Consider the following 40594-nt stretch of genomic DNA (forward strand, 5'->3'; position numbering starts at 1 on the left):
GGCTTGTATTACTCTAGAGATTGGATCTGGGTTAAGAGGGAGGGAGACAAGGTAAGGATCGGCATAACTGACTATGCTCAGAAGCAGCTTAAAGATGTGGTATTCGCCGAACTTCCAAAGTCAGGGGATAAGATAGTGAAGGGGCAAGCTTTCGGGATGCTGGAATCAGTTAAATCCGTTTCAGAGCTGATCGCGCCTGTAAGCGGGAGGGTTGAGCAGGTCAACAATAAGGTTTTGGACAAACCTGAAATTCTGAATGAAGACCCTTATGGCGAGGGATGGCTCCTAATAGTTTCTCCGACAAACCTCGAGGAAGACTTAAAATCGTTAATGAACTTTGAAGAGTCTGTAAAGTGGCACAGGGATCTGGCAAAGGGTAGCTGAGGTATGGCGCGTAGAATAGTTGTGGTTGGAGCGAATGCTGCTGGCGTCGAGGCCGCTATAGCCGCGAGAAAGACTGATAGAGAAGCTGAAATCACGCTTGTGACAAGGGAGAATGTCGGAGCCTATTCAAGGTGCGGCTTACCGTTCGCATTAGCCGGACAAATTAAATCTTTTGAAGACCTAATCGTATACCCAAACACCTTTTACCGCATGATGAAGTTCAACCTCAGGTTGAATACTGAAGCCGTCAGCATAGATGTGAAGGAGAAGGGAGTAAAAGTCAAAAGCAAGGATGGTGTAGAGGAGAGGTTAGGCTTTGACAGCCTAATCTTAGCCACTGGTTCACAGTTCATTAAGCCGCCGATAAAAGGGATAGAAAAAGAGGGCGTCATGCTTCTCCAAACGCTCGATGACGGGAAGAAGATTGACCATATGATCAGAGACGGCGCGGAAGAAGCCGTAGTTCTAGGCGCAGGCTTTCTGGGTTTGGAAGCCGCGGTCGCATTAGTCGAGAGGGGGGTTAAGACGACAGTTGTCGAGATGCTCCCATATGTGCTGTCAAGGCTGCTTGACAAGGACATGGCTGACGAAGTCCAAAAGATGCTTGAAGAAAAGGGGCTCCGCATAATAGTCGGCCACGCCGCCGAGGAGATAATAGGCGATCAGCATGTTGAGGGGGTTAGGGTGGCAGGGGAAAAGTTGCCAGCCGACTTCGTCATAAACGCCTGCGGCGTAAGGCCGAATGTGGAACTAGCACAAAAATGCGGCATAATATTGGGAAAAACAGGAGCGATCAGCACGAATCTCCGTATGGAAACGAATGTTAAGGACATTTACGCTGCAGGGGACTGCGCAGAAACCCTGCATCTATTGACTGGAACACCGATAGTTCCGGCGTTAGGAACAACCGCCGTGAGGCAGGGAAAAGTCGCTGGCATAAATGCTGCTGGAGGCTACGCAATTTACCCAGGTGCACTATGCTCCGCCGTCACTAAGATGTTTGATTTTGAGGTTGGAGTTACGGGTCTAACCGAGTATTCTGCCAGCCGCTGCGGATATGAAACAATCACTGGTAAGATATCTTCGAAGACTAGAGCAGACTATTACCCTGGAGCCTTACCGATTAAGGTTAAGGTCGTAGTGGACAAGGAGACGAAGAGGATCATTGGAGGCCAAATAATAGGGGGAGAAGAGGTAACCCAAAGGATAAACGCTCTTTCAATAGCAATCCAGAATCACATGACCGTTTATGAATTGGCTAAGGCCGATACCTGCTATGCGCCACCACTAAACGAGACGTGGGAACCCTTCGTCCTAGCCGCCGAGATGGCTCTAAAAAGAATATAAAATCTGCTAATCCCTAATCAGAAACCTTTTTAGCTCCTCTTTTAATTCTTCGTCCGTCAAAAACATCTCTTTCACTTCGAAGTCTCTTGCAAGATCGATCTTACCGAAATCTTCACCCCAACCCTCATTAATCTCCTCCCAAACCCATTTCTCTTCATCATAAACGGAGAGCAGAATCATCGATCCGCCATCCTTTTGGATACCTAAAAACTCCGGGCTTTTTCCACTCTTATTCAGATCCTTGAACCTCATAACCTCCTTCCAAACGCTTTCAAAATCTTCCACAACTCTGAATGGGAAAACGCGCATCGTCGAGAATATCTTGATCATTACAGACCACTTAAATGCCTAAGGCAAGAGAATATTTAAAAATTTTTAACAAATTAAATCTGTCAATCTTTATCCGGGGACAGCGTCTATGGAGAGATTCAAGCTCGTCTATGTCGGAGCCTGCTCGCATAGGTTCTCCATCGGACTTTTTAGGAACATTGTCGCCGCCAAGTCGCTTCACCCAATGGACGTCGTTCTAGTAGACATTGACGAGAAACTTCTCAGATTTGTCCAGAAGATCCTGGAGAACATGGCCGACAACGCAAGAGCCGATATAAGGGTCGAATCTACAACAGATCGACGAGAAGCATTCGAGAACGCCGACTTCATATACATTTCGATATCTGTTGGTGCGCAGGAAAGCGAATGGACCGACATCCACATCCCCCTGAAGTTCGGCATACCGCAGAACACAGGCGACACTATTGGTCCAGGAGGAATCTTCCGTGGGCTGCGCTGCATACCAGTCTTCGCCGATATCATCAGAGACGCTTACGACATCTGCCCAAAAGCCGTAGTCCTAAATTACACTAATCCCATGTCAACGCTTGTTTTGACGGCTTACACTGTTGCACCCAATCTTCAGACAATAGGCCTCTGTCATGAACTCTTCGGGGGAATGCGAGTAATCCAGGAGCTTATGCGTCAGAATGGGTATGAGATCAGCAGCTGGGAGGAACTTGAGATAACATATGGGGGAATCAACCATCTTGGGTGGCTGATGACATGCAAATTTGGGGGAGAAGACATTTACCCGCTTATCCGCGACAAGGCTCCTGAATGTTTTAAGACAGGATTTCTTGGGAGAGCTCTAAACTTCTACCTGCTGATGAAGCATGGGCTCTATCCATATCCCGGCAGCAGACATGTAGCCGAATTCATACCGAAGTATTACAACTACTTCAATTACCTTCAGTCCCCATTTGGGATCGTGAAGATACGTGATGTTGAAGCGCTTGACCTAGGTCATAAATGGACAGTCCTCCGTTTCGTCGCGATGGCAAGGCCATGGTACAAGGATCGCCTTCCAACCCCGGACGAAGGCGGAGAGAAGGCGATGGCGATGACGGTTGATTGGAAGTTCGGTCTTGGCCGCCAATACGTTGTAAACATACCAAACAGCGGATTAGTTTCAAATCTCCCATCCAACTGCATCGTGGAAGTGCCGGGATACTTCGATAAGGGCAGAATAAGGGGGGTCAAAGTCGGAAAACTTCCAAGAGATATAGCCAAAATCGTTGATGTCCCTGCATCTAATCAGCGTAATATAGTAGAGGCCGCCTTGAGGGGTGATAAAGACCTTCTTCTCAAAGCATTGTTGAAGGATCCGATGTGCAGCTTCATTGAAGACCCGGGCCTCATCGAGGACATGATGAATGTGATGCTATACTACCAGCGGAAGTGGCTGCCTAGGTTCGAGGACATACCAGGCGTGGAGGAGCTCAAGAAGAGAAGGTGGGTGGAGCCCTGGGAGCTTCAAACAAGGGAGGAGGCTCTTAAGGTGAAGTATCCGCCGAGAATGGACCTACAGTCTAAATCATGGCCGAATATTGATTAACCTTTAGCAGGTTTGCTTATTGCTCCGCGCCCAGCAGGAATGAATCTCTGGATCTCCTCTAATGGTATCTTCCCTATCTCTTCACGATCCTCAGAGGGTGCTGAGCGGATTAGCTCCTCCCTAATCATTCTTGCCAATCTCCCGCTTGCTTCCTTTCCGGGAACAAGTCTAACAAAGATTTCAGCTTGATTGGCGACGGCTTCGGGGGGCCCGCCAATAACCTTGAATGAGCCGTCAACCCTTTTGACCCCAATAGCGACCTCTAAAGGCACATTTTTAATGTAGTTTCTCCTTCCATAGATCATAAATGAGCCCTTTGGCAAGTACTCGCCTGAAGGCGGGGCCTTAGACACCTGCTCAGGCTTCACCCAGTAAACATCGAGTGACGCTAAGCCCGCTTTCCACGCACTTGAATATGATGCTGCAAACTGGGCAGCCTCCCTTATAGTCTTCTCAGAGGGTTCTCCCCCATCAGCCTTGATCACAACAAACGGTGCCCCCGTAATGTCCGCATGCAGAATGATGTCCTTTGGGCCTGTGTATTTCCTAATTAACGTCTCGTTTGTTGACGCATCTTTCCCGCCGAGGACTAAGCATCCATCAGATGAGTGAAACCACCTAAACTTTTCGTACCATTCTCTCCTCGGCTTTCTCTTCGGCATCTCCGCTTTTTCCTCTTCAATCAGACGCTGCTCCACCTCACCGATCTTCTTTAAAGTCTCCTTTATCGCCGCTTTTGCGCCCTCAACCTTTCTAGCCGCCCTCTTAGATTTTTCATAGTATCTAGAAGCATTATTTTGGGCCGAAACTTTCAGGTCGAGGCTTATGCTTTGTCCCTCAATATTTATGCGTAGTTCCGGAACCCTCTCATCTATCTCCTCAAAAGCCATGAATGGAAAGATGATGCGGGCATCCTGACCTCTTAATTCATCAGCTATCTCCTGCCAATTCTTACCCTGCCTCTTCTCCTGCATAACCCATTCCATCAATAGCTGAACCTCGCCCAGATGCCTAAATATTATGTCACCCTTTACTCTGAGGCCTTCAGCCTCTTCCTCAGCCCTTCGGACTGTCTCCTCTTGTTCACGAAGTATCCTTTTTAGATGCTCAATCTCACGGTCAGCATCCTCTTTTAGGCGCAGGATTTCACTTTCAGAAGATGCCTTAGCATAGTACTCGTCGAGGGCTTCGTTGAATGATCTGAACTCGAGACGTTTGAATCCGGAGTATTTCTGCAACTCCATAGGGGTTACGTCAACGTATCTTTGCTCCTCATCAAGGATGATTGAGGGCTTCCAATTCTCAGCATATATGTCAGATAAGATATTTTGTATACTTTTGAATATGGCATCCAGATCCCTATCGCTCAATGAAGAGCAGGGTGCATTTTTTGGTATGTAGGCACGTGCAAGAATCTCCTCTGCATATGTGCCGCTTATGTCCAAAAATCTTGCCAAAGCCCTTACGACTTCAATTTGGCCGAAGCCCCTCAAGCCGCTTATGTCTACCCTCCTCACCGTCCTGAGGTTGATCCCCCTACGTGGGGGATACTGGTAGACTTCTCCGCGGATAATATTTCTGTCTCTCATCCTTCTATACTTCAATGCATGCAGTATCCTGTTATCGGAGTTTAACAGAATCAGGTTGCCATGGCTGAATAGCTCAATAATGAGGCGATATTCTTGCCCATCTTTATCAGCGACTTTAATCTCAAGTATTCGTTCAATCTGATACTGTTCCACTTGTGTTATCCTGCAGTTCCTTAAGTATTTCCTCAGGGCCATGCAGAAACTGGGCGGCTTCAAAGGTTTCTCGTAAACATATGAGGTTAGGTGAGCACGCCTTCCAGCCTCTATCAATAATTGGCTCTCTCCATCCCCCCCGCGAAGCTTTAAAAGGATGGTTCTTGGATTTAATTGGTAAATATTATCTATCCAGTAGCCTTGCACAACTCGGTTGATCTCTAATGCGACGGCTGCAATATCAATATTGCTCAATTCATCCTTCAACATTTGCACCGGAGGATGTTTAATCTATTGGAGACTCTAAACCTGATTTACATGATAAGGATTTTTCTCGGATTCCTAGCGGCCGTCTTATGCATCTTGCTTGGGGTTAACGACATAATTACGGGACTGGCATTAAGTCTAGCTATGTACATTGGTACCGACAGAATTCTGAGGCAGATCTTCATTGAAAAGGTTAAGAAGCAATCCGACATCACGAAGACCGGCATAGGCATATACATAATTTCATGGATCATGTTCTGGATACTAATTTACACAATTCTCAATCCTATAGGTGCTTAACCGGCCTTCTCGACTGTCCCACGGTTTTCAGCGGACTTTATCACGACGCGCATGTAGTCGCAGAGCGCAGCAAAGTAGCCTCTATCATAGTCAGCGAAGAACCTGTTTTTACTGTTCTCCAGGAAATCCCGATAATGCTTCTTTAAAACATTGATATCTTTGAGGTTCAGGTTTGCAAAGAACTCGTAGGAATTTTCGTTGCCAGACTTGCTTGTTAAAATAATCCCGTTAAGTGCGGCGATATATCCACGATTAAATTCTTTCTGTTCACTCTTCTCCATCCTCGCCTTCACCCTCTCAAGCACCCTCTCTGCCTCTGCAAACTTCCTCTCAGAGACCAGCTGGAAAAACCTGGTGATAAGTACAAGCGGATTCGCCACGCTACCCTTCACCTCTCCTGTTCTTCTTCCACATCTTCAATTCCATTCTCAGTTATCTTGAAGATTGTCTCGCCCTCAGGGAGGTAAGGGCTTGAAACAAGACGGGCTATCCTCACAGGCCCCTTAGCAGCCTTCCGAAGATAAACTCTTGTATGACTTGTATGAGCCACAATGTGACCGCCAATAGGGCGGATTGGCTCTTCAAGGAAGACCTCTGGACTCGACATAACCTGGTTGGTTACGAAGGCGACGGCGTTAAATGCTCTGGCCAGCCGGAGGAGCTTGTGCATGTGCTGATTAAGTTTTTGCTGCCTCTCAGCAAGACTTTCTCTGCCAATATACTCGCTTCTGAAATGCGCCGTCAACGAATCCACAACGATTAAGCGAATATTATTCTTCTTAATTATCTCATCAGCATTTTCAAGGAGAAACATCTGATGATCCGAGGTGTAGGCCTCAGCCAAAATAATGTTTTTGAAAACCTTTTCTGCGTCCAGTCCAAGATGCCTAGCCATCTGAGCTATCCTCTCAGTCCTGAATGTATTCTCGGTATCAACGTAAAGCGCTCCTCCGTTAAGTCCCCCCTTCTCGGTTGGAAGCTGCACGTTAACGCATAATTGATGTGCAATCTGGCTTTTACCAGACCCGTACTCACCGTAAAATTCGGTTATCGACTGCGTTTCGATTCCTCCCCCCAAAAGTTCATCAAGCCTCTTGCTCCCAGTTGTAAGCCGTAGAACATTTTGGCGTTTCTCGAGAAGCTCATCAACACGGATGAAGAGAAGAGAACTAGATGACCTAGCCGCGTTAATTATGTCAAACGCCTTCTTCTCACTTATGCCAGCCTGCAGTAGCTCCCTCACCGTCGCCATTGCAAGTGATTCAACCGTTCTGAAACCTAATTCCCTGAGCCTATTAGCTAATGACGGCCCAACTCCAGGCAGATCCTCAATGCTTTCGTAAACCTTCTTGCCCTCAGAATCTCCATTACCCATTAACTTTCAAGCTAATTTACTACGCGAATAATATTTAAATTAGACGAATCAGATGGATTCGAGAAAACTTTGGGGATGAAAAAGTTGGATCTCAGCTCGATTATCGAGGATGTATCCGTGAACCTACTACGACTAGCAGTCACAAGATTGCCCGAAGATGTGAAAGAGTCTCTTGAACAGGCTTATCGTAGGGAGACAAGCAGCATAGGAAGGGAGCAGCTTAAGGCGATACTCGAGAATGTCAGATTGGCGGAGGAGAGATCTCTACCGATCTGTCAGGACACTGGATTAATATCCTTTTACTTAAGAGCGGGTTCAAAATTCAATGGGTTAGAATGCGTTGAAGGGGCAATTGTAAGGGCTGTTAAGAGAGCGACTGAAGAAATCCCTCTCCGTCCAAACGCCGTGGACCCACTCACCGAGGAGAACTCCAGCGATAATGTTGGAAGGCATATTCCCCATATTCATTGGAGGGTCGAGGACGGCGACTTCCTCGAGATCACCGCATTCCCAAAAGGCGCAGGGTCTGAAAACATGAGCATCCTAAAAATGTTGCAGCCAAGCGAGGGGCTCGAAGGCCTGAAAAAGCTGGTTATCGACGCCATTATAGAAGCTGGTGGAAAACCATGCCCGCCGACCATAGTTGGGGTAGGTTTTGGAGGAGGCTCAAACATAGCGATGGAACTTGCGAAGCTGGCGCTACTTGAACCGTTGAATGTACCTAACCCTGATGAAGGTGCTAGAGAGCTTGAACGTGAACTCTGCGAAGCCGCTAACATGACGGGAATAGGGCCGATGGGATTAGGCGGTGACGTAACAGTCTTGGCGGTTAAAGTTAAGTATGCCCATAGGCATCCTGCCTCCTACCCTGTCGCCATTGCCTTTCAGTGCTGGGCTGCTAGGAGGGCTACAGCTCGAATCTATTCGAATGGAGAAGTAAATTATCTAACTCACAAGATTTAAACACGGCTTCACAGAAGATCTAAAGATCTATAGGTGATCCACATGAAAACCTTTCATGTTGAAACCCCAATCTCTGAGCAGGATGTAAGAGGATGGAGAATAGGCGACATAATCTATGTAACCGGCCTAGTAGTTACGGCAAGGGACGCTGCGCACAAGAGGATCGTTAACTACCTGAGAGATAAGAGACCATTACCTATTTCCGCCAATGGACTTCCCATATTCCATTGCGGCCCCTTAGCCATGAAGGTTGATGGAGAATGGAGGATATTAGCCGCTGGGCCGACAACTAGCATGCGGATGGATTCCTTCGAACCGGAAGTTATTAGGCATCTAAGTGTCCGCCTCGTGATTGGTAAGGGTGGGATGGGGGAGAGGACACGTAAAGCCATGAAAGAGTATGGGGCAGCTTACGCGGCATTTACTGGCGGAGCAGGAGCTCTCGCAGCTAGCTTCATAAAAAGAGTTGTAGACGTCGAATGGCTGGACCTCGGGATGCCTGAGGCATTATGGACACTTGAGGTTGAAGATTTCGGTCCGCTCATTATCGGCATAGACTCTCATGGGGGCAGCCTATTCGAAAATGTGCAGTCCAACGCTAGAAGAATGAGGGACGAAATAATAAAGAATTTTCTTAGGGTTTGCTGAATACCCCCCTCCATTTTAAGACTAGAATCGCCATCAGGTAGAGGATGCCGGAAACCATAAGTAACATGAGGATTGGGGATAGCCTCGCCAGCAGAATCGCGCCTGCCAAATATATTTTCATCAAAGAATTTTCCTGGGCAGAGTTTATGACTGCAAGCCTGAAGAGATATTCGGCTAGAAACTTGAAAGGCTGATATAGTGGGTTCACCTGATCGATAATCTTCTTAACAGATTCGAACATGGGGGGAAGCGTGAACTGGATCAGAGGCAAGTCAAACCCCCAGTCATTAAATATTTGAACAAGCGGCCTGCCTGCCGCTAAACTCAGGTAATAGACCAGCATGGAATTTTCATCCACAGAAGCGTTACCGATCATCCTGAAGAAACGTGAATAGAAATCTAGATCTCCATGCTTCTCAGCCAGAGAGTTAACGATGTAGTAGGATGCAGCATAGCAGATCTCTGTGCTTTTCGGCTCATTGGAAGGCGTCCACCTAGTTAGGAAACCTAAGTTTCCCCCCGTCGACGATAAGGCCTGAGAGCAGGCTGCCTCAAGGTCCTCCTTAATCATGCTGACCCCTTCAAACCCTAGACTATCTGCAACATGTATGCTGATGTACTGTGCGATTCCTTCATGGAACCATAGTAGTTTCTGCGGCGATATGCCTGCCCTCCACAGAAAATGATGGATGAGTTCGTGAAGCGCGGTTACCTCCATATACCCCTCTACAAATCTGATGGAGAAGATATTGATGTGAATGTCTCCCATCTGATTTGATGAGAACGGAACATAACCCATTATGGACAGGAGATAGTTGAAATCCGGCAGAAAGAATTTGACATTTGCTGATTCCAATGTCACATTAAATAAATCCACAAGGATTCCATATGTCCTATTAAATAGGTTAAGAATCTGCTCTGCAAAATGCTGATACCGTGAAACTGTATTGAAAGTGAATACTCCATCCTTAAGCGTGATCATATCAGCTTTTTGCGACGCCTTCAGACCAACCTCGAGTCGGATAATATTTTCTGCTGCGGGAATATTCGTGAACGTCACATACCTCTGTCCAGACCTTGAGGGACGATATCTTCCATAGCTTCCAAGCGCCAGAGCCTGACCAGGTTTGACCGAGAAGCCTTCGGGGAAAATGACAGTTGCATTCAGCTTGCCCTCTTTGAACCCTATCTGCGGCGAATAGAAGATTGCGTCAGGTTCTATTATCATCGTTGCCGAGGAAAAATTGTAACTGATTATTAGACTGAACTGAGAACCGTCGGACTCGAAGGAGAAATAAAAGGCTTCATAAAAGTAGATTTGTCGACCAATCAAACTTTCAGCGCTGAGCAGAGACCAGCTGACAACCCTCCCTCCAATCGAACGATTGCTCCATTCTATGAATCTTGGCACCAAAACCCATGTTGAGTCAGACCTGCTCCGAGATGAAAACGTTATCGTCACGACCGCATCACCATTTTTATCCAAGACAAATTCATATGTGAAAGAGTCCTGAGAACTAGATGCATCTACAACCATTATGGAGGGCGCTTCAGAGAAGAGAAGCAATATTACGGTTAACGCTAGAAAAGGGAATCTTTTTGGCGTTACTTCTCACTCCTAAATTCTAATGATCGATCTTTGAAAGACTTACGTACGCCAGAATATTAACATTATGAAATAGTTGCATGGGGTGCGGAAAATGTGCATATCAAAATTTATAACTTGCAGCTTAAAGAAGATTAGAGGAGGAACTGAAAATGAAGACGTATTTGACGATATGGTTCAACAGTGAGGGTGCTTCACCATCCGAAGTTGCAGAGAGACTCCGGGCAATAGGATTCAAGCCTGTAAGAGGCTATTACGATCATGTATACGACTGGAAGAGAAGAGCGGCCCTCGAAGAGATACTTGAACTCAGCAATAAGATACATGAGACATTAAAGGGTCTGAAGGTTCTCTACAAGCTTGAAACCGTCTAGTAGGCCTGGATTGACATCAAAATTACGAAAAACGGAATTCAGTAAGTTTATATCCTACCACAGCAAACTTTATATCTTGAGTGCACACTGAAAAATTTCTGCACAGCATGAGAATGATGCACCCCCTCATCAACAACGAAATGGTGAGGGGGGAAGGGTTAAGTGGGAGCATAAAACTCTCACGATGAAAACCATGCATAGGCCCAACGTCAGACAGATGCTGAACCCGAGTAAGCCCGACATGCCACGCCGTCTGGGGGATAGCTCGGCTTGAACGCCGAAGAAGGGCGTGACAAGCTGCGATAAGCCTCGGGTAGGCGCATGTAGCCTTAGAACCGAGGATCCCCGAATGGGACCTCCTGCCGCGAGGGTCGAAAGACCTTCGTGGCGCTCCCAAAAAGGGAGCGGGAACCCCCCGAACGGAAACATCTTAGTAGGGGGAGGAAGAGAAACCAAACGGGATTCCCTGAGTAGCGGCGAGCGAAAGGGGAAGAGTCTAAACCTAACCCTGCAGGGAAACCTGTGGGGGATGTGGTGTGGTGGACCCGGCCGCCTCCTCCTCGGCGAAGTCGAAGTGGCTTGGAACAGCCCGCCGCAGAGGGTGAGAGCCCCGTAGACGTATGCCGAGAGGAGATGGGCTGGTGTTCCTGAGTAGTGCACCTTGGTTTTGGTGCACAAAGCTGGGAGGCATCAACTCCCAAGACTAAATACGTTTCAAGACCGATAGCGAACAAGTACGGTGACGGAAAGCTGAAAAGTACCCCGGAAGGGGGGTGCAAAGCGCTTGAAACCAGACGGTTACAGACGTGTGCGGCCTGAAAGGGTAGATCCCTTCCAAAGGGGACCGTGGCGACGCGGCTCCTCGAGGAAGGGGGACCAGGGTCGCACGTTCCGTCTAGAAACACGGGCCGGGGAGTTTACAGCCGTGGCAAGCTTAAGGGCCTAAAGCCCGTAGGCGTAGGGAAACCAAAATGCACGCAGCCAGTTTAATCTGGCGAGGTGCTGAGTCTGAAAGGGCTCGGAGTCACGGCTGTAACACTAGAAACCGGGCGATCTAGCCCTGGGCAGGGTGAAGCCAGGCGAAAGCCTGGTGGAGGCCCGAAGGGGTGCTGACGTGCAATTCGCTCCTCTGACCTGGGGCTAGGGGCTAAAAACCAATCTAGCCCGGTGATAGCTAGTTCCCTCCGAAGTGGGTCGCAGCCCAGCCCCGAGGGAGGCCGCCTACGGGGTAGAGCACTGACTAGAAAGTAAGGGGCCGAGAGGCCTCGCTTTCTTATCAAACTCCGAATCCGTAGGCGCCGTAGATCTCGGGAGATGGGTTCTGGGGGGTAAGCTCCCAGACCGAGAGGGGAACAACCCAGACTGAGGTTAAGGCCCCAAAATGCTGGCTAAGTGCCAAACTAAAAGGCGTCATCATCCTCAGACAGCGGGGAGGTAGGCTTAGAAGCAGCCATCCTTTAAAGAGTGCGTAACAGCTCACCCGCCGAGGGTGATGGCCCTGAAAATGGACGGGGCTAAGCCAGCTGCCGATACCTCAGGGCGCAGCTTACCGCTGCGGTCCGGTAGGGGGGCGTCCTGGCTGGGTAGAAGCTGGGCTGTGAAGTCCAGTGGACCGGCCAGGATTGCAGATCCCGGTGGTAGTAACAGCAAAGAGAGGTGAGAACCCTCTCCGCCGAAGGGGCCAGGGTTCCCCGGCAATGCGCCGTCAGCCGGGGGTAAGCCGGTCCTAAGGTCGACCTTAACTGGGTAGACCGAAAAAGGGAAACCGGTTAAAATTCCGGTGCCACAGAGGTACGATTGCGGCGACGCAAGGCCTAACGCCTGACGCTTCGGGATAGGCCGAGCAGGGCCGTCGCCCTGTTTAACCATTCAAGCCTGGGGAGTGCCGTAATGGCGAGAACCAGGCGAAGATGGGAATAGCCGTCCGTTTAGGACGGTTCGGCCGATTCCTGGAGCCATTGAAAAGGGCGTTAGGAAGGATCCTCTGTGACCGTACCTAGAACCGACACAGGTGCCCCTAGGCTAGAAACCTAAGGCGTGTCGGGTTTACGCCAAGCGAGGGAACTCGGCAAATTAGCCCCGTAACTTCGGGATAAGGGGTGCCTGCAGCCCGGCTTCGGCTGGCGCTGCAGGTCGCAGTGGCAAGGGGGACCCGACTGTTTAATAAAAACACAGGAAGCCGCAAGCCCGAAAGGGTGTGAACGGCTTCTGAATCCTGTCCAGTACAGGTACCTGAAACCCGGGTTCAACCGGGCTAAGGGCCTGCAAACGACGGGAGTAACTCTGACTCTCTTAAGGTAGCCAAATGCCTTGTCGGGTAAGTTCCGACGTGCATGAATGGAACAACGAGGTCCCCACTGTCCCCGCTTGGCACCCGGTGAACCCACGTAACGTGGACGAACAGTCCACGAACTCCCAGCGGGAAAAGAAGACCCCGTGGAGCTTTACTGCAGCCTGTCGCTGGGATATGGCTGCGGGTGCAGAGCGTAGGCGGGAGCCGCTGATCTTGACCTCTCCGGGGGTCAAGGTAGGCGACAATGGAACACCGCCCTCTCGCAACCGTATCTCTCACCGCCGCGTACGCGGCGGAACAACGGCAGGTGGGCAGTTCGGCTGGGGCGGCACCCCCTTGAAAAGATATCGAGGGGGCCCAAAGGTCAGCTCAGACGGGACAGAAACCCGTCGTAGAGTGTAAAGGCAAAAGCTGGCCTGACTGGATCCTCCACAGTAAGGGATCCAGAGGCGAAAGCCGGGCTTAGCGAGCCGTCATGTCCCTATTGGTGGGGGCTGGCGGCGACAGAAAAGTTACCCCGGGGATAACAGGCTCGTTGCGGGCGAGAGTTCCCATCGACCCCGCAGCTTGGTACCTCGATGTCGGCTCTTCCCATCCTGGCTCTGCATAAGGAGCCAAGGGTGAGGCTGCTCGCCTATTAAAGGGGAACGTGAGCTGGGTTTAGACCGTCGTGAGACAGGTCGGACTTTATCTGCTGGGAGCGGTGGCCGCCTGAGGGGAAGGTGTCCCCAGTACGAGAGGAACGGGACGCCGTAGCCTCTAGTTTACCGGTTGTCCGACAGGGCACTGCCGGGCAGCCACGCTGCTGCGGATAAGAGCTGAAAGCATCTAAGCTCGAAGCCGCTCCCGAGAAGAGGCGGCCATTCCTTGACACGAGACTCGGCGACGAGCCTCAGTCAAGGACGAGGGCTCCCATAGAAGATGGGTTTGATGGAACCGGGGTGTACGCTGGAAGGCTTCGGCCGACCAGTTCAGCCCGCGGTTCCCAACCGCCCAAGGTGTCGGGCCCAAAAAGGTTCAGCATCTGGACGAAATATGGGCCTATGCATGGATCATGATCTCAATTGCATGCTGATTCATTCCAATTTTTAATCCTCTAGGCGGGTGCCCTGTAGAGGTAGCAGAGTATTGTTTGACCTGACCTCGCGGTGTAAATAAGGGTCCAATTTTTCAGGTCGGATGGAATGCCATAGCGTTGTGTATAGATGCTGGGCAGAACCGCATATTTTGCATTGCCCCGCGCACCTATGTCAACAATCTGGAAGCCGGTTACGCCTTTCCTCTGCAGCTCAGTCTCGAATAGGCTTGTACTGTATGCGACGGCTACCCTCACGCCCTTCTCTGCATAGTTGGCCAAGTATTCCGCAACATCCTCGAAGCCCGTGTCAATAATCAGCACAGCTTTATCCGCCTGTAATATCAACTCATTCGCGTATCCGCATGGGGATGCCCAATGCATCAGGAGACCAGCCGAGCATTCAATTATTATTGCCAAAATCAGGAGGCGGGGAAGGATATGTTTCCAGCTCTTGCCTTCGCCTGAAACTCTTGCCCTATCCCAAATGTCAACGGCAAACAGGGATGCCGAAAGGATGATCGCAGGGCAGAGGAAAAGCACATAGTGGTCGCCTATGATGATGCGGAAGCTGGTCATCGCTAGAACTCCTCCGACTAGCCAGGAAAAAACGGCTATCCATCCTCTATCTAATCTCTTTCTTCTAAATAGCCTAGAAAGGAAGGCTGTGCAGAAGCATATTGATAGGATAAGGATCAGGAGGGGTGATTTGACAAAGATTATGTAGAAGGGAACCCAGGCGGGAACTTGAGTGTAGAAGTTGCCAGCATAGAACATTGCATGTCCACTTTCCATATGGCCCAAGTGAAAGCTGATTACCCAAAGTAGATGGGAGACTGTGTCGGTCCAAAGCCAAGGCCATGTTATAAAGAAGACGGAAAAGGCTATTAGCGGGGTCAAAAGAACCTGCATGATGATCCTCGAGAAGGGCGCCTGTTCTCTCGATTCAGTTCCATACTTCGAGATAATTTTGACGATTAGAAGGTAAAGTGCGATACCTGGGATGGCCGCGGCCGCTGTGCCCTTCGACCCGACCGCTAAACCAAGGAAGATGCCGACTAACACAAAGTGTCTGTTGTCCACTCTAGCGTAGGCTAGCGCTATGAAGGTTAATGTGACGAATAATGCCGCGAATATGTCGAGTATGCTGAGTGTTGAGTAGTAGACAAGCCACGGTGATACCGCTGTCAGAATGGCAGCCAAGAATGAAGATCTTTCCCCTAAGCATCTTCTGCCGTAAAGATAAATTGATAGGGATATGAGTGTTCCTGCGGAGACAGGGGCGATTCTGGCAGCGTAATATAGGTTATGCGTATTATAGCCGCCTAAGAACGGGAGAAATATGAGTGAGAATAACCCGGTCCAGAGCTTGGCAATGGGTGGATGCTCAGCGTTCTGTCTCCAAACCTGTGTGCTGAAGTCAAGTTTTAAGAAGCTCTGGACATAGAGCCTTCCAGTGTTGACGTATAGAGGCTCATCTGTCATTATACTTGTCTCGTCTATGAGTAGGATACGTGGGAGGATGGCTATCAATAATATTAGAATGGCCTTGATTGCAGCTTGCTTAAAGCCCAATTTCCCCTCAACGAATGATAAGTCTCGGTTTTCAGAGCTGCTCAATGACCTCCAGAAGGAGACTGGATACTCGTCGTAGCGTTTGATGATGCGCCCCATTCTCGTGATCGTATGCGAGCCTTTGGGAAGCTCCCTTACCTTTAGCTTCTCAATTTTTGATGAGTTAAAGAAGTCTCTCGATGACCACTGCGCCATGCATGATCTGCACTGAACCACCCCCTTAATCACGCTTAGAACATCGTATCCCATGTCCGAGCCGCAGAAAGGGCAATGCGGCAAAGCTCTGGCCATTAGTTCCTTTATATACTCTTCCGATGTCATTTTGTTTGCACGTATGTGGAACTCGGCTTAAAATGTTCATATAGATATTTAAGGCTTAATACTTTGATTCGATCTCTACAGCTATGCCCTGCTTAACAAGTAGTTTAGCATTCTCCAAGGGGAGGCTTGCCACGTCCTCAGGTTTGAATGGACCGTAGACTTTCATATCCACTCCCACTATCTCCGGCGTATCCTTCAGGAACCTCACAACCAACATCTTTCTCCTCTCCCTCTCCCCGCCGATCACTACGCGTCCTTGGAGGAGATTTTTCAGAAAATTCTGGAAAGACTCAATCTGGGATGCCAATCCTTGATAGAGGATTTCTTCTTCCTCTGTGAGGATGGACGTGGGCACTATCTCACCCCTCTTTGATGCATTCATGATCTTTTCATAGCGGGTGCGGATAAGATCCTCAACCATCCTCTTCACATATTCTTCCTCCTTCTCCATTAATCTTCCTCTCAAGGTTTTGTCGTCCAGCATACGCCTCTCCTCCCGTATCCTTTTTATATACTCCGCAATCCTACTGTAGAAGTTCTTTTCAAGAGGCTGTATCTCCGTCTTCTCTTTCTCATTTCTCCAAGCATTGATCAGCTCATCATACAAGGTTAGGCTACACTCCCCGCATCTTTGCAGAGGATGAGCAGCGCGGCCGCGGTTGGCAATTCGACTTCAACATTGCTGTAGGGGCCGAATTCTTCATCTCCAATCCTGAACTTGGGGGCTTCCCGCACATGGACTCTTACTTCCCCCCTCTCGAATGCTACCGACTCTTTTAGCGGATCAAATTCTTCTATCATATCTGCTGGAAATGAGACCTTCATTAGCCCTGTGCCTCCGTGGAGAGTGTTAGGCATCCTTATCAGCCTATGAATGTCGGTTGTAACCACCGTGTCAATCTTTGCGGCTTCCCCCTCAACCGCATGTTTGATCAGTGTATCCAATGCTTTCCTACTTATCCCCCTCAACAGGCTCCAAGGTTCAACGCCTTCCCTCAATAGCATAGAACCCTTTCTCGCCTGCAGAATATCCGTTATGATCTTCTTGCTCAACCCGAATTCCTTAAGTTCCTCCTCGCTTGCGGACGCGAGTATGTTAAGCAGCCCCTTCGTTATCCTGCCGCGCCAGCCACCATCATTCACGCTTGGTCCAGAAATAATCCTTAACCTCTTCGAGCCTGAAACTATTAAACCGTGGAATGATGCGTCGATTCCCACTCCCATAATATAGTCTACCAACTCTTTGCGGGCTGATGAATCCAATTCCTTCGCGCTCTCATTCTCCACGTGAACGTGGTAACCGCGATGCCCGCTGAATGAGACCTCCAGATCCTTCGAGGAGCAACCGAATTCCTCTCTTAGAATATCTATGAGCTTCATCGCCTCAGACTTTGCTGATTCAAGGCATAACTCGCATAGCCATGTCTTTCCATCAAAGCTTTTTCCATCGCATATTGGGCATTGAGGCGGTGTAACCCCTCTTCCAATAAGCCCGCAGCTTCTACACCTCCACCTATCATGGATCTTTCCACACCGGGTTGGGATATGGTCCGCGTCGATGTCGAAGTATATGTCAGCTCCGAGCCAACCCTTATCCTCCATTTTCTCTTCTGGCGCTTGATAATATGCGGTTGAGTAGTATGCGTGGGCTGGAACAATCTGCATTATGAAGCTTTTAAGTTCCTCTGCAGTTTTGAAGCCCTTATGCCTCAGCATAATATTCTCCTTAAAGAGTAAGAAGCCGAACTCCCTCTGCTCGAGAAGCCTTGGGACCTGGATGATTGATGATTTTTCCCTGTAGAACTCCGCGAATTTTTCCTGAATAAACGTTAGATTATCCATCCTCAAACTCTAAGTTACGGAGGATCCGCTCTTAAGTGTTCTTATTCTCCTCCGGTAATAACTTAATGGGTGGCGAAACCTGCCACAGGAACCCTCAGCCCTTGGACATAGACCATGAGTCTTCAGCGTGTCGCATGTCGGAGGAATATATTTTGTTCTCGAGCCTCTTTCTCCGGATATGTGCTCAACTTGATATCTGGTCAACCTCTCATTAAAGTCAGCTGATGATCTGAAGAGGTTTATCACATCTTCACCACTCATGCCTACGCTTAAAAGGAATGAGGTCAGGGTGAAACGTCCAACATGGGAGATATGCTGGCCTGATAGTGCAGATTGGTAGAGCTGGTTGATGCATGGTGGGAAGGCCTCGTTAACAACTCCGACAGGATGTTTGGGGAGGATTGGTTGCTCCGCTCCCCTGGAGTACATTCGCTTCAGATTGTCTATGCGTGCAAGTATACTTTCTGGAAGCACTGGCTTCGCGTCGGTGTTGACCCTGCTCTCTATCCTCCTCCGAATTTCCTCCTGGAGTAACCGTGCGGCTTCTGACTTTGATAGGTAAACTTCTCCCTTGATTACTGTTCGATTAACTAGTTTCCATTCTTTCTCGTGGAATTGGCTTGTATTCCTCAAGAAATCGGCGAGCGAAATGGCGAAATCGAATTTCCTTCCATAAATCATTTCCTCTGCCGCTTTAATGTTCCAGTTGAATATTTTCGCGATCTCAAGGATCTTTTCTTCCTTCTCCTCTATCTTTAGAATTTCGTAGGCCCGTTTCGCCTCGAAAAGTGCGTAACGGCGCTTTATATAGTCGCTGTTCGAAACTGCCGCCATCATAACTGCCAGCGGGAAGGATGGAATTTCAATGTCAGGTATTCTCATCTCCTTAATGAAGTGGGTTCCATCCGCATTCGACCAGTCCCCTGTTAGAGCATTTCTAAGCCTTTCTTCAGCCCTGTCGACGATCGGCCTATAGTCATCGCTTTCTAGACTGTCAATCCTCAAATCACGTTGCCTAATATAATCCGCCGCGTAAAGTAGAAAAGGGTATTTTGCAAGGTCGTTCTGGGTAAACACCAACTACTTAAACCCTACTCTACAGACTCATTCAACCTCTATCCTTGGCGCCAGATAATATGTTAAAGTGCCATCATACCGCTGCTTAAAGTCGAGGCGTATTGGCATATCATTTGAGAATTCGATCGTGACTATCTCCGATGTCGCCGATGCGGCTTTAACTATTTCGGAGAGGTAGCTCAGCGGAAAAGATGATTTGGACGGCTCCTTCACATCTAATGAGAGGAGGGCGTCGCTTCCTTTTTTAAGCTCTATGTCCGCCCCCATTATGTCCCCCTTAGCTCTCATAACCACCTTCTCTTCATCGGCTTCTATCCTAACGTAATCGCTTACGAGGGCGACGTCCTCAAGCGACCGGTGTAATCCATCAGTTGTGAGGGTTACCTTCGCCTTGAATTCTATCTTGGGCGTCGGAATATCCTCTTCGCTTGCCTCTAGAGTTGGCATCCTAAATGTGCGGACATAGTTTCCCATCATCGTCGTTACGAATTGGCCGGTTTCCTCGTCGAGCCTAAGCTCAACGATCTCATCTTTCCCAGCTCTCTTAAGGAGTTTCAGGAGTTCATTTAGGTTCAAACATATCCTCGTCTCCCCATCAATGGCGAACTCCTCAAATGCTGTTTTCTGCATGGCGAAGTCGACCATAGCCACACGTGTGGGATCCATAGCCCTTAATTTCATTCCCTCCCCATCTATCTTGAATGTTCCTTCGTCAACGATTGTTGAGATAGCGGTTATCGCGTCTCTAAGCATCTTTGCGTCGGGCATCCTAACCTTAAACAAGACTGGCCACCACGAATGAATACAGTTTCCACGCTGTCTTATATGTTTGGATAACGGTAATTTAACAGTTTGCCCCATACGTCTTCGAGATTAGAAGAGAGTGGAGCTGCCAGCCCTATAATTGCCTCTAACTATACTCTCTAAAGTTTAACTGCACTTTTGCATCTAAAGAATTTGGGCTTTGGTTTTCTCTCAACATTTTTGATGGCTTTCAGTCATGATCTCACATTTAATTGTTATATGTGTTAATGGCGGTTTTCGGTTTTAAACAAGAAAGTTTTAGGCTTATTTCAGCGTTTAGACATTGTTTTCAGGCTTCTTTTAGGAAAAATTTTGCCACCACAAAACCGTCCCAAATGTTATGCGCTAAGCACATTCTGGGTGTCATTGCCCGGCCACTTTCCTTTACTGAATAATTTAACCCCGTCTACTTCCACAACAAACCCGAAGAAGGCAGTCGTCCAATTTGAAGCCCCTAGTTTTTATGTAATGTTTAAGCATGGCTTAAGTGTTAGGCTTCAAGGGTAAAACCCTCGGGTTTCCTTGCTTTGCGCTTGTAACTGAAACCAAAACTCTTTCCAAGTCGAAGCCCCTAAGACCAAACCCTGCAACCTCAAAGGGTCTCAACCCACACTCCTTCATTAAAGTGTAGATGATGGCATATTTTTGGCTTGCCTGGGCTATAATCAGGTTTATCTTCTCCTATTTCGGGCATTTGGAATCCTGTGGTCACGTTTATACTTTGGCTTGTCAGAGGGGATCCCATAAAAGCCAGAGGGGTTGGCTTTAAATGTTTCTTAAACAGGCTTCTTCGAAATGTGAAGGGAAACTTCTTCCGGGTTGCTTAAATCAGCTTTTCTGGAAATCTCCTTTATGGCTTTAACCCTTCATGTCAAATGCCCTTCGGAAAACCCTAACCGTCTAAGTTTTAGGGCTACAGAAAGTATTCTCTCATCGAGTTCCAAGTGTTTACGAGTACTCTCTAAAAGTGTAGTTGCATTTTGTGCATCTAAAGAATTGGGTTGAGGATTCGTCGGCTCCTCTTGTCTGAACTTGCCAGACATATGCTTCATTGTTTCCACATTTTGGGCATTCGACCGTGATTGTGGGGAGGGTTTTCAGTTCCTGCTCCTTCTTACCTATTACCACAATCTTTTCTTCCGGCACCATCTCCAAGGTCTTCGCCGGCTTAATCAGAGATTCCGCCGGCTTTATATACCCGCATTTAGGGCAGGTTAAGGAGAACTCCTTAGCCTCCTTCTTGCGCTTCAGGACAAGCCGGGTGCCGCATTTTTCACAAAAATCCATGAAAGCTGCCCCTATATCCGTGACGTTTTCAATTAACATTGAGAAGGCTCTTTTAAATCTTTCCTATTTTCGCTTTCCAGTGTACTATAAAGGTTTAAGAGCCTTTCTCCTCGCCATTCATCTAGATTTTGGAAAATATGCTTCCAGGGTTGAGTATGTTATTTGGGTCGAATAGTCTCTTAATCTCCCTCATCACCTCGATTTCATCCTCACTTAGCACAAGCCCCAGCTCACCCTTCCTAATCTTTCCGATGCCATGCTCCCCTGAAATTACGCCTCCAAGATTAACGGCGAGGCGATATATCTCCCTCTTGACCTTCCAAAGGTATTCAAGATCTTTTCCCTCCTCCTTCATTATGTGGACGTGGAGGTTTCCGTCGCCTGCATGCCCATATATGGGCATGTAGAGCCCCTCCATTTCGGATATCCGTTTGATTTCTCCTATCAGGTCGCTTAGCTTTGAGGGTGGAACAGTGACGTCTAGGATGTCGACCATTCCAGGCTTGAGTGAAGTGTAAATATTGCTTCTTATCCGGAGGATTCTCTCCTGCTCCTCTTTTGTCTCCGCTAAGATGATCTCTCCCACCCCATGCCTTTCAGAGATCCTTGATAACTCCTCCATAGAGGAGAGGAGTTCCCCCTCAAACGGGCTTGTCAGTATAACTATTAACTGCGCCTCACCTGAGTTGGCAGGCCACTCTTCATTTATGTGCTGCGCCGCTAGGGTTATCTCCCTCAGCCCCACATATTCTATTGCCAGCGGTGAAACTTTAGATCTTAAGATCTCCTGTGCACATTTCAGTGCGTCCATCCATCTTGCAAAAGGCAGGATTAGGGTGGCCGTGTAGGGGCTCTTCGGGTAGAGTTTGATTATCGCTTTGGTTATCACGCATAGGGTGCCCTCGCTTCCAATGATCAGCTGCATCAGATCGTATCCAGTATTATTCTTGAGCAGTTTGCCGCCAAGCCTGATTATTCTCCCATTCGGCAGAACCGCTTCCAGCCCTCTAACATAGCTTCTCATAACCCCGTATTTCACCGCTCTAACCCCGCCCGCATTCGTGGCTATGAGACCGCCGATCTGCGCGCCTTCGTCGCCTGGATGCGGGGGGAAGAATAGACCGGCTGTCTCTGATGCCCTGATAAGGTCTCCAAGCGTGGCTCCAGCCTCGGCCACAGCCATCAGGTTCTCCACATCAACTTCAATTTTGTTCATCTTCTCAAGAGATAGTATGATGCCCTGCACTGTTGGGATGCAGCCTCCGACGAGTCCCGTCCGTCCTCCGACCGGGAAGACAGGGATCCTGCAGGAGTTAGCTGTCATCAATATCTTTGAGACTTCCTCTGTTAATGAGGGCTTGACAAGGACTAGCCCTGTTGCAGGCGATGGGCGTATCGGTTCGGGTGTCTCATCCCGCAGGTACCCCTCCAGCATGGATGGATCTGTTATGACCGAGTCCCGGCCTACAATAGACTTAAGCCTTTCAATCACCTTATCCGGGATCATGCCATTCATTTCGCTCCTCTCCTCAGCTCCTCAATTAGTAGGGGGAGGATTTCTTGAACTTCGCCTATCACTCCGTAATCTGAAAACCTGAAGATGGGAGCTGAGGGATCCTTGTTTATTGCTATGATGACCTCAGAATCCCTCATGCCGAATAGATGCTGTGGTGATCCTGAGATGCCGCATGCGATGTATACCTTTGGCTTCACAATGTTACCGCTGAATCCGACCTGATGTTCCCTCCCTATCCATCCTGAGTCTACAAGCGGTCTGCTTGAGCCGACAACGCCTCCGAGGATCTCTGCCAACTCCTCTAGGATCCGGAACTCATCTGGGCTTCTGAGTCCTCTTCCACCGGAAACGATCACTCTGGCTTCGTTTATCTCCATCTCCGCTGCCGGCGTCTTCTCCAAAATTTTCATTCCAGTATCCTCGATTATCTTGACTTGTCTCCTTATTACCTCTCCCTTGCGTGACGGGTCAGGTTCACCCATCTTCATCACCTTATATCTCACAGTTGCCATTTGAGGTTTCCTCCACGTCTTTATCTCCGCCATTATGTTACCGCTGAAGGCGGGTCGAACCTGAACTAGCCTCCCATCCTCGTCAATGTATAAATCTGTGCAGTCCGCTGTCAGCCCTGTACGGAGGGCGGCGGCGACCCTTGGGGCGAGAACCCTTCCAATCCGGGTTGCCCCGATGAGGATGATGTCTGGCTCCGTCTCCCTCGCAAGATCCACAATATTCGATGAATATCTGATTAGGTCGAAGTCATGTAGTGAGGAGTGGTCGAATATGAAGATCCGATCAGCCCCGTAGGCTACGAGCTCGGACGCTTTCTCCTCAATTCTGGACCCAAGAAGGACTGAGTCAACTTTGCAGCCGAGTTTACCTGCAAGCTCCCTTCCCTTGCATATTAATTCATATGTGACCGGGTGGATCTCCCCGTCCTCTTGCTCAGCATATATTAGAATGTCCCCCAAAGCTTGTTACCTCACGATTCTTAGATCCCTGAGTATTGATGCGATCTTTCCGGCCTTCTCCTCAGGGGTTCCCTCAAGCATTATGCATCGTCTACCTTCTGTTGATGGCGCATATACATTCATGACCCTTGTCGGCGAGCCTGAGGTGCCGAAGAGGCGTTCATCCGCGAATCCTACCAAATCTTCCGCCCCCCAAATGGACACTTCAGCTTTCCTGGATCTTAGTTTATCCTTCAGGGTTGGCATTCGCGGATTATTCACATCCTTTGTTACTGTTAATAGTCCGGGGAGGCGGATCTCGATCTTATAATCATTTTTTCCAAGCCTGGAGCAGACTACGACCCGCTCCACATCCGCATCTATGATCTCATGGACGAAGGCCACGCAGGGGATGCCCAGAAACTCTGAGACCTCGGGTCCAACCTGGGCTGTGTCCCCATCCACAGTCTTCTCCCCACATAATATGAGGTCGAAGTGACCCATCTTCCTTATAGCAGAGGCGAGAGTGTAGGAGGTTGCCAATGTGTCTGCGCCTGCGAATGCGGGGTCTGAGAGTAGTATGGCATCATCTGCGCCTCTGGCGATCGCGTCTCTAAGCGATTCTACCGCCTGTGGCGGCCCCATGCTCAGAACCATAACTTTTCCGCCAATCTTTTCTCTTAACTGGACGGCTGCCTCAAGTGCGTTCAGGTCGAATGGGTTTATTACCCCTTCTGCGGAGCTCCTGTCCAATCTTCCCTCAACATAATCGAACCTAACCTTCTCTATGTCGGGAACCTGCTTCAACAATACTATTATCGTGAGACCTCTCTTTGCCTCCTCTAATCCCTTAGAAGTCATGGTGGTTAAGCATCTTCCTCATGGCCTAATACATCTATTCTCAACATGGGATGCTTAACTGATTTGCTAATATGCCCTTGCAACATACACGACTTTAGTGGCTTGTCTGCGGCATGCTATGCATCCGGATTTCGGGGTCTCTTCAACGTCGATTCTATAACCTCTGACCTCGCCGCCTGTCTCCTCCTTAATCTTATCCGCGCATTCCTGCCTTTCACACCATGAGACCCTTGCAATTTTTCTCTTCCCAATGACCCCCCTAAGCTCCTCTAGGTTCTCCACATCGACCGTAAGGCTTTCCAGCATCGACTGGCTTCGCCTCTCCAAATCCTCATTAATTTTTGCGAATAATCCGTGAATTGCAGGGACTATATCTTCATACGCGACCCTGTTTCTCTGCAGGGTAACCCTTTCCGACAGTGTGACGCACCTGTCATTCATGTCCTTCGGCCCCACTTCAATTCTCACTGGCACCCCGAACATCTCCCAGTGGTAGTACTTTTCTCCAGGAGTCTTCTCTTCTTCATCTATTTGAACTCTGATCCCAGCACCTTTAACTACCTCATAAACATCTTTTGCGTAGGCTAATACTTCATTCTTCGTCTCCTTATAGAGTATTGGAACTATGATGACTTGGATGGGCGCCACTTCAGGGGGTAGAACCAGACCATGATCGTCGCCATGCTGCGCTATCACAGCTGCCAGCGTCCTACTCACTCCGAACCCGTAGCATGTCTGTGCCACGTATCTTTGGGTTCCCTCAGGCGTCTCGTATGTCACTTCGAAGGCCTTGGCGAAGTTCTCCCCTAAGTTGTGAACTGTTCCTATCTGGTTCACTCTTCCATCTGGGTTCCAGGCGTCAAAGGCGATCGAGTAGACTGCCCCCGCAAACTTGTCGAAGTCCGGTCTCCTTAGAATGTAGAAGGAGAGGCCTAAGCGCTTGAAGATTCTCCGATAAATGTTTACCGCCTCTCTAACCTGCGCCTCAGCCTCATCCCAATCCTTATGGGCTGTATGCGCCTCATTCCACAAAAATTCTCGCATCCTGAATAGTGGCCGGGTCGCCTTAGTCTCATACCTGTAAACGAATACGCTCTGGAATATTTTTAGGGGCAGATCGGCGTGGGACCTGATCCACTGCGCAAACATAGGGTACATAGCCGTTTCGGAGGTCGGTCTTAGAAGTATCTTTCTCTCAAGCCTTCTTCTTCCAGCATGGGTTATCCAGAAAACCTCAGCCGTGAACCCTTCTATGTGCTGTGCCTCCTTTGCGAAGTCCTCCTCGGATATGACGACTGGAAATAACATAGGCTCGTGGCCGCTTGCTTCGAGATCGTTCTCGAGCATCTCTATGATCTTCTTCGCGATGCGTGTTCCCCACTGCTTGTATACGCCGAAGCCCTTAACCGGATATCTTGTGTCTATTATATCTGCTTCGAAGAGGACGTTATCGAACCACTCCGTGAAGTTCTCAAACTTCTTCATCAGTATACGCATCTTCCCAATAATCGCATATATGCGGTCTTAGTTGATCATCAATAAGATCAGATCTAATAAATTTTTGTGGCGGAACTTGATATGCTCCGCCAACCCATTTTTTTAGGCAGAAATTAATATTTAAAGGAAACATCCATAATCTTTAGTGATGGGAAATGGCTCTTGATTACGAGAGGATGCTGGACGAAGCCTACGCCCAACTGCCTACTAGGGCATCTAGAAGTGAGAGGCTGGAAGTCCCTAAACCTCGCTGCACAGTTTCAGGTTCGAGGACGGTACTCCATAACTTCGGCGATATATGTGACGCCCTCAGGAGAGACCAGATGCATCTGTTAAGGTTTCTCTCGAAGGAGATGGCTACGGCAGGAGTCATTGAGGGGTCGAGGGTAATCTTTCAGGGTAGGTTTGAGGCCTCAACCATTGAACGTTTAATCCAACGGTACATGGAAGCCTATGTGACATGCCCGGTCTGCAAAAGGCCTGATACCAAGTTAACAAAGGAGAAGAGGCTCTCATTCATGGTCTGCGATGCCTGCGGGGCACGTTCACCCGTGAAGGCAGTATAAGCAAAAATCTGGAAGCGTGAAGATTGGAAGTCTACGTTAAAGTGCAAAGGTGGGGGCGGCAGGTTCTACTAGCAGCCTGCGACGCCGACCTCCTAGGCAAGACCCTTGAAGACTCGAACATCCATTTCGAGATAAAGAAAGAATTTTACGGGGGCTTCAAAGCAACAGTTGACGAGGCAGTCGACCTGATAGAGAATTCGACAATAATAAACCTTGTGGGGTCAGGAATCGTCCAGAAGGCTATAGAACGTGGATATGTACACCCAGAATCGGTCATAAGAATATGCGGCATCCCCCACGCACAGATAGTAAAGATGTAGGCTGAGGTGCTGCGAAAAAATTTTTATCAAGCCCGCAACTAATTCTGCTTAGGATATGCCGGGGTGGCCGAGCGGTTTAGGCGGCGGGCTGCAGACTCGCTGAACATGGGTTCAAATCCCATCCCCGGCTCCAGTCCTCAGGGTTAAAGCCCCTTTTCCATATCCTCCTATTTTAAGTTTAGGGAAAATGAGTTTAGCGTGTGCTTTGTTATAGATGGTTTGAGATCATTGATGTGGAGCAGAGGTGGCTTATAGCCTGCGAGCTAGGCTGGAATGCCAATTTACGGGTAAATTTTATTGATAGCTGCCATAGAGAGTTGAGTGGCAACCCCTCATCGAGACAGCTGAGAGTGCGATCTTTGCAAGGTGCTCCTTGACGCCCAATCAAAAGTCCTTTGAAATCAATACTAAAAGATTCTAGACGAAGCAATTATTTGGGAAACAATATTAAGATTCTCTACTATCCATAAAGATCTCATTCTTCCCATTGGTTAATGATCGGCATCTTCCACCCTATACCAAATGCTTTGGGCGTGATCTTTATGCATGGTGGTGCTTGCCTCCTTTTGTATTCCGCCCTCCTAAATCTCCTATAAATGTCCTCCACAACCTCTCTCGGATAGCCCATTTCGATGAGTTCACGTTTGCTTTTCCTCCTTTCTACTATGTCATCCACCATTGGGCTGACGAGATCAAAGTCGAATGGGTCATATTGCTCTTCTCTCAGTTCTGGGGATGGCTTCTTCTTGAAGATCCTCATAGGAATTATTTCTCTTCCGGCTTTTTCATTAACATATCTTGCTAGCTGGTAGACTTCAAGTTTACTTACATCTCCTAGAGCACCTATCCCGCCGACCATATCCCCATAGAGAGTGCAGTAGCCGAGAGCGAGCTCCGTCTTATTTCCAGTATTTATTATGAGTATTTTTAGATCCTTAAGCCTATTAGATATATCCATGAGGATATTACCTCTTATTCTTGGCTGTATATTTTCGTCGGCAACCGGATCATCACTCTCCTTAGCTAAACCAAAATTCTTTCTTATTTCTTCTAAAGGCTCCTCTAGGATTCTTCGATAACTTCAATTATTTCTTGGATCGGTATTTCTATAAAGAGTATCCCTAAATTCTCAGCTACTCTTCGCGCATCCTCTTTACTATGCTGACTTGAATATTTGGAGGGCATGTAAACTCCTATAACATTCTCTCTTCCCAATGCTTCTACCGCGATGCAGGAGGTTAGGGATGAATCGATCCCGCCGCTCATCCCAACTATAGCCTTCTTAAACCCTGTTTTTCTGAAGTAATCGCGTATACCCAGCATAATTGCGTTAAGCATCTCCTCCTCCCTGCGATAGGGGCCGGGGTTAACTTTTTTAGCAGTCCAGTTTCTTAAGTCGATGTCTGTTATGATTAAGTCTTCCTCGAACTGCTTGCCTATGGCTATTAAGTCTCCATTTCCATCTACCGCCAGGCTTTGTCCGTCAAAGACCAATTCATCTTGACCACCGACCATGTTAACATAAAAAATGGGGAGATTGCATTTTCCAGCCTTTTCCTGTAATAATCTCAACCTAAGGAATCTTTTTCCGGCATAGAAAGGGGATGCTGAGAGATTGAGGATTATATTAGCTCCCTTAGCGGCTAAAATATCCGTGACTTTTATAGGGTATTCCTCATCCCAGAGGTCTTCGCATATTTCAATGCCGAGGGCGATTTCTTCTTCGCCAAAGCTAACTCTCACTGTATTGATTTCCTTTGATGGCTTAAAGTATCTAGCTTCGTCAAAAACATCATAAGTCGGCAATAGAGACTTATAGGCAACACCGATGAGATTGTTTCCTTTGAAAACGGCCGCGGCATTGTAGAGATCGCTATCCTCATAGTCCACAAAACCAACTATTCCCACAATATCCTCTTTCATCTCTCCTATCATTGCTAGTAGTCTTCTCTTGTTCTCTTTCACAAATTCTCTCTCATATAATAGATCCTGCGGGGGGTAACCGGTGACCGCCAGCTCTGGAAAGATAACTATCTCCGCGCCATATCCCCTAGCCATTTCTATGTATCTCTTGATCTTCTTAACATTTCCTTTAATATCGCCTACGGTCGAGTTTATCTGAGCCATAACTATCTTCATTCGATGAAGCTCACCATGCGGTTATTAATGGGTTGAAAAATGGCGACACAGCGCCGTTTGAAATATCGTGATGAAACGTGTTCAAAATTGTCCCCAGCAGACTTTGTTACTTAATAGTCAAGGTACTTCACTATCTCCCAAGGCGTTATATATAGACAGTATTGATTCCAGTCGTTTGTCTTATACTCTATAAATGCATCGAATATGTGGCTCCCTAAAGTCTGATGTATAACCTCGTCACTCTTCATCTCTTCTAAGGCTTCCTTGAGCGTTGTCGGCAGCTCTTTTATTCTAAGAGATCTACGTCTTTCCGGAGGCATCTTATATACATCTTCATCAATTGGGTCGCCTGGATCAGTCTTCTTCTTTATGCCATCAAGCCCTGCCATTAGTAGACATGAGAATGCCAAATATGGATTGCATGAGGGGTCAACACCACGATACTCCAGTCGCTTTTGAGCCGCATATTGTGGCCCCTTATAGTAGACTGGGATTCGTATTAGAGCCGACCTATTGCGGCGGGACCAAATTATATATATTGGCGCCTCGAAGCCTGGAACAAGCCTTTTGTATGAGTTCACAGTCGGGCAGCACACGGCTGTTAAAGCCCTAGCATGCTCTAAAAGCCCTCCAATAAAATATCTTCCAGTTTGGCTGATCTCTGCGTACTCATCGTTTTCGTCATACATACTATTATCCGAACCTTTCCATAATGAGATGTGCGTATGCATTCCGCTGGCATTATCCAGATAAACAGGTTTCGGCATGAAGGTAGCTATTAATCCATACTTTCTAGCAACATTTTTCGCCACAAATTTGTAATATATCACTCTATCAGCGGTTTCGATAGGTCTATCAAATCGAAAGTTGATTTCAATTTGCCCAGCGGTTGCAACCTCATGATGATGCTTTTCTATTTTGAATCTAAAGTAGTCTTCGAGGATTGATGAGACTTCATTACGATACTCAATCGTCGTATCTTCAGGCGGAGGTCTAAAGTATGCCTCCTTTGGTCTAATGTAATATTTTCCAGGTGTGATTTCAGAGGATTGTGGGACAACTCTCGGCGCCCCCCATGAATCACCCTCCCCTCCTCTAGGGCTGACCCATGGATCCCAGACAAGCTTCGTCGGATCTATTGAAGAGAAGAGAAAGTATTCAATTTCAGGAGCAAAGTAGGCGGTATAACCCATATCCTCTGCCGCCTTTACAGCCCTCTTTTCAACGTAACCTCGGGGGCAAACTTCTGAGAGATCGCCGCCGTAAGCTTCGTATACGTCGCCTATAACTATGGCACTTCTCTGGCTTTCATCGCTTGTCCATGGCAATATTGTCAGGGTGCCTGGATCCGGCATATATCATATCTGATTCATTAATGGACTTGTAACCTCTTACAGATGACCCGTCAAAACCTAGTCCGACTGTGAAAGCCTTTCCCTCTAAGTATTCTCTTGCGGGTATAACCATGTCATGTATTAACCCGCGTATATCTGTGAATGTTGAATTAACCCATCTTATCTTATTTACTTTTAAAATTTCTAGGGCCTTCTCAATCATTTCATTTTTTTCCAAGATTTTCACCATGTTTAACGGAATGACCTTATCATATAAAAACATTTACTAAATACTTCCATTATAAGGAAAATATTTATAGAATTTCATAAATAAATGAACAAACATTCATTGAGAAGATTGTCTGATAGTTAAATATGGTCAGTCTCCCGTTTTTATTCTCAAGATTATCTTTCAGATATACTGTGAAATAAAGTCCTCGATCGTTCTGTTCAGGGTTATTTCGGCGATGTTTTGACAATATTCCATAATTCTTCTCACCGCGTCTAGTATGAGCCCCAGGGTTAATGCTATATTCGGATCCAATTTTTTAGCAAATATAGTCATAGCAATATTACTTTCTATGCTGCTGTATTTCTCTATTTTTGAGAAGATTTCATCCGCTCCCCCATAGTCCCTCTTAAACATTACTTTCAATGTTTCCTCGAATGTTTGGTGCATCAGCGAGCAGAAGTCAGTGATTTGCATGTACACTTCTTCGTCTAATGTTTCCTTCAGAACTAGGGTTTTATCTTCTATAAGTTTTTTGAGCGAAAGTATATTGTTGGCTAAATTTAATGCATTACCCGCTATATTCTTTATGTCGTTGGCAACTATTCTGTAGCCTAAGAACTCCTTTGGACTTTTAAACCCTAAATCTTTGAGTAGACCGCGCTCCAGGTGATATTTTAGTTGGCGGATTACGTAGAGATTCAGCCTACTAACATCACTATATATCTCAGAAACAACTTTCACGAAATTATCCCCCTCACTCTTTAATGCTGAGACAACCTCTTTATTGGCTGCGAGAGCTAAAACAGCCATCCTTCTAATAGCCATTTCAACTGGTAGATTTGGATGGTTTATTAGAATTCGAATGGTAATCTCATTCTCGCTCTCATCAATTATCTCTGAACCGAGGAGATTGTTCTTAACGAGATGGTTCACAGTTGCCCTATGCTTTTGAAGGCTGACTTTATCTCTAAATCTCAAGTGCATGATGTCCGCTCCAACAACGTAAAGCGCCGTTATCTTTCGATGTAGGGACGCCGGATCATCCTCAGGCCTAACATGAAGCCAATACTCCTTTAATGTGGGTTTCTCGGATTCGCGCTCCTTAAAGGCCTTTCTAGGGATGAGAAGCGCTGATCCATCATCTAATACCTTGAATATGAGTTCGCTTCCCTTACTTATTTTCATCTCATGAACCCACTCTTTTGGCAGGGATATAACAAAGGAGCCTCTGCCCACGCACTGAACCTTTCTAGATCCTAAGTCTTTCTCCACGAATTATCCCTCAACCAATATATTTCATATATATTAAACAATTCATTGATAACCATTTCCATGAATATAAATAATTTCGACTTCTTTTATATAAAAAACATATCCTTTTTAAGCCAGAGGTGAATGATAATTGAATATCCGATTCTGCAGGGACTGCACTAACTTTGAGGAAAGAAGGGATATTGACGGAACCACTTTATGCATGAAGAACCATGAACCGAAAGTTTTGTGCGAAGATTTCGCGCCCAGAGATTGCGGAGTTAACAAGAGAAGGTTATATCTAATGTCCTGTCCAGAATGCGTGAACTTTGAAGCCATTAACGGATACCCATTATGCGCTAAGGGGCATAAACCAGGAGATGCATGCGAGGACTTCATAGATAGATTCAGGAAAATAGATAGGGTAAAGCAGAATAATCAGATAAGAGCGGTGCTATCCATTAATGGGCAGAGTATATTAAGTCTCGCTCTCCGCTCAAAACTGGATGACCCCGGTAACTAGAGAGCCATGTAGAGGAGAATTTTAAACCTACTATCCAAGGTGATTACGATGTATGCTAGGAGAGAGCATGCAGGTTCCTATAGTGATGATAAAATCCTCGGTTCATGTGCACTTTTCGGGATGATGAATCTTACGTGTGAAAGATTTTCTTCTAAAGAACCTGTCCACGCAATCTCCTGTATGCGTGAACGGGGAAACGGTCTTGGCGGAGGCTTTGCCATATACGGCATATACCCAGACCTAGCGGATCTCTACGCGTTTCACGTAATGTACATGGATCCGCTATCTAGAAGGAGGGCTGAAAAAAATTTGATGAGAGATTTCAGAATATTACTCAGTGAAGAGATCCCCACCAAAGAGAGTAATGAGTTTCTTGATCCCCCAACCTTCTGGAGATATTTTCTCGAGCCGAAGCCCTCGAAACTTAGAGATGAAAATGTAAGCAGCGATGAATATGTTGTCCGCAGAGTTATGGGTATAAATACTGGTGTGAGGGGAGCTTATGTCATTTCAAGCGGGAAAGATATGGGCGTATTTAAGGGCATAGGCTTCCCAGAAGACATAGCCGATTTTTTCCGTTTAAACGAGTATAGAGGTTACATGTGGATCTGTCATGCGAGGTTTCCGACAAATACTCCAGGATGGTGGGGTGGAGCGCACCCATTCAGCATACTTGACTGGTCGGTGGCCCATAACGGAGAATTATCATCGTATGGTGTAAACCGCCGCTACCTAGAAATGGAGGGATATGGATGCGCCATGAAGACTGACACTGAAGTGCTCGCATATGCGCTTGATTTGCTTGCCAGAAGACATAATATACCGATAGAATTGATTGCAAAGGTTTTTGCACCTCCTTATTGGGAGGAAATAGATGCGATGAAGCCTAAAGAGAGATTAACGTTTGCGGCGCTGAGGCGGGTTTATGGCAGCCTAATGATGAATGGACCATTCTCAATAATAGCTGCCCGCCATGGCGAAATGATAGGCTTAACTGATCGAAAGAAGTTGAGGCCCTTAATAGGGGGGATGAGAGGCGACTTCCTGTACATATCCTCTGAGGAATCTGCGATCCGCTCAATATCCCCTAGCCTCGATAAGGTTGTACGCCCATATGGCGGCGAGATAATTGTCGGCAGACTTAGGGACTTAAGGGTCATGGAGACCCCAACACTTGTTGGGAGAGTGTATGCTTAAGTGAGAAGATACCTTCTACCGGAATATATTGTTGAGAGGGACGACTTAAAATGCACGAGATGCAAGATATGCGTGGAGCAATGCACCTATGGCGTCCACAATTATAATGCTATAAAGAATATGATAGAGAGTAGAAGCGAGCTTTGCGTTGACTGCCTAAGATGTGTACTTTTCTGTCCAGTAAACGCGATAACTGTTAGAAGGAACCCGAACGTCTATAAGGAAAATTACCATTGGACATATGAATTCATCACATCTATAAAGAGGCAGGCTGATACTGGAAGCGCACTTTTATCAGGCATGGGCTGCGACAAACAAAACCTAACCTACTGGGATAAGCTTCTGTTAAATGCTTGTCAGGTGACCAACCCGCCAATAGATCCAATAAGGGAACCAATAGAGATTAGGACATATCTTGGGGGAAAGCCCAAAATGCTTGAGTTTGAATTCAATGATGAAGACATAACTTTGGGGACTAAACTTGGGCCATGTCTCTGCGCAGAAACCCCAATCTTGTTTGCAGCCATGTCTTATGGCGCATTAAACTTAAATGTTCATGAGGCTTTAGCGAGAGCTGCGGTAGACTGTGGCACATATTTTAACTGTGGAGAGGGAGGACTTCACCCCAGCCTCTATAAGTATAGCGATCATACAATAGTTCAGGTAGCATCCGGGCGTTTCGGTGTAGACTTAAAGTATCTTAGTGTCGGAGCTGCAATAGAAATCAAGATAGGACAAGGAGCCAAGCCCGGAATAGGCGGGCATTTACCGGGCGAAAAGGTATCAGATGATATAGCGATGGTTAGAATGATACCCGCTGGAACAGACGCCATATCTCCGGCACCGCATCACGACATATATTCTATTGAGGATTTACGTCAGCTAATCTACGCCTTAAAGGAGACTGTTGAATACACGAAGCCTGTCGCCGTGAAAATAGCCGCTGTCCATAATTCAGCAGCCATTGCAAGCGGCATTGTCCGCGCCGGAGCTGATATTATAGTCCTTGATGGTGTCAGAGGTGCAACCGGGGCGGCCCCTAAGGCCATTAGAGATAACGTGGGAATACCAATAGAGCTGGCCGTAGCATCAGTGGATCAGAGACTGCGTGATGAGGGGGTAAGAGATGAGGTTTCTTTAATAGCGTCTGGCGGTATAAGGAGCAGCGCCGATGTAGTTAAGGCTGTAGCCTTAGGAGCAGACGCTGTTTATATAGGAACAGCGGCTCTTATTGCTATGGGCTGCACCTTATGCCAGAAATGCTATACTGGGAAATGTCCATGGGGAATCGCAACAACAGACCCAGAGATTTCGAAGAGGCTGAATCCTGAAGATGCCTATAAGAGAGTTGTAAATCTTGTTAAGGCCTGGAGCATAGAGATTAAAGAGATGCTTGGTGCAATGGGCATGGATGCCATAGAGAGCCTCCGCGGAAACCGTGAGCAGCTGAGGGGCGTGGGCTTAACAGATCGTGAGCTGGAGATTTTAGGCGTTAAAATGGCTGGCGAATAAATGGGGAGGCAGTTTTCCAGATATGAACGACATACATGGATGCGTGAAGAGGTTTGAGGTTGATAGGGCAATTATCGACGCTAAAGGAATGCATTACTTTGAATTGAATGCGCTGCTAAGGGAGTTAAGCGCTGACGGGATTAGGGATGTTGAAGTTTACAATGTGTATGGGCAAAGGTATATTGGAACCGGGTTGAAGACCCCTCTGAATATCAGGATTTATGGGGTTCCAGGAAATGATCTTGGAGCATTCATGGATGGGCAGAGGATTTTCGTGTATGGCAATGCGCAGGATGGCTGTGGAAACACCATGAATGATGGCTTAATAATTGTTCATGGAGATTCAGGCGACGTCGCCGGCTATGGAATGAGGGGAGGAAAAATATTTGTTAAGGGGGACGCTGGCTTCCGGGTTGGCGTCCATATGAAAGAATATGGTGGTAAAAGGCCGACTATAATCATCGGTGGGAATGTGGGCGATTTTCTAGGCGAATATATGTCTGGGGGCATAATACTCGTCTTAAATCTGAGCCGAAAGGAAGGAGGAGGTAAGCGGAGCATGAAGTTCGTAGGTGTTGGCATGCATGGCGGCACAATCTATATTCGTGGGGAAGTCGTGCATGTGGCGAAAGAGGCTAGAGTCGTTGAGACTGATGAACATGATCTTCGCTTGATAAGCGAGCTAGTCAGGGATTTCTCCACATGTTTCAGCTTAGGAATGAGCATAGATGAGATTATGTCGAATGAGTTTGTTAAGGTGGTGCCAGCTTCCTCGAGGCCATATGGAAAATTGTATGGCTAAGAGGGAAATGAGGGGTGGAGCATCCTGAAGCATGATACTATATTGGTTCTCGACTTCGGTGGTCAATATTGTCACCTAATAGCTAGGAGAGTGAGGGAAAACAAAGTTTACTCAGAAATAGTTCCATTTGATGTTGCTCCGGAAGAGGTGCTTGAGTTAAATGAGAGGTTGAATGTTAGGGGTTTGATCCTCTCCGGCGGCCCATTAAGCGTCTATGAAGAGAGAGCTCCAAGGCTTAATACTGAACTCCTAGATGTAGGTTTACCAGTTCTTGGCATATGTTATGGTCATCAACTTTTAGCATATATGGCTGGAGGCGTTGTTAAGCCGGCTGAGCGGGGCGAGTATGGCGTCACATATGTAAACATTACTAAACCAGTTGGAGCCTTAGAGGGATTAAGCCCTAGGGAAAAGGTTTGGATGAGCCACAGCGATGCGGTCTACGACCTCCCAGAAGAGTACGAAGTGCTAGCCTATACTGAGAACTGTCCAATAGCGGCATTTAAGCATAAGAGCAAACCTATTTTTGGCGTTCAGTGGCATCCAGAGGTAATACATACAGAGAACGGTCTGCTAATACTTAAAAACTTCATCTTTAACATTTGCGGTTGCAGGCAAAACTGGGAGATGGGTGACTTCATCAGGAGGGCTGTAGAGGAGGTAAGGACCTCAGTTGGTGATAGTCGGGCTATTATCGCCTTAAGCGGCGGCATAGACTCAAGCACCGCGGCCATGCTGGCCATGAAGGCTATCGGGGAACGTTTAACAGCGGTTTTCGTTGATCACGGGTTCATGAGGGCTGGTGAGCCGGAGTTCATTAAAGAATTTTTTGGGAGAATGGGCATGAACCTCATCGTTGCTAATGCTAGTGAGAGGTTCTACAGCAAGCTGAGAGGGGTTACTGACCCGGAGCTTAAGAGGAGGATTATTGGTGAGGAGTTCATTAGAGTTTTTGAGGAGGTTGCTGAGGAGGTCGGCGCGGAGTACCTTATTCAGGGCACAATATATCCAGATAGGATAGAGTCTGGCTTCAGAAGATTCTCTGACAAGATTAAGAGTCACCATAATGTAGTGGGTCTGCCCATAAAGATTAAGTTTAAGGGTATAATTGAGCCGCTAAAGGACCTTTATAAAGATGAGGTTAGGGAAGTCGCTAGAAGTCTTGGACTTCCAAGAGAGATAGTTTTTAGGCAGCCATTTCCGGGGCCCGGATTGGCTGTGAGAATAATTGGCGAGGTTACACCGGAAAAGGTTGAGGTAATCAGAAAGGCGGATAAGATTGTCAGGGAGGAGATAGAGTCCGCAGGCTTACAAGGCGGATTGTGGCAGTATTTTGCAGTCTTAACTAATACGCTGACAACTGGGGTTAAGGGTGATTCTCGAGCCTATGGATACGTGGTCGCTGTGAGAGCTGTTGAGAGTAGAGAAGCTATGACAGCGAATTTCGCAAAAATCCCATATGAAATCCTAGAAAGAATCTCAACTAGATTATCCAGCGAAATACCGGATATTGTGAGAGTCGTCTATGATGTAACGAATAAGCCGCCATCAACGATAGAATGGGAATAAAAATTCGTTTTCTGCGGATACGCTAAGAGATGTTATGATGGTGATCTTAATGCTGAGGGGCGCCACAATAATATTTTTGGATAAGCTGGGCCTTAGCGATTAAGATTTTCGGCACACAACCCTTATCCAGAGATGTTTTGGAAACCAGGTGATCGATTGATTAAAAATTTCAAGTGCTGAATCGCTGAAGGTGAGATAATATGCCATGTTCTCTGGAGGAAAAATGCGGTGTGATAGGCTTTTTCTCATTTAATGACTATAATGTAACCCCTCTATTGATTGGTGGTCTGGAGGCTCTTCAGCATCGTGGGCAAGAGTCGTGGGGGATCTCCGTCGCCGGCAACCCCACATTTAAGAGGCTTGGTACAGTATCACAATCCGTCGAAATTGAACATGAGAAAATTTTTAGAATTAGAGGTAATGCTGGAATAGGTCATGTGCGCTACTCAACAACCGCCAGATCGACTATCGAGCATGCTCATCCAATTGACATTGGGAATACCACGGATGAGCATATCTTCCATATAGCCCATAATGGGACTATTGAAAGGGATCTCTTGGCTGAGAATTTTGGATATTTAGGTGCCCAATTCCCCCACGGCATGACAGATACCGAGCTCATGGGCCTAAGTTTACATAAATTTTTGGAGAGGGGGAAAAGTTGGGTTGAAGCGTTTGAAGAGCTTAGCCCATGTTTGAATGGATCGTTTTCTCTGGTAATATTAACATCGAAGGGCGAGCTCATAGGCGTTAGGGATGAGATGGGCTTTAGACCCCTATGCTTGGGATGGCATGAAGAGTCATCCTCATATATTATAGTCTCTGAAAGCTGCGCTCTTGAGGCTATTGGCGCGAAGCTAGTTAGGGATATTGAGCCGGGGGAAATAGTTATTGTGGATAGGGATGGGTTGAGGTCTGAGTATTTTGCGCGTGTGGGAAGGCATGCTCACTGCCCCTTTGAATATACCTATTTCGCCCATCCGAGCTCAAAAATAGAAGGAATAACAGTTTATAATGCTAGAAAGAATATTGGGCGGATTTTAGCCAAAAATTATCAGATTGAAGGCGATGTAGTCGTGCCTGTTCCAGATTCAGCTAGGCCTGCTGCCTTAGGCTACTCTGAGGAAACAGGCATACCTTTTGATGAGGGGTTGCTTAAGGACCGTTATAGACATAAGGGTGGGTGGAGGAGTTTCATTGAACCTGATGGAAGGGAGGAGATAGTCTCAAATATTGTTGCTGTAAGAGATGTTGTTAAGAATAAAAAGGTTATCCTAATAGATGACAGCATAGTTAGGGGGACAAGTTCGAGGATAATAATTAGAAATAAGCTCAGGGACGCAAGTAAAGTATCACTTCTTTTAACTTTTCCGCCAATAATATATCCTTGCTACATGGGGATAGACTTCCCAAGCCAAGAGGAACTCTTAGCATATAGATTACGCGGCACATGCATGAGTCTTGAAGAAATTAATAGAACTGTCGCTGAGCATATAGGGGCTTCATTCGTTGGCTATAATAATGTAGAAGGTTTAAGTAAAGGGATTGGGCTGCCAAAAGACGAGTTGTGTCTCGCATGCATAACTGGAGATTACAGCTGCCTTAAACGGAAGCCAAAATTTAAAACCAGGGAAGAAATGAGAGGTTGAAAGCTTAAAAAAGAATGTGATGCAATCTGATTGTTGCGTGAAACGCTTGGCAGCCGGTTGAGCTAAACTCCGCGCATAGTATTTCCAAATTGCGTTGGGTTTTCATTCAATTGTATGAATGTTGAATCTTCAATTAGTTGTTCGAGGTTTGGTACTGCGGCTTCTGCATACTCTATAACCTTCTCGCGTAGTTCTATGTAGGTTTCTTCCTTTACGGGTTCAAGTCCATGTGCAAGGATAGAAGTGTTCCGTTTTGATAGGAGATCTCTTAGCTTCCTGTCTTCCACATATTTTTTTCCGATCTCATGTCCTTTGGCCTCCAATAGTTTATATGATTTCTCAAGCGCGAGTTTCAGACTCTTCATCCCTTCCGGTATTCCGAAATCCACTAGCAGATTCTTTGGCAGGGCTGCGGCATCGACGTTAGCTGGATCTATTCCATAAAATTTTTTCAGCAAGTAATGTGCGATGAGCTCTATTGTTCGATAAAGCCGGGCTACGGCATCATCATACTTCTGTTCTTTACGTGCTCTTCTCTCAGCATTGTTTATCAGGTCTGCGATTAGATATGGTTCCGGTTCACTATGTTTCTCCAGCTTGGTCTTTAGTTGACCAAGGAACCGTTTATTTCGGTTGATTTCATCTATCTTCAGTGGCATTAGGAGTTCATACGCCATTAGGTGTTGAAACTTGTCCCAGTTTGCATATGCCTGTGCGAGTGTGAGAATAGGGTTGATGCGCTCCGGTATGACCAGGTCGCCTGTTGAGGCTTTTATCTGGTTTAGAATGGAGGCTGCGGCCTCATATTGACTTAGGTTGAAGAGGCTGACGGCTAATTTTATCTTCTGCTCTGCTATGGCGAAGTATGGCTGTATAGAGAGGATTCTCTCTGTTCCATGCTGAACTATCCCGTTAACCCTCTTTCCAATAATGTAGCTTAACTCTTGAACTTCACTTATTGTTGCGAGAACTGCGAGCGCTGCTGTCATAGCCTTCGTCCCAGAGGTGAAATCTATGACGACATACGAATATTCAGTTCTTATTCTTTGAAGATATGTGCCAACCTTCTCGTATACTGATTGGACATCATCGGGATCCTCAACGATGATTACGTCATAGTCTTCAGTTTGAATCCCTGATTTCTCGACGACTACTGGGAGGGTTTGCTCTCGGCTTTGCCTGGAAGTGACAAAGATGATCTTATCCGGATTATGATGTTTGAGGCTGTAAGCAATCGCGGAAGCTATGCTCTCCGCCGCATCTTTACCCCCTCTCGTACCTGTTCCCACAGAAATGATAAGTGCCTTCATCAAATTGACACATTAAAAATGGCAATTCGACCTAAATAAGCTTTAAGATAAAAACTGAAAAATTTGAAAACTCCGTCTTCTCTTCTTTTTCAGAGTCATTGAATCTTTATGCGGATCAGATTGTCAACCATTGTTATCGCGGTTGTTTCAGTCTTCTCTTCTTTTTTAGAGTCATTGAATCATGAAGAAGAGTGGTGG

At 47.0% G+C, this 40594-nt stretch carries 37 protein-coding genes, 1 tRNA gene and 1 rRNA gene; 17 read left to right on the forward strand and 22 right to left on the reverse strand.

Annotated elements, in window-relative coordinates; genetic code table 11:
• Positions 1-3 precede the first annotated feature (3 nt).
• Together gcvH and NZ952_06010 are read left to right on the forward strand one after the other, a co-directional pair.
• Entirely contained in the window at positions 4-384 is a 381-nt protein-coding gene (gcvH, locus tag NZ952_06005) for a glycine cleavage system protein GcvH (protein ID MCS7120736.1), read from the forward strand.
• Between the two features lie 3 nt (positions 385-387).
• Positions 388-1731 (forward strand): FAD-dependent oxidoreductase, encoded by a 1344-nt coding sequence (locus tag NZ952_06010; GenBank protein MCS7120737.1) that lies wholly within the window; start codon positions 388-390, stop codon positions 1729-1731.
• A gap of 6 nt (positions 1732-1737) precedes the next feature.
• Here NZ952_06010 and NZ952_06015 read toward each other — a convergent pair whose 3' ends face one another.
• Positions 1738-2061 carry a hypothetical protein gene (locus tag NZ952_06015; protein ID MCS7120738.1) on the reverse strand — a complete coding sequence of 108 codons (324 nt, stop codon included), beginning with the start codon at positions 2059-2061 and terminating at the stop codon, positions 1738-1740.
• Positions 2062-2149: 88 nt separating this feature from the next.
• On the opposite strand from NZ952_06015, the gene NZ952_06020 reads away from it, so the two are divergent.
• Positions 2150-3619: a hypothetical protein gene (locus NZ952_06020; protein MCS7120739.1), complete on the forward strand. Its 1470-nt coding sequence runs from the start codon at positions 2150-2152 to the stop codon at positions 3617-3619.
• Here the strand turns inward: NZ952_06020 and NZ952_06025 are convergent.
• Complete coding sequence (locus tag NZ952_06025) at positions 3616-5616, reverse strand: NFACT family protein (GenBank protein ID MCS7120740.1); 2001 nt, start codon at positions 5614-5616, stop codon at positions 3616-3618. The two genes, NZ952_06020 and NZ952_06025, sit on opposite strands and share 4 nt — an antisense overlap.
• 39 nt (positions 5617-5655) lie before the next feature.
• On the opposite strand from NZ952_06025, the gene NZ952_06030 reads away from it, so the two are divergent.
• Positions 5656-5928: a hypothetical protein gene (locus NZ952_06030; protein ID MCS7120741.1), complete on the forward strand. Its 273-nt coding sequence runs from the start codon at positions 5656-5658 to the stop codon at positions 5926-5928.
• Here NZ952_06030 and NZ952_06035 read toward each other — a convergent pair.
• Complete coding sequence (locus NZ952_06035; protein MCS7120742.1) at positions 5925-6320, reverse strand: hypothetical protein; 396 nt, start codon at positions 6318-6320, stop codon at positions 5925-5927. The genes NZ952_06030 and NZ952_06035 overlap by 4 nt on opposite strands.
• Positions 6317-7303 carry a DNA repair and recombination protein RadA gene (radA, locus tag NZ952_06040; protein MCS7120743.1) on the reverse strand — a complete coding sequence of 329 codons (987 nt, stop codon included), beginning with the start codon at positions 7301-7303 and terminating at the stop codon, positions 6317-6319. Before radA ends, NZ952_06035 begins: the two co-directional genes overlap by 4 nt.
• 84 nt (positions 7304-7387) lie before the next feature.
• Here radA and NZ952_06045 point away from each other — a divergent pair, with 84 nt between their 5' ends.
• Both NZ952_06045 and NZ952_06050 read left to right on the forward strand, forming a co-directional pair.
• Positions 7388-8266: a fumarate hydratase gene (locus NZ952_06045; GenBank protein ID MCS7120744.1), complete on the forward strand. Its 879-nt coding sequence runs from the start codon at positions 7388-7390 to the stop codon at positions 8264-8266.
• Positions 8267-8308: 42 nt separating this feature from the next.
• On the forward strand, positions 8309-8914 hold the full coding sequence (locus NZ952_06050) for a FumA C-terminus/TtdB family hydratase beta subunit (protein MCS7120745.1): 606 nt from the start codon (positions 8309-8311) through the stop codon (positions 8912-8914).
• On the opposite strand, the gene NZ952_06055 is transcribed toward NZ952_06050, so the two are convergent.
• Positions 8901-10451, reverse strand: a complete 1551-nt coding sequence (locus tag NZ952_06055) for a hypothetical protein (GenBank protein ID MCS7120746.1) — start codon at positions 10449-10451, stop codon at positions 8901-8903. The genes NZ952_06050 and NZ952_06055 overlap by 14 nt on opposite strands.
• Before the next feature lie 221 nt (positions 10452-10672).
• Between NZ952_06055 and NZ952_06060 the strand changes: the two genes are divergently transcribed.
• Both NZ952_06060 and NZ952_06065 read left to right on the forward strand, forming a co-directional pair.
• Positions 10673-10894, forward strand: coding sequence for a hypothetical protein (locus tag NZ952_06060; protein ID MCS7120747.1), 222 nt, complete (start codon positions 10673-10675; stop codon positions 10892-10894).
• 232 nt (positions 10895-11126) lie between these two features.
• Positions 11127-14196: ribosomal RNA gene (locus tag NZ952_06065) — 23S ribosomal RNA — on the forward strand.
• A gap of 87 nt (positions 14197-14283) precedes the next feature.
• Here NZ952_06065 and NZ952_06070 read toward each other — a convergent pair.
• The 11 genes from NZ952_06070 to proS all read right to left on the reverse strand — a co-directional run bounded on the left by NZ952_06070 (position 14284) and on the right by proS (position 25980).
• Positions 14284-16158 (reverse strand): glycosyltransferase family 39 protein, encoded by a 1875-nt coding sequence (locus NZ952_06070; GenBank protein ID MCS7120748.1) that lies wholly within the window; start codon positions 16156-16158, stop codon positions 14284-14286.
• 55 nt (positions 16159-16213) lie between these two features.
• Positions 16214-16765 carry a hypothetical protein gene (locus NZ952_06075; protein ID MCS7120749.1) on the reverse strand — a complete coding sequence of 184 codons (552 nt, stop codon included), beginning with the start codon at positions 16763-16765 and terminating at the stop codon, positions 16214-16216.
• A gap of 2 nt (positions 16766-16767) precedes the next feature.
• Positions 16768-18000, reverse strand: coding sequence for a DNA primase small subunit PriS (locus NZ952_06080; protein ID MCS7120750.1), 1233 nt, complete (start codon positions 17998-18000; stop codon positions 16768-16770).
• 9 nt (positions 18001-18009) lie between these two features.
• On the reverse strand, positions 18010-19077 hold the full coding sequence (locus tag NZ952_06085) for a DNA primase large subunit PriL (GenBank protein MCS7120751.1): 1068 nt from the start codon (positions 19075-19077) through the stop codon (positions 18010-18012).
• A 27-nt stretch (positions 19078-19104) separates the two neighbouring features.
• Complete coding sequence (gene pcn / locus NZ952_06090) at positions 19105-19860, reverse strand: proliferating cell nuclear antigen (pcna) (GenBank protein MCS7120752.1); 756 nt, start codon at positions 19858-19860, stop codon at positions 19105-19107.
• Positions 19861-20364: 504 nt separating this feature from the next.
• The gene (locus NZ952_06095; GenBank protein ID MCS7120753.1) at positions 20365-20487 is read right to left on the reverse strand and encodes a hypothetical protein; all 123 of its coding nucleotides are present in this window, start codon (positions 20485-20487) and stop codon (positions 20365-20367) included.
• Positions 20488-20829: 342 nt separating this feature from the next.
• Complete coding sequence (locus NZ952_06100) at positions 20830-21168, reverse strand: transcription factor S (protein MCS7120754.1); 339 nt, start codon at positions 21166-21168, stop codon at positions 20830-20832.
• Between the two features lie 121 nt (positions 21169-21289).
• Positions 21290-22684 (reverse strand): FAD-binding oxidoreductase, encoded by a 1395-nt coding sequence (locus NZ952_06105; GenBank protein MCS7120755.1) that lies wholly within the window; start codon positions 22682-22684, stop codon positions 21290-21292.
• On the reverse strand, positions 22681-23655 hold the full coding sequence (locus tag NZ952_06110; GenBank protein MCS7120756.1) for an electron transfer flavoprotein subunit alpha/FixB family protein: 975 nt from the start codon (positions 23653-23655) through the stop codon (positions 22681-22683). The genes NZ952_06105 and NZ952_06110 overlap by 4 nt, the downstream gene beginning before the upstream one ends.
• A 6-nt stretch (positions 23656-23661) precedes the next feature.
• Positions 23662-24495, reverse strand: coding sequence for an electron transfer flavoprotein subunit beta/FixA family protein (locus tag NZ952_06115; GenBank protein MCS7120757.1), 834 nt, complete (start codon positions 24493-24495; stop codon positions 23662-23664).
• Positions 24496-24561: 66 nt separating this feature from the next.
• The gene (gene proS / locus NZ952_06120; protein MCS7120758.1) at positions 24562-25980 is read right to left on the reverse strand and encodes a proline--tRNA ligase; all 1419 of its coding nucleotides are present in this window, start codon (positions 25978-25980) and stop codon (positions 24562-24564) included.
• Between the two features lie 167 nt (positions 25981-26147).
• On the opposite strand from proS, the gene NZ952_06125 reads away from it, so the two are divergent.
• The 3 genes from NZ952_06125 (at position 26148) to NZ952_06135 (ending at position 27011) form a co-directional block, all read left to right on the forward strand.
• A complete protein-coding gene (locus tag NZ952_06125) occupies positions 26148-26558 on the forward strand; it encodes a translation initiation factor IF-2 subunit beta (protein MCS7120759.1) in 411 nt (136 codons plus the stop codon).
• A 23-nt stretch (positions 26559-26581) separates the two neighbouring features.
• Complete coding sequence (locus tag NZ952_06130) at positions 26582-26878, forward strand: DUF424 family protein (GenBank protein MCS7120760.1); 297 nt, start codon at positions 26582-26584, stop codon at positions 26876-26878.
• Positions 26879-26935: 57 nt separating this feature from the next.
• Positions 26936-27011 (forward strand) — tRNA-Cys (locus NZ952_06135).
• A 342-nt stretch (positions 27012-27353) separates the two neighbouring features.
• Here the strand turns inward: NZ952_06135 and nadE (NZ952_06140) are convergent.
• The 5 genes from nadE (NZ952_06140) to NZ952_06160 all read right to left on the reverse strand — a co-directional run bounded on the left by nadE (NZ952_06140) (position 27354) and on the right by NZ952_06160 (position 31855).
• Complete coding sequence (gene nadE / locus NZ952_06140; protein ID MCS7120761.1) at positions 27354-27923, reverse strand: NAD(+) synthase; 570 nt, start codon at positions 27921-27923, stop codon at positions 27354-27356.
• A 17-nt stretch (positions 27924-27940) separates the two neighbouring features.
• Entirely contained in the window at positions 27941-29017 is a 1077-nt protein-coding gene (gene nadE, locus NZ952_06145; protein ID MCS7120762.1) for an NAD(+) synthase, read from the reverse strand.
• A 110-nt stretch (positions 29018-29127) separates the two neighbouring features.
• Positions 29128-30372, reverse strand: coding sequence for a type I glutamate--ammonia ligase (gene glnA, locus NZ952_06150; protein MCS7120763.1), 1245 nt, complete (start codon positions 30370-30372; stop codon positions 29128-29130).
• A complete protein-coding gene (locus NZ952_06155) occupies positions 30326-30589 on the reverse strand; it encodes a glutamine synthetase (GenBank protein ID MCS7120764.1) in 264 nt (87 codons plus the stop codon). Before NZ952_06155 ends, glnA begins: the two co-directional genes overlap by 47 nt.
• Positions 30590-30763: 174 nt before the next feature.
• The gene (locus tag NZ952_06160; protein MCS7120765.1) at positions 30764-31855 is read right to left on the reverse strand and encodes an AbrB/MazE/SpoVT family DNA-binding domain-containing protein; all 1092 of its coding nucleotides are present in this window, start codon (positions 31853-31855) and stop codon (positions 30764-30766) included.
• A gap of 130 nt (positions 31856-31985) precedes the next feature.
• Here NZ952_06160 and NZ952_06165 point away from each other — a divergent pair, with 130 nt between their 5' ends.
• From NZ952_06165 to NZ952_06190, 6 genes are all read left to right on the forward strand, one after another.
• A complete protein-coding gene (locus tag NZ952_06165; GenBank protein ID MCS7120766.1) occupies positions 31986-32357 on the forward strand; it encodes a hypothetical protein in 372 nt (123 codons plus the stop codon).
• A 48-nt stretch (positions 32358-32405) separates the two neighbouring features.
• Positions 32406-33554 (forward strand): glutamine amidotransferase family protein, encoded by a 1149-nt coding sequence (locus NZ952_06170; protein MCS7120767.1) that lies wholly within the window; start codon positions 32406-32408, stop codon positions 33552-33554.
• A complete protein-coding gene (locus tag NZ952_06175; protein MCS7120768.1) occupies positions 33555-35066 on the forward strand; it encodes a glutamate synthase-related protein in 1512 nt (503 codons plus the stop codon).
• 22 nt (positions 35067-35088) lie between these two features.
• Positions 35089-35868 (forward strand): hypothetical protein, encoded by a 780-nt coding sequence (locus NZ952_06180; GenBank protein MCS7120769.1) that lies wholly within the window; start codon positions 35089-35091, stop codon positions 35866-35868.
• A gap of 24 nt (positions 35869-35892) precedes the next feature.
• Positions 35893-37437, forward strand: a complete 1545-nt coding sequence (gene guaA, locus NZ952_06185; GenBank protein MCS7120770.1) for a glutamine-hydrolyzing GMP synthase — start codon at positions 35893-35895, stop codon at positions 37435-37437.
• Between the two features lie 200 nt (positions 37438-37637).
• A complete protein-coding gene (locus NZ952_06190) occupies positions 37638-39086 on the forward strand; it encodes an amidophosphoribosyltransferase (protein MCS7120771.1) in 1449 nt (482 codons plus the stop codon).
• 62 nt (positions 39087-39148) lie between these two features.
• On the opposite strand, the gene NZ952_06195 is transcribed toward NZ952_06190, so the two are convergent.
• On the reverse strand, positions 39149-40396 hold the full coding sequence (locus tag NZ952_06195; protein ID MCS7120772.1) for a TIGR02710 family CRISPR-associated CARF protein: 1248 nt from the start codon (positions 40394-40396) through the stop codon (positions 39149-39151).
• Positions 40397-40594 lie beyond the last annotated feature (198 nt).

The sequence above is a fragment of the Candidatus Bathyarchaeota archaeon genome (genome assembly GCA_025059045.1).
Classification (GTDB): domain Archaea; phylum Thermoproteota; class Bathyarchaeia; order Bathyarchaeales; family DTEX01; genus JANXEA01.

What these genes read in the sequence shown, in the direction of transcription:
- NZ952_06010 (MCS7120737.1), top strand. Translation starts at nt 388, where the DNA reads ATGGCGCGTAGAATAGTTGTGGTTGGAGCGAATGCTGCTGGCGTCGAG.
- NZ952_06015 (MCS7120738.1), bottom strand. Translation starts at nt 2,061, where the DNA reads ATGATCAAGATATTCTCGACGATGCGCGTTTTCCCATTCAGAGTTGTG.
- NZ952_06020 (MCS7120739.1), top strand. Translation starts at nt 2,150, where the DNA reads ATGGAGAGATTCAAGCTCGTCTATGTCGGAGCCTGCTCGCATAGGTTC.
- radA (MCS7120743.1), bottom strand. Translation starts at nt 7,303, where the DNA reads ATGGGTAATGGAGATTCTGAGGGCAAGAAGGTTTACGAAAGCATTGAG.
- NZ952_06050 (MCS7120745.1), top strand. Translation starts at nt 8,309, where the DNA reads ATGAAAACCTTTCATGTTGAAACCCCAATCTCTGAGCAGGATGTAAGA.
- NZ952_06055 (MCS7120746.1), bottom strand. Translation starts at nt 10,451, where the DNA reads ATGGTTGTAGATGCATCTAGTTCTCAGGACTCTTTCACATATGAATTT.
- NZ952_06060 (MCS7120747.1), top strand. Translation starts at nt 10,673, where the DNA reads ATGAAGACGTATTTGACGATATGGTTCAACAGTGAGGGTGCTTCACCA.
- NZ952_06070 (MCS7120748.1), bottom strand. Translation starts at nt 16,158, where the DNA reads ATGACATCGGAAGAGTATATAAAGGAACTAATGGCCAGAGCTTTGCCG.
- NZ952_06080 (MCS7120750.1), bottom strand. Translation starts at nt 18,000, where the DNA reads ATGGATAATCTAACGTTTATTCAGGAAAAATTCGCGGAGTTCTACAGG.
- NZ952_06100 (MCS7120754.1), bottom strand. Translation starts at nt 21,168, where the DNA reads ATGGATTTTTGTGAAAAATGCGGCACCCGGCTTGTCCTGAAGCGCAAG.
- NZ952_06105 (MCS7120755.1), bottom strand. Translation starts at nt 22,684, where the DNA reads ATGAATGGCATGATCCCGGATAAGGTGATTGAAAGGCTTAAGTCTATT.
- NZ952_06115 (MCS7120757.1), bottom strand. Translation starts at nt 24,495, where the DNA reads ATGACTTCTAAGGGATTAGAGGAGGCAAAGAGAGGTCTCACGATAATA.
- proS (MCS7120758.1), bottom strand. Translation starts at nt 25,980, where the DNA reads ATGAAGAAGTTTGAGAACTTCACGGAGTGGTTCGATAACGTCCTCTTC.
- NZ952_06125 (MCS7120759.1), top strand. Translation starts at nt 26,148, where the DNA reads ATGGCTCTTGATTACGAGAGGATGCTGGACGAAGCCTACGCCCAACTG.
- nadE (MCS7120762.1), bottom strand. Translation starts at nt 29,017, where the DNA reads ATGAAGATAGTTATGGCTCAGATAAACTCGACCGTAGGCGATATTAAA.
- glnA (MCS7120763.1), bottom strand. Translation starts at nt 30,372, where the DNA reads ATGCCGGATCCAGGCACCCTGACAATATTGCCATGGACAAGCGATGAA.
- NZ952_06170 (MCS7120767.1), top strand. Translation starts at nt 32,406, where the DNA reads ATGTATGCTAGGAGAGAGCATGCAGGTTCCTATAGTGATGATAAAATC.
- NZ952_06180 (MCS7120769.1), top strand. Translation starts at nt 35,089, where the DNA reads ATGAACGACATACATGGATGCGTGAAGAGGTTTGAGGTTGATAGGGCA.
- NZ952_06190 (MCS7120771.1), top strand. Translation starts at nt 37,638, where the DNA reads ATGCCATGTTCTCTGGAGGAAAAATGCGGTGTGATAGGCTTTTTCTCA.
- NZ952_06195 (MCS7120772.1), bottom strand. Translation starts at nt 40,396, where the DNA reads ATGAAGGCACTTATCATTTCTGTGGGAACAGGTACGAGAGGGGGTAAA.